At 64.8% G+C, this 57,158-nt stretch carries 53 protein-coding genes and 1 tRNA gene (1 of these 54 cut by a window edge); 15 read left to right on the top strand and 39 right to left on the bottom strand.

The window, feature by feature from the left end; genetic code table 11:
• Positions 1-185: 185 nt before the first annotated feature.
• The 13 genes from hemE to M2361_RS26835 form a co-directional block, all read right to left on the bottom strand.
• The gene (hemE, locus tag M2361_RS26895; RefSeq protein ID WP_259252834.1) at positions 186-1,259 is read right to left on the bottom strand and encodes a uroporphyrinogen decarboxylase; all 1,074 of its coding nucleotides are present in this window, start codon (positions 1,257-1,259) and stop codon (positions 186-188) included.
• 57 nt (positions 1,260-1,316) lie between these two features.
• Positions 1,317-2,156 (bottom strand): helix-turn-helix domain-containing protein, encoded by an 840-nt coding sequence (locus tag M2361_RS26890; protein WP_259252833.1) that lies wholly within the window; start codon positions 2,154-2,156, stop codon positions 1,317-1,319.
• 195 nt (positions 2,157-2,351) lie between these two features.
• On the bottom strand, positions 2,352-2,777 hold the full coding sequence (locus M2361_RS26885) for a F0F1 ATP synthase subunit epsilon (RefSeq protein ID WP_006217064.1): 426 nt from the start codon (positions 2,775-2,777) through the stop codon (positions 2,352-2,354).
• Positions 2,778-2,786: 9 nt separating this feature from the next.
• Positions 2,787-4,190 carry a F0F1 ATP synthase subunit beta gene (gene atpD, locus M2361_RS26880; RefSeq protein WP_100853365.1) on the bottom strand — a complete coding sequence of 468 codons (1,404 nt, stop codon included), beginning with the start codon at positions 4,188-4,190 and terminating at the stop codon, positions 2,787-2,789.
• 42 nt (positions 4,191-4,232) lie between these two features.
• Positions 4,233-5,138, bottom strand: a complete 906-nt coding sequence (gene atpG / locus M2361_RS26875; RefSeq protein ID WP_259252832.1) for a F0F1 ATP synthase subunit gamma — start codon at positions 5,136-5,138, stop codon at positions 4,233-4,235.
• A 98-nt stretch (positions 5,139-5,236) separates the two neighbouring features.
• Positions 5,237-6,778 (bottom strand): F0F1 ATP synthase subunit alpha, encoded by a 1,542-nt coding sequence (gene atpA, locus M2361_RS26870; RefSeq protein ID WP_006217061.1) that lies wholly within the window; start codon positions 6,776-6,778, stop codon positions 5,237-5,239.
• A gap of 28 nt (positions 6,779-6,806) precedes the next feature.
• Positions 6,807-7,346, bottom strand: a complete 540-nt coding sequence (locus M2361_RS26865; protein WP_100853366.1) for a F0F1 ATP synthase subunit delta — start codon at positions 7,344-7,346, stop codon at positions 6,807-6,809.
• Between the two features lie 12 nt (positions 7,347-7,358).
• Positions 7,359-7,829, bottom strand: coding sequence for a F0F1 ATP synthase subunit B (locus M2361_RS26860; RefSeq protein WP_006227275.1), 471 nt, complete (start codon positions 7,827-7,829; stop codon positions 7,359-7,361).
• Positions 7,830-7,973: 144 nt separating this feature from the next.
• Positions 7,974-8,216 carry a F0F1 ATP synthase subunit C gene (gene atpE, locus M2361_RS26855; protein WP_003815363.1) on the bottom strand — a complete coding sequence of 81 codons (243 nt, stop codon included), beginning with the start codon at positions 8,214-8,216 and terminating at the stop codon, positions 7,974-7,976.
• A gap of 117 nt (positions 8,217-8,333) precedes the next feature.
• Positions 8,334-9,215 (bottom strand): F0F1 ATP synthase subunit A, encoded by an 882-nt coding sequence (gene atpB / locus M2361_RS26850; RefSeq protein WP_006227276.1) that lies wholly within the window; start codon positions 9,213-9,215, stop codon positions 8,334-8,336.
• Positions 9,216-9,302: 87 nt separating this feature from the next.
• On the bottom strand, positions 9,303-9,728 hold the full coding sequence (locus M2361_RS26845) for an ATP synthase subunit I (RefSeq protein WP_404976459.1): 426 nt from the start codon (positions 9,726-9,728) through the stop codon (positions 9,303-9,305).
• Positions 9,729-10,209: 481 nt separating this feature from the next.
• Positions 10,210-11,763 carry a DUF1254 domain-containing protein gene (locus M2361_RS26840; protein ID WP_259252829.1) on the bottom strand — a complete coding sequence of 518 codons (1,554 nt, stop codon included), beginning with the start codon at positions 11,761-11,763 and terminating at the stop codon, positions 10,210-10,212.
• Between the two features lie 253 nt (positions 11,764-12,016).
• Positions 12,017-12,793, bottom strand: a complete 777-nt coding sequence (locus M2361_RS26835; RefSeq protein ID WP_050446775.1) for an enoyl-CoA hydratase — start codon at positions 12,791-12,793, stop codon at positions 12,017-12,019.
• A gap of 39 nt (positions 12,794-12,832) precedes the next feature.
• Between M2361_RS26835 and M2361_RS26830 the strand changes: the two genes are divergently transcribed.
• Positions 12,833-14,605 (top strand): M61 family metallopeptidase, encoded by a 1,773-nt coding sequence (locus M2361_RS26830; RefSeq protein WP_259252828.1) that lies wholly within the window; start codon positions 12,833-12,835, stop codon positions 14,603-14,605.
• 73 nt (positions 14,606-14,678) lie between these two features.
• Here the strand turns inward: M2361_RS26830 and M2361_RS26825 are convergent, their stop codons facing one another.
• The 9 genes from M2361_RS26825 to M2361_RS26785 all read right to left on the bottom strand — a co-directional run bounded on the left by M2361_RS26825 (position 14,679) and on the right by M2361_RS26785 (position 24,148).
• Positions 14,679-15,632 carry a fimbrial protein gene (locus tag M2361_RS26825; RefSeq protein ID WP_259252827.1) on the bottom strand — a complete coding sequence of 318 codons (954 nt, stop codon included), beginning with the start codon at positions 15,630-15,632 and terminating at the stop codon, positions 14,679-14,681.
• The gene (locus M2361_RS26820) at positions 15,629-18,205 is read right to left on the bottom strand and encodes a fimbria/pilus outer membrane usher protein (protein WP_259252826.1); all 2,577 of its coding nucleotides are present in this window, start codon (positions 18,203-18,205) and stop codon (positions 15,629-15,631) included. Before M2361_RS26820 ends, M2361_RS26825 begins: the two co-directional genes overlap by 4 nt.
• An 8-nt stretch (positions 18,206-18,213) precedes the next feature.
• Complete coding sequence (locus tag M2361_RS26815) at positions 18,214-19,011, bottom strand: fimbria/pilus periplasmic chaperone (RefSeq protein WP_259252825.1); 798 nt, start codon at positions 19,009-19,011, stop codon at positions 18,214-18,216.
• Entirely contained in the window at positions 19,008-19,553 is a 546-nt protein-coding gene (locus M2361_RS26810; RefSeq protein ID WP_259252824.1) for a fimbrial protein, read from the bottom strand. The genes M2361_RS26815 and M2361_RS26810 overlap by 4 nt, the downstream gene beginning before the upstream one ends.
• Positions 19,554-19,705: 152 nt before the next feature.
• Positions 19,706-20,668 (bottom strand): tripartite tricarboxylate transporter substrate binding protein, encoded by a 963-nt coding sequence (locus M2361_RS26805; protein WP_259252823.1) that lies wholly within the window; start codon positions 20,666-20,668, stop codon positions 19,706-19,708.
• Positions 20,669-20,703: 35 nt separating this feature from the next.
• Entirely contained in the window at positions 20,704-21,450 is a 747-nt protein-coding gene (locus tag M2361_RS26800) for a 3-oxoacid CoA-transferase subunit B (protein WP_259252822.1), read from the bottom strand.
• Position 21,451: 1 nt separating this feature from the next.
• Positions 21,452-22,117 (bottom strand): 3-oxoacid CoA-transferase subunit A, encoded by a 666-nt coding sequence (locus tag M2361_RS26795; protein WP_127183253.1) that lies wholly within the window; start codon positions 22,115-22,117, stop codon positions 21,452-21,454.
• Positions 22,118-23,086, bottom strand: a complete 969-nt coding sequence (locus tag M2361_RS26790) for a tripartite tricarboxylate transporter substrate binding protein (RefSeq protein ID WP_259252821.1) — start codon at positions 23,084-23,086, stop codon at positions 22,118-22,120.
• Positions 23,087-23,245: 159 nt separating this feature from the next.
• Positions 23,246-24,148 (bottom strand): NAD(P)/FAD-dependent oxidoreductase, encoded by a 903-nt coding sequence (locus tag M2361_RS26785; protein WP_259252820.1) that lies wholly within the window; start codon positions 24,146-24,148, stop codon positions 23,246-23,248.
• Between the two features lie 123 nt (positions 24,149-24,271).
• Between M2361_RS26785 and folB the strand changes: the two genes are divergently transcribed.
• Both folB and ttcA read left to right on the top strand, forming a co-directional pair.
• Positions 24,272-24,631: a dihydroneopterin aldolase gene (gene folB / locus M2361_RS26780; RefSeq protein WP_050446785.1), complete on the top strand. Its 360-nt coding sequence runs from the start codon at positions 24,272-24,274 to the stop codon at positions 24,629-24,631.
• A gap of 2 nt (positions 24,632-24,633) precedes the next feature.
• Positions 24,634-25,623: a tRNA 2-thiocytidine(32) synthetase TtcA gene (ttcA, locus tag M2361_RS26775; RefSeq protein ID WP_259252819.1), complete on the top strand. Its 990-nt coding sequence runs from the start codon at positions 24,634-24,636 to the stop codon at positions 25,621-25,623.
• Between the two features lie 72 nt (positions 25,624-25,695).
• On the opposite strand, the gene M2361_RS26770 is transcribed toward ttcA, so the two are convergent.
• From M2361_RS26770 to apaG, 5 genes are all read right to left on the bottom strand, one after another.
• Positions 25,696-26,664 carry a D-2-hydroxyacid dehydrogenase family protein gene (locus tag M2361_RS26770; protein WP_259252818.1) on the bottom strand — a complete coding sequence of 323 codons (969 nt, stop codon included), beginning with the start codon at positions 26,662-26,664 and terminating at the stop codon, positions 25,696-25,698.
• Positions 26,665-26,728: 64 nt separating this feature from the next.
• A complete protein-coding gene (locus M2361_RS26765) occupies positions 26,729-27,517 on the bottom strand; it encodes a DsbC family protein (RefSeq protein WP_100853379.1) in 789 nt (262 codons plus the stop codon).
• A gap of 168 nt (positions 27,518-27,685) precedes the next feature.
• Positions 27,686-28,855 carry a UbiH/UbiF family hydroxylase gene (locus tag M2361_RS26760; RefSeq protein WP_259252817.1) on the bottom strand — a complete coding sequence of 390 codons (1,170 nt, stop codon included), beginning with the start codon at positions 28,853-28,855 and terminating at the stop codon, positions 27,686-27,688.
• A complete protein-coding gene (locus tag M2361_RS26755) occupies positions 28,852-30,153 on the bottom strand; it encodes a murein transglycosylase A (RefSeq protein WP_259252815.1) in 1,302 nt (433 codons plus the stop codon). The genes M2361_RS26760 and M2361_RS26755 overlap by 4 nt, the downstream gene beginning before the upstream one ends.
• A gap of 50 nt (positions 30,154-30,203) precedes the next feature.
• On the bottom strand, positions 30,204-30,578 hold the full coding sequence (apaG, locus tag M2361_RS26750; RefSeq protein WP_050446790.1) for a Co2+/Mg2+ efflux protein ApaG: 375 nt from the start codon (positions 30,576-30,578) through the stop codon (positions 30,204-30,206).
• A 172-nt stretch (positions 30,579-30,750) separates the two neighbouring features.
• Between apaG and rpe the strand changes: the two genes are divergently transcribed.
• The 6 genes from rpe to trpC all read left to right on the top strand — a co-directional run bounded on the left by rpe (position 30,751) and on the right by trpC (position 36,465).
• Positions 30,751-31,479, top strand: a complete 729-nt coding sequence (gene rpe, locus M2361_RS26745) for a ribulose-phosphate 3-epimerase (RefSeq protein WP_050446791.1) — start codon at positions 30,751-30,753, stop codon at positions 31,477-31,479.
• 18 nt (positions 31,480-31,497) lie between these two features.
• Positions 31,498-32,205 (top strand): phosphoglycolate phosphatase, encoded by a 708-nt coding sequence (locus M2361_RS26740; protein WP_259252814.1) that lies wholly within the window; start codon positions 31,498-31,500, stop codon positions 32,203-32,205.
• A 287-nt stretch (positions 32,206-32,492) separates the two neighbouring features.
• Entirely contained in the window at positions 32,493-34,013 is a 1,521-nt protein-coding gene (gene trpE, locus M2361_RS26735) for an anthranilate synthase component I (RefSeq protein ID WP_259252813.1), read from the top strand.
• 51 nt (positions 34,014-34,064) lie between these two features.
• Positions 34,065-34,631, top strand: a complete 567-nt coding sequence (locus tag M2361_RS26730) for an aminodeoxychorismate/anthranilate synthase component II (RefSeq protein ID WP_050446794.1) — start codon at positions 34,065-34,067, stop codon at positions 34,629-34,631.
• Between the two features lie 17 nt (positions 34,632-34,648).
• Complete coding sequence (trpD, locus tag M2361_RS26725; RefSeq protein ID WP_259252812.1) at positions 34,649-35,680, top strand: anthranilate phosphoribosyltransferase; 1,032 nt, start codon at positions 34,649-34,651, stop codon at positions 35,678-35,680.
• A complete protein-coding gene (gene trpC, locus M2361_RS26720; protein WP_100853384.1) occupies positions 35,677-36,465 on the top strand; it encodes an indole-3-glycerol phosphate synthase TrpC in 789 nt (262 codons plus the stop codon). Before trpD ends, trpC begins: the two co-directional genes overlap by 4 nt.
• Before the next feature lie 78 nt (positions 36,466-36,543).
• Here trpC and M2361_RS26715 read toward each other — a convergent pair whose 3' ends face one another.
• Complete coding sequence (locus M2361_RS26715) at positions 36,544-38,514, bottom strand: sigma-54-dependent Fis family transcriptional regulator (protein ID WP_259252811.1); 1,971 nt, start codon at positions 38,512-38,514, stop codon at positions 36,544-36,546.
• A gap of 229 nt (positions 38,515-38,743) precedes the next feature.
• On the opposite strand from M2361_RS26715, the gene adh reads away from it, so the two are divergent.
• Positions 38,744-40,273 carry an aldehyde dehydrogenase gene (gene adh, locus M2361_RS26710; protein WP_259252810.1) on the top strand — a complete coding sequence of 510 codons (1,530 nt, stop codon included), beginning with the start codon at positions 38,744-38,746 and terminating at the stop codon, positions 40,271-40,273.
• Positions 40,274-40,376: 103 nt separating this feature from the next.
• Positions 40,377-40,754 carry a DUF779 domain-containing protein gene (locus M2361_RS26705; RefSeq protein WP_039882642.1) on the top strand — a complete coding sequence of 126 codons (378 nt, stop codon included), beginning with the start codon at positions 40,377-40,379 and terminating at the stop codon, positions 40,752-40,754.
• Positions 40,755-40,770: 16 nt separating this feature from the next.
• Here the strand turns inward: M2361_RS26705 and M2361_RS26700 are convergent, their stop codons facing one another.
• A complete protein-coding gene (locus M2361_RS26700; protein WP_259252809.1) occupies positions 40,771-41,391 on the bottom strand; it encodes a 2-hydroxychromene-2-carboxylate isomerase in 621 nt (206 codons plus the stop codon).
• Positions 41,388-41,642, bottom strand: coding sequence for a DUF2917 domain-containing protein (locus M2361_RS26695; protein ID WP_242001371.1), 255 nt, complete (start codon positions 41,640-41,642; stop codon positions 41,388-41,390). The genes M2361_RS26700 and M2361_RS26695 overlap by 4 nt, the downstream gene beginning before the upstream one ends.
• Positions 41,643-41,782: 140 nt before the next feature.
• Between M2361_RS26695 and M2361_RS26690 the strand changes: the two genes are divergently transcribed.
• Positions 41,783-42,700, top strand: a complete 918-nt coding sequence (locus tag M2361_RS26690) for a LysR substrate-binding domain-containing protein (protein ID WP_259252808.1) — start codon at positions 41,783-41,785, stop codon at positions 42,698-42,700.
• 59 nt (positions 42,701-42,759) lie between these two features.
• On the opposite strand, the gene selD is transcribed toward M2361_RS26690, so the two are convergent.
• Positions 42,760-43,821: a selenide, water dikinase SelD gene (gene selD / locus M2361_RS26685; protein ID WP_100853390.1), complete on the bottom strand. Its 1,062-nt coding sequence runs from the start codon at positions 43,819-43,821 to the stop codon at positions 42,760-42,762.
• A gap of 166 nt (positions 43,822-43,987) precedes the next feature.
• On the opposite strand from selD, the gene M2361_RS26680 reads away from it, so the two are divergent.
• On the top strand, positions 43,988-45,091 hold the full coding sequence (locus tag M2361_RS26680) for a transglutaminase-like domain-containing protein (RefSeq protein WP_259252807.1): 1,104 nt from the start codon (positions 43,988-43,990) through the stop codon (positions 45,089-45,091).
• A 39-nt stretch (positions 45,092-45,130) separates the two neighbouring features.
• Here M2361_RS26680 and M2361_RS26675 read toward each other — a convergent pair.
• The 7 genes from M2361_RS26675 to fdnG form a co-directional block, all read right to left on the bottom strand.
• Positions 45,131-45,226 (bottom strand) — tRNA-Sec (locus tag M2361_RS26675).
• 36 nt (positions 45,227-45,262) lie between these two features.
• Positions 45,263-47,221: a selenocysteine-specific translation elongation factor gene (gene selB / locus M2361_RS26670; RefSeq protein ID WP_259252806.1), complete on the bottom strand. Its 1,959-nt coding sequence runs from the start codon at positions 47,219-47,221 to the stop codon at positions 45,263-45,265.
• A complete protein-coding gene (selA, locus tag M2361_RS26665; protein ID WP_259252805.1) occupies positions 47,218-48,648 on the bottom strand; it encodes an L-seryl-tRNA(Sec) selenium transferase in 1,431 nt (476 codons plus the stop codon). Before selA ends, selB begins: the two co-directional genes overlap by 4 nt.
• Position 48,649: 1 nt before the next feature.
• On the bottom strand, positions 48,650-49,582 hold the full coding sequence (fdhE, locus tag M2361_RS26660; RefSeq protein ID WP_259252803.1) for a formate dehydrogenase accessory protein FdhE: 933 nt from the start codon (positions 49,580-49,582) through the stop codon (positions 48,650-48,652).
• A 102-nt stretch (positions 49,583-49,684) separates the two neighbouring features.
• Complete coding sequence (locus M2361_RS26655; RefSeq protein ID WP_259252802.1) at positions 49,685-50,317, bottom strand: formate dehydrogenase subunit gamma; 633 nt, start codon at positions 50,315-50,317, stop codon at positions 49,685-49,687.
• Positions 50,310-51,209 carry a formate dehydrogenase subunit beta gene (fdxH, locus tag M2361_RS26650; protein WP_259252801.1) on the bottom strand — a complete coding sequence of 300 codons (900 nt, stop codon included), beginning with the start codon at positions 51,207-51,209 and terminating at the stop codon, positions 50,310-50,312. The genes M2361_RS26655 and fdxH overlap by 8 nt, the downstream gene beginning before the upstream one ends.
• 10 nt (positions 51,210-51,219) lie before the next feature.
• The gene (gene fdnG / locus M2361_RS26645) at positions 51,220-54,288 is read right to left on the bottom strand and encodes a formate dehydrogenase-N subunit alpha (protein ID WP_259252800.1); all 3,069 of its coding nucleotides are present in this window, start codon (positions 54,286-54,288) and stop codon (positions 51,220-51,222) included.
• 227 nt (positions 54,289-54,515) lie between these two features.
• On the opposite strand from fdnG, the gene M2361_RS26640 reads away from it, so the two are divergent.
• Together M2361_RS26640 and M2361_RS26635 are read left to right on the top strand one after the other, a co-directional pair.
• Positions 54,516-56,015, top strand: a complete 1,500-nt coding sequence (locus tag M2361_RS26640; RefSeq protein ID WP_259252799.1) for a DUF1254 domain-containing protein — start codon at positions 54,516-54,518, stop codon at positions 56,013-56,015.
• Between the two features lie 77 nt (positions 56,016-56,092).
• Positions 56,093-56,593, top strand: a complete 501-nt coding sequence (locus tag M2361_RS26635) for an acyl-CoA thioesterase (RefSeq protein ID WP_259252798.1) — start codon at positions 56,093-56,095, stop codon at positions 56,591-56,593.
• 21 nt (positions 56,594-56,614) lie between these two features.
• Here M2361_RS26635 and M2361_RS26630 read toward each other — a convergent pair whose 3' ends face one another.
• Positions 56,615-57,158, bottom strand: partial view of a T6SS immunity protein Tli4 family protein gene (locus tag M2361_RS26630; RefSeq protein WP_259252797.1) — the end only. 602 nt of this gene lie beyond the right edge of the window; the window shows 544 of its 1,146 coding nt (coding positions 603-1,146); its start codon lies beyond the right edge, outside the window — the gene reads right to left on this strand; the stop codon is at positions 56,615-56,617.

Genomic DNA, 57,158 nt, shown 5'->3' with positions numbered 1-57,158 from the left:
AGATTGCGCAGCATGCTGCAATCCGGTGGAAAACTCACTTTTTCCGTTTAAAAACAGTAGCTTATATAACGTTCCAAGATTGTAAACTAGCTTCTAAAGGGTTTTCCCCAGGCAAATTCCTGCTGTGCACAAGTACTTGCCCGGGCCCTCAAATATCGGCCCTTGGAACCGAAGCGTCCACTCACTTACCCCCGCAGCGCGCGGCTGTGTTGGTGGACTTCTTCGACCAATTCGGCTACGGCTTCCGGCGGAGTAAAGCGCGAAATTCCGTGTCCCAGGTTGAACACGTGCCCGCCCTTGCCGACCGGGCCAAACGCGTCCAGCACGCGCCGGGCTTCCGCGCGGATGGCGGGGCCGCCGCCAAACAGCGCCATCGGGTCCAGGTTGCCCTGGAAGGCAACCGAGTCGCCCGTGCGGCGGCGCGCCGCGGCCAGGTCCACCGTCCAGTCCAGCCCGACAGCATCGCAACCACAAGCCGCAATCTGCTCCAGCCATTGGCCACCGCCCTTGGTGAACACGATGACAGGCACGCGCCGGCCTTCGTTTTCACGGGTCAGGCCATCCACGACCTTCTTGGTGTACGCCAGCGAAAATTGCTGGAACAGGCCATCGGCCAACACGCCGCCCCAACTGTCGAACAGCATGACGGCCTGCGCGCCCGCGGCGATCTGTGCGTTCAGGTATTGCAGCGTGGCCTCGGCGTTGATTTCCAGGATGCGGTGCAGCAGGTCCGGGCGCGAATACAGCATGGTTTTGATCAGGCGGTAGTCGTCGCTGCCCTTGCCTTCGACCATATAGCAGGCGATGGTGAACGGGCTGCCGGCAAAGCCGATCAGCGGCACCTTGCCGTCCAGCTCGCGGCGGATCACGCCTACCGCATCGAAGACATAGCGCAGCTTGTCCATGTCGGGCACGGCCAGGCGGGCAACGTCTTCCTCGGTACGCACCGGGTGGGCAAAGCGCGGGCCCTCGCCTTCGGCGAAGTCCAGGCCCAGGCCCATGGCATGCGGCACCGTCAGAATGTCCGAAAACAGAATGGCCGCATCCAGGTCGTAGCGCGCCAGCGGCTGCAACGTGACCTCCATGGCGTAGTCCGGATTTTGAGCCAGGCCCATGAAGGAGCCTGCGCGGGCCCGCGTGGCGCGGTACTCGGGCAGGTAGCGACCCGCCTGGCGCATCAGCCAGATCGGGGTATAGGGCACGGGCTCGCGCAAGAGCGAGCGCAAGAACACATCGTTCTTCAAGCTGGAAGCAGACACGACTATCCTCGTTGATCGGAAGCCGTGATTTTACTTCCCTTGGGGATCAAGAGCGGTTTAGTCACGCATCCGGCGTCCTTGCGCTGCCTGACGGTACGGCGCGGCATCGATGCCGTGCTTGCGCATCAAGGCCCAGAAGGCACGCCGATGCTTTTCGCAGGCCCGTGCGGCCTGCGCCACATTGCCGCCATGGCGCGACAGAGCGTGGCGGATGTACTCGCGCTCGAATCCATCGACCACCCGCGCCTTGGCCTGGCGGAACGATTCCTGCGCCGCCTGGCGCCGGGTGTCGCGCAGATTGGCCAAGCCCTGTTCCAGGATGTCCGCCGCCACCTGCGGCCGGGCAGCGTGTGGCGGTAGCGCGGGGCTGGTGCCATGGGCGGCGTAGCGCGCCGGCGCCTCTTCCACCCTGGCCTGGCGCCAAGCCGGGTGCGAGCCCGAGACAGGCCGGCGCATACGGGCGAGCCGTACGCGCATGCTTTCCACGCAGGCGGGCTGCGCCATGAAGTCGGTGGCGCCCAGGCCCAACAAGTCTTCGATGGCGGGTGCTTTCATGCCGTCCATCAGCAGCAGCAAGGGCGTGGTCAGCGCGTCGCCCGCGTGCGACAGGGCCATGCGCGCCCAGGCCACCGACGATGGCGCCACCGGCAGCACGCAACTGTCATAGCGCCGTAGCGACACGGCTACGCGGGCCAAGGCCTGCACGTCTTGTTGCAGGCTCGCGGGCAGGCTTGTGGTCTCGGGTGCGCCCGCATGGTCCACGGCCACCTGCGCTTCCAAAGGCACCAGATGCAGGCGCACGCGCGGCAGCCCGCCCTGACACCGTGTCACCCAGTCGCGCATGGCGGCTTCGTGGCCGGGCGCCAGCAGCACCCCGCAATCCAGGACTTCTCGCACGCTACCCCCAAGACTCGTTAGGCAAGCATGAAGGCTACTGTTGCAAAACCCGCCCAGCTATTCGTATCGAACGCATTGCGGTCGCCACGCCTGGAACCGGCGCGGCACGCCGTTGCGTTTCGAACGGGCATGAAAAAAGCGGCCAATGGCCGCTTTTTCCAATCCGGAGCAAGCCCCGGTGTACTGCTTTGCCGCTTAGTGCGAACGGCCGCCTTGGCGCAGCTTGCGCGCCGCGATGGCTTGCGCAGCCAGCATGGCGAGTTCCGCTTCGACAACTGCGATGTCCGCCTTGTCCTTGGCGTTCGCCAGGGCCTCTTCGGCCTTCTTGCGAGCTTCCACGGCGCGGGCTTCGTCCAGATCGGAAGCACGGATAGCGGTGTCGGCCAAAACCGTCACGCTGCCCGGCTGCACTTCCAGAATGCCCCCGGCGACGAAGATGTTTTCCTCGCCTTGGTCGGCACGAACGATCTTGACCGTGCCGGGGCGTATGCGCGAAATCAGCGGGGTGTGGCCGGGTAAGATGCCCAGTTCACCCGCTTCGCCAGGCAGCACCACGAACTTCGCCTCACCGGAGAAGATCGCTTCCTCTGCGCTGACGACATCCACATGCAGGGTAGCCATATCGGTTCCTTATTGCAGTTTCTTGGCCTTCTCGAAGGCCTCGTCGATCGAACCGACCATGTAGAAGGCCTGTTCCGGCAGTGCATCGCACTCGCCTTCCACGATCATCTTGAAACCACGGATGGTTTCGGCCAGCGGAACGTACTTGCCGGGCGAGCCGGTGAACACTTCAGCAACGTGGAACGGCTGCGACAGGAAGCGCTGGATCTTACGCGCGCGGGCCACGGCCTGCTTGTCTTCCGGCGACAGTTCGTCCATGCCCAGAATCGCGATGATGTCGCGCAGTTCCTTGTAGCGTTGCAGCGTTTGCTGCACGCCACGGGCAACCGCGTAGTGCTCTTCGCCGACGACTTGAGGGTCGAGCTGGCGGCTGGACGAATCCAGCGGGTCCACGGCCGGGTAGATACCCAGCGAAGCGATGTCACGCGACAGCACGACGGTGGAGTCCAAATGCTGGAAGGTCGTGGCAGGCGACGGGTCGGTCAAGTCATCCGCGGGAACGTACACGGCCTGGATGGACGTGATCGAACCGGTCTTGGTCGACGTGATGCGCTCTTGCAGCTTGCCCATTTCTTCAGCCAGCGTGGGCTGGTAGCCCACGGCCGACGGCATACGGCCCAGCAGTGCGGACACTTCGGTACCGGCCAGGGTGTAGCGGTAGATGTTGTCCACGAAGAACAGGATGTCGCGGCCTTCGTCACGGAACTTCTCGGCCATCGTCAGGCCGGTCAGCGCCACGCGCAGACGGTTGCCCGGGGGTTCGTTCATCTGACCGAACACCATCGCAACCTTGTCCAGAACGTTCGACTCTTCCATTTCGTGGTAGAAGTCGTTGCCTTCGCGGGTACGCTCACCCACGCCGGCAAACACCGACAAACCGCTGTGCTGCTTGGCGATGTTGTTGATGAGTTCCATCATGTTCACGGTCTTGCCCACGCCGGCGCCGCCGAACAGGCCGACCTTGCCGCCCTTTGCGAACGGGCAGACCAAGTCAATAACCTTGATGCCGGTTTCCAGCAGTTCCACCGACGGCGACAGTTCGTCGAAACGGGGAGCCGGTTGGTGGATGCCACGCTTTTCTTCGTGTTGGATCGGACCGGCTTCGTCGATGGGACGACCCAGCACGTCCATGATGCGGCCCAGCGTGCCGGTGCCGACGGGCACCGAGATCGGGCCGCCAGTGCCCGTGACCTTCATGCCGCGGCGCAGGCCGTCGCTGGAGCCCAGCGCAATGGTACGCACCACGCCGTCGCCCAACTGTTGCTGCACTTCCAGCGTCAGGCCCTTTTCGGCGAACGAGGAGGACTCGTCGTCGGCCAGGGTAAGCGCCTCATAGATCTTGGGCATGTGATCGCGGGGGAACTGAATATCCACCACGGCGCCGATGCACTGAACGATGGTTCCGTTGCTCATGTCGATTCCTTGCTTGATAGCTTTAGATGGGAGCTGCCTGCCTTAAACGGCGGCAGCGCCCCCTACGATTTCCGAAATTTCTTTGGTGATCGCGGCCTGACGGGTCTTGTTGTAGACCAGTTGCAGCTCTCCGATGACCTTCTTGGCGTTGTCCGACGCCGCCTTCATGGCGACCATCCGGGCCGACTGCTCCGAAGCCATGTTCTCAGCCACGGCTTGATACAGCAGGCCTTCAACGTAACGCTGCAGCAGGTCGTCGATCACGCTACGGGCGTCGGGTTCGTAGATGTAATCCCAGCTGTAGTCCGACTTCACTTCCGACGTCTTGGCCAGGCTCTCGGCGCCCGATTGGTACGGATCGTCCAAACCACTGGCCAACGGCAGCAGACGCAAGAACAACGGCTCCTGCTTCATCGTGTTGACGAAGCGGGTCGAAGCCACGTACAGCGCGTCGATGCGGCCTTCCAGGTAGGCGTCCAGCTGCACCTTGATCGCGCCCAATAGGCGGTCCAGTTGCGGCTTGTCGCCCAGTTGCACTTCCTGGGACACCAGTTTGGCGCCGATACGGGTCAGCACACCCACGCCCTTGTTGCCGAAAGCGGTCGCTTGCACGGCGATGCCGTTTTTCTCGAACTCTTTCAGCTTGCCCAACGTCACGCGAGTGATGTTGGTGTTCAAGCCGCCGCACAAACCCTTGTCAGTCGTCACCATGACCACGCCGACCGCTTTGATTTCGCGTTCGACCAGGTACGGGTGGCTGTACTCGGGGTTGGCCTGCATCAGGTGCGCAGCAATCTCGCGCACCTTGGTAGCGTACGGACGACCAGCACGCATCCGTTCCTGCGCCTTGCGCATTTTGGATGCGGCGACCATTTCCATCGCCTTGGTGATCTTGCGCGTGTTTTGCACGCTCTTGATCTTGGTTCGGATTTCCTTAATTCCGGGCATTGCGCTTTCCTGTGAAGACTGGCCGATGGGTTCCGCTCACGCCTCAACCATCCGGTAAGGACGGGTGAGGCGTTGCAGACGCCTAACCCATCACTTTCTTAAAAAGCACCGTGCTTCTTGAATTCCTGAACGGCGGTGGCCAGTTCGGCCTCGTCGTCCTTGGACAGTTCCTTGGTGTCTTCGATGCGTTGGATCATGGCCGCATGCTTGGCCTTCAGTTGATCCTTCAGCGACTTCTCGAACGACAGCACTTGGGCCACGTCCACGTCATCCAGGTAGCCGTTGTTGACCGTGTACAGCGTGACGGCCAGTTCCCACACTTGCAGCGGCTGGTATTGCGGCTGCTTGAGCAGTTCGACCACGCGCTTGCCGCGTTCCAGCTGGCGACGGGTGGCGTCGTCCAGGTCGGAAGCGAACTGCGCGAAGGCGGCCAGTTCACGGTACTGCGCCAAGTCGGTACGGATACCGCCGGACAGCTTCTTGACGACCTTGGTCTGAGCAGCGCCACCCACACGCGACACCGAGATACCGGCGTTGATTGCGGGGCGGACACCGGCGTTGAACAGGTCGGTTTCCAGGAAGATCTGGCCGTCGGTGATCGAGATCACGTTGGTCGGAACGAAGGCGGACACGTCGCCTGCCTGGGTTTCGATGATCGGCAGTGCGGTCAGCGAACCGGTCTTGCCCTTGACGGCGCCGTTGGTGAACTTTTCGACGTAGTCTTCGTTCACGCGGGCAGCACGTTCCAGCAGACGCGAGTGCAGGTAGAACACGTCGCCCGGGTAGGCTTCACGGCCCGGCGGACGGCGCAGCAGCAGCGACACTTGGCGGTAGGCCCAGGCTTGCTTGGTCAGGTCGTCATAGACGATCAGGGCGTCTTCGCCACGATCGCGGAAGTATTCGCCCATCGTGCAACCGGCGTAGGCAGCCAGGTATTGCATGGCGGCCGAGTCCGAAGCCGAAGCGGCCACGACGATGGTGTATTCCATCGCGCCGTGCTCTTCCAGCTTGCGCACCACGTTGTTGATCGTGGAAGCCTTCTGGCCGATAGCGACGTACACGCAGGTGACGCCCTTGCCCTTCTGGCTGATGATCGTGTCGACGGCGACAGCGGTCTTGCCGGTTTGGCGGTCGCCAATGATCAGCTCGCGCTGGCCACGGCCGATCGGCACCATCGAGTCGATAGCCTTGACGCCGGTTTGCAGCGGCTGCGACACCGAGCGACGGGCAATAACGCCAGGCGCCACTTTTTCAATGATGTCGGTTTCTTTGGCGTTGACCGGGCCCTTGCCGTCGATCGGCTCGCCCAGCGTGTTGACCACGCGGCCTTTCAGTTCCGGACCAACCGGAACTTCCAGAATGCGGCCGGTCGTCTTGACCTGGTCGCCTTCGGAGATGCCGGTGTAGTCGCCCAGAATAACGGCGCCGACGGAGTCGCGCTCGAGGTTGAGCGCCAGACCGAAAACGTTGTTGGGAAATTCGAGCATTTCGCCCTGCATCACGTCGGACAAGCCGTGGATGCGGGTAATACCGTCGGTCACGGACACGACGGTGCCCTGAGTACGGACATCAGCCGAAGCGCCCAGGCCCTCGATGCGGCTCTTGAGCAGTTCGCTGATCTCGGAGGGATTGAGTTGCATATTGACTCCTGGAATCCTGTTAGTTGCCTTAAGCGGCGAGCTGATCGCGCATGCGGACCAATTGGGCTTGTACGGAAGTATCGAGCACTTGGTCGCCGACAGCCACGCGCACGCCGCCGATCAACGACTGGTCGACGGTGACGTTGGGCTTGAGCTTGAGGCCGAATTTTTGTTCGAGCGCGTCGACCAGGTCTTTGACCTGGGCGTCGCTCAGTTCGAACGCGCTGGTGATTTCCGCCTGCGCCGTGCCCTCGTGACGATTGCGCAGCACCACGAATTGCGAGGCGATGTCGGGCAGCAGCAGCAGCCGGTCGTTTTCGACCAGCAGCTCGATGAAATTACGGGCGGCCTGCGGCAGTTCGGCCTTGATCAGGCCGGAGAACAGCTCGACGCGCTGCTTATCGCCCAGACGCGGGTCGGCCATGGCCTCGCGCACGTCGGGGTTGGAGGCGACCTGCGACATTTCGCTGACCAGGTCGGCCCAGGCCGGCAAGCCGGCCTTGTCGTCGCGCGCTGCGCTGAAGAGCGCTTCAGCGTAGGGCCGGGCAACAGTGGAAAGTTCAGCCATGACGGTCCCGGATTAAAGCTGCGCGCGAAGCTGGTTGAGCAGCTCGGCGTGGGCGCGGGCGTCAACCTCGCGCTTGAGGATCTGTTCAGCACCCTTGACAGCCAACGCGGCAACATCGTCGCGCAGCGAGTCACGAGCGCGCTGGACTTCCTGCGCGGCATCCTGAGCGGCTTGAGCCACGATACGGGCGCGTTCAGCTTCCGCTTCACGGCGGGCTTGCTCGATCAGGGAGGCGGCTTGCTTCTCGGCCTCGATGATGCGGGCGTGGTTTTCGGACTTGGCAGAAGCCTCGATCAGACTGACACGCGCCTGGGCTTGAGCCAAATCGGCCTTGCCCTTCTCGGCGGCGGCAAGGCCGTCGGCGATTTTTTGGCGGCGCTCGTCCATCGCCTTCGTCAGAGGAGGCCACACGAATTTCATCGTGAACCAGCCCAGAACGAAGAACACGAGCATCTGGAAAATGATCGTCGCGTTCAGATTCACGGTCGTTCCTTTAACACCTTGCGGCTCCGACCGCACCCGGAAAGGGGCGTCACGGAGCACTCGATACTTTGCTGGCCGGCGACGGGGCTGTTGCCCACATCGCCGCCAACGTCATGACCCGCCTATTCGCCGGCGGGCGCTGCCTTAACCGACGAACGGGTTGGCGAAGGCGAACAGCATGGCAATACCCACGCCGATCAGGAATGCCGCGTCGATCAGGCCGGCCAGCAGGAACATCTTCGTTTGCAGAGCGTTCATCAGCTCAGGCTGACGAGCCGAAGCTTCCAGATACTTGCCGCCCATCAATGCGATGCCGATGCAAGCGCCGATAGCACCCAAACCGATGATGAGACCGCAAGCGAGGGCAACGAAAGCGACGTTGGTCATGACAACTCCTTGGTTAGAAATCTGAAGTCAAAAATTGAAAATAAGGGGTACAGCTCAATGCAAGATAATCTTGCTATCCCACGCTGGCCGGGTGGCCAGCGCAAGAAATTCGGGGGATCAGTGGCCTTCGTGTGCCTGGCCGAGATAAACCAGCGTCAGCATCATGAAGATGAAGGCCTGCAGAAGGACGATCAGGATGTGGAAGATCGCCCAGATGGAGCCGGCCAGGATGTGGCCGATTCCCAAGCCGATGCTGGCGCCGTTAAAGCCGGTCCAGGCGCCACCCAGCAGGGCGATCAGCATGAAAATCAGTTCGCCGGCGAACATGTTGCCGAACAACCGCATGCCCAGCGACACGGACTTGGCGGCGTATTCGATCAGGTTCAGCAGCAGGTTGAATGGGGCCAGCACAACGGCGCCCAGGCCATGCGCATGGAACGGCGCGGTGAACAGTTCTTTGACGAAGCCGCCCGGGTGCTTGATCTTGATGCCGTAATAGAACATCAGCAGCAGCACGCCCAGCGACATGCCCATCGGCACGTTCAGGTCGGCCGTCGGCAGAATGCGGTGGTAATAGAGGGGATCGCCGTGCTCGGCACCCAGGCCGGTCAGGCGCCAGATGGAGGGCAACAGGTCAACCGGCAGCAAGTCCAGCGCGTTCATCAGGATGATCCAGAGGAACACGGTGAGCGCCAGCGGGGCGATGAAAAGACGGCTTTTGGCGTTGTGGACGATGCCCTTGGCCTGGTCGTCGACCATGTCGACGATCATTTCCACGAAAGCCTGGAAGCGGGTCGGCACGCCACTGGTGGCGCGGCGAGCAGCGCGCCACAGAAAGAAAATGACGATCAGACCCATCAGGCCGGACCAGAACAACGAGTCGTAATTGATGATGTCGAACTGAGCAATTGCGCTCTGTTTTTCACCGGTATTGTTCAGATGCACCAAGTGATGCTGAATATACGCGGACTGAGGCGACACGTCGCTGGCAGCAGCCATTTGAATCCTACCCTATTTGCTGTATGCCCGAACCCTTGCGAGTCGGACGATTCCACGATCACGTTTGCCGCTACTTACTGCTCGGCGCTAAGACAACTTGCGGAACATCAAGAGCAAGAGATAACCCTTCAATGTGAGTATCAGACCCAGCAATGCGGCAGGCCAAACCAGACTGTCCTGTGCCACACGCGAAAGCATCCACAACAGCAATGCGGTTGCGAACAACTTGATCAACTCACCAGAGAGAAAGGTAAAGGGATTGGCTTTACCGGCCCGAACACTGACAGCCAGGCGCAATGCAAACAATGCATTGGGTATGAAATACGCTCCCGCCCCCGCCAGCGCCGACCAACCAGCCGCCGCCCCTCCGACAACTCCCGCAATTACCGCTGCTGCGAGCCCCATGGCGCCTTGCGCCGCCAGTGCCAACAGGAGACCGCGGCTTGCCTGAGCATTCAGCGCCACGCGATCCGCGTCGCTTAGAACCAGGACCTTGATGTCGTCATCGAGGATGCCATCACTATTGATGCCACCACCGCCAACTCCACCCTCTTTACCGCCCTGGCCCGACAACCCTCGTTGCTGTGCACTTTGTGCCGTGTCTCGTAATGAGTCCCGCACCGTGCTTTGCATCGAGTTTTGCATTGGCTCATGCATCAAACACCCCGCTACTTCTTGCCCCTGTCAGAACCGGCTTAGCCTGCACAAAAGTAGTGTCTTTCAACTACTTTTATCTACCCGGCCGCCACGTGTTCTTATCCCGCAAGCGTCAAACCCGCAGAGTATAGCTTGAATCTTTTTGCCCAAGCAAATGAACTTTCGGGAGTTTGTAAGGTGCGCGCAACGTCCCGGCAAACATCGAAATTAGGGACGCGAACCAGAGCTGGTCGCCGGCTGCGCAAGCCTTGCGCAGCGCGGCCTGGGCACGAAAAAGCGGCCCTACATCGAAGGGCCGCTTTTGGTTCCGGTGGGCGGTGCTAACCCACGCCGAAGATCAGTCTTCCTTGACGGGCGGCGGGGCCCACAGGCCGTCCAGCGCCGTGTCCTGCGGCCAATACAAGCGCATGCTCAACAGGAACTTGCCGTCGGCGGCCGGCGTGCTGACCCAGTTCGAACGCTTCCTGTCACCCGGATCCCGGCGCTGGATGTAGATGTCCAGCGAGCCATCGTCGTTGTACTTCAGGTCGTCGGTGCTGCGCAGCGCGTAGCGGTTGGCGGGGTTTTCAGCAAAGCCATGCTTGTCGTTATAGACATGCAACGACCAGAACGCATTGGCCGGCGGCAGTTGGCCCTTGTCGAAATGCAGCACGTAGTCTTCGTTCGAATCGAGCTGGCGGCCCTTGGAGTCCGACATGGTCACCGGATACAGCACGTCTTCCGGCGTGGGCGCGCCCAAGCCCGCATAGGCAATCGCGGCGCGGCGCGAATAGTCGGTGCCATAGGTGCCGATGCCCGACAGCACGGTATTCCAGTTATTGATCGGCGTGCCCAGGCGCGACACCCCATCCGCAATGCGGCGGCCCGCCATCGGCTGCGCGTCGGCCAGCGCCTGCTGCACGGCCGGGCTCAGGCGTCCGTACGAGAACGGTTGACGGCTATCCAGGCCAATGCGGCGCATGCGGTCAAGAATCGGCGTGTCGTTGGCGTGCGGCGGGTTGTTGCGCATCACATCAAAGAACAGCGTGAAGAACGAGGCCGCGTCCATGCTGGCGGCTTGTTCGGCCGGCGTGCCGTCGGGCACCGTCACCGGCATCGGCATGGGCAAGCCGCTGCCGATGGGCGCCGAGCCCACGCGCGAGCCGGTTTGCGGATACGCGTTGCCGGCGTTGCGGTTGCGCGATGACGGGGTCGCGGCCATCGGCGCCATCATCGGCGATGCCGTCATGCCTGCCTGGATCTGATTGACGGCGGCATAGTCCTGCGGGCCCTTGGCCTGCGTCCAGCCGATCAGCCAACCCGTGGAGGTAGGGCTGTGGATGACGTCGACGCCGGCGGGCACGCTGCCCTGCCAGTTGGGGCCGACGATGGCGAACGACTGCGCGCCGGATCCGTTGGTGCGCGTGCCGCGCGAGGCGAACACGTCACTCCACATATCCAGCGCCGACAGCACCGAATAGCGGCCGCCGGTATCAGGCAGGTTCACGATCAAGGGCGCTTGCGACACGTCGAACCACAGGCTGGAATACAGCGCGTCGGCGCTGGGCCAGGGGGTATCGGCGGCACGCGGATCCGGGAAAGCGGTCTTGTGGCCGAACTGGTTGACCGGCGCGCGGCCATCCAGAGGCGTCTGTACGGCGGTGGCCTTGCGGCGCGCCAGTTCCATCAGCACCATCGGATAGGCGTAGACGTAGGCGTCGATCGCCGTGTCGCGCAGTTCCTGTTCGCTCATTTGCGGGGCGGGCGCGGACGACGCCGGATACGGCGTTTCAGAGACCAGCCGCAGCGTGGACTGCGGCGCTTGAGCCTGGGTGGCGGTCATGGCGCAGGCGCTCAAGGCACCGGCGAGCACCGCGGTGGACCACCGGCGGCGAGCAATAAATGTACGCATGCAAGGCTCCTTCTTGATTTTGTTTGCTAGCGAGCCGCCGCGCGGGACTTGCCAGTGGGGCAAGCCGCTCTGGCGCGGCACCTCTTGATGACGCCTAACCAGCATAGGGAAGAAGCCTGCAACAAGGTGCTGCCCAGACGTTTCAAGGCGCAACGGCCGTGCAACACCCTCGCGCCCATGAAAAAGCGCGCCGGAGTCGGCGCGCTGGGCTTTCTGCGACAGATCCGCAAGCGTTTTGCGGCAGTAACAAGCCTTAACGGTGTTTGAAGTCCGGTTTGCGCTTTTCGGTAAATGCGGCCATCCCTTCCTTCTGGTCTTCCGTGGCGAACAGGGAATGGAACACCCGGCGCTCGAACAACAGGCCTTCGTTCAAGGACCCTTCGAACGCGCGGTTCACGCATTCCTTGGCCATCATGACGGACGGCAAAGACATCGACGCGATGACGGTGGCGGCGTCCAGCGCTTCTTCCATCAGCTTGTCGGCGGCGACCACGCGCGACACCAGGCCGGCGCGTTCGGCTTCTTCGGCGCCCATCATGCGGGCGGTCAGGGCCAGGTCCATGGCCTTGGCCTTGCCCACCGCGCGCGGCAGGCGCTGCGTGCCGCCCGCGCCGGGAATCACGCCCAGCTTGATTTCGGGCTGGCCGAACTTGGCGGTGTCGGCGGCGATGATGATGTCGCACATCATGGCCAGTTCGCAACCGCCGCCCAAGGCGTAGCCGGCCACGGCGGCGATCACGGGCTTGCGAATGCGCTTCAGGGTTTCCCAGTTGCGGGTGATGTATTCGCTGCCGTACACGTCCATGTACGACCAGTCTTTCATGGCGCCGATGTCCGCGCCCGCGGCAAACGCCTTTTCGCTGCCGGTGATGACCACGCAGCCGATGTCGGCGTTGTCCTCGAACGCCAGCAGCGCCGCGCCGAGCTCATCCATCAGTTGATCGTTCAGCGCGTTGAGCGCCTTGGGGCGGTTCAGCGTCAGCAGACCGACGCGGCCCCGGGTTTCGACCAGTACAAACGACTCGCTCATTGAATGTCTCCAGTAGGAAGTATGAAATAAGATACGAGCATGAAAAAAGACAACGCTTGCCCCGTACTTTACCGCCTGACGCCCCATGACCCGGCCGGACACCGCTACCGGATAACCCTAACGATCGACACGCCCTCGCCCGACGGCCAGCGCCTGTCTTTGCCGGCCTGGATTCCGGGCAGCTACCTGATCCGCGACTTCTCGCGCCAGATCGAATCCGTAACGGCCCACGCGGGCTCGCGCCGCGTGATTGTCGACAAGATCGACAACCACACCTGGCAGGTCGCCCCCACCGACGGCCCGCTGCGGGTGGAGTACGTGGTGTACGCCTGGGACTTGTCGGTACGCGGCGCGCACCTGGACGAAACCCACGGCTTCTTCAATGGCACCAGCGTGTTCCTGCGTGTGCATGGGCAAGATCACCTGCCCTGCCTGGTGGACCTTGCGCCCCCGCGCGGCATCGACGGCTGGAAGGTCTACACCAGCCTGCCCGAAGCCGCCGGCCAGCGCGGCGCGGCACGCCGCCACGGCTTCGGCCTGTATCAGGCACCCGACTACGACGCGCTGATCGACCATCCGGTGGAAATGGGCACGCCGCAGGTTGCCCGCTTTACGTCCCACGGCGCCGAGCACGAACTGGTCTTCACCGGCGTTGCGCCCAATCTGGACCTGGCGCGCATCGCGACCGACGTAAAGAAAATTTGCGACACGCAGATTGAATTCTTCGAACCGCGCACCAAGCGCGCGCCCTTCCTGGACAGTTCCAACCGCTACGTCTTCATGACGATGATCACGGGCGACGGCTACGGCGGCCTGGAGCATCGCGCCAGCACCGCGCTGATGACCGCGCGCAAGGACCTGCCCGTGCTGGGCCAGCAAGGCCAGGGCGAAGGCTATCGCGGGTTCCTCGGGCTGGTCAGCCATGAGTACTTCCACACCTGGAACGTCAAGCGCATCAAGCCGCAGGCCTTTGCGCCCTACCATCTGGAGCAGCCCGACCTGACCCGCCTGCTGTGGGTGTTCGAAGGCTTCACGTCTTATTACGACGACCTGCTGCTGCTGCGTTCCGGCGTCATCACGCAGACGGAATATCTGCGCTTGCTGGCCAAGACCATTACCAGCGTGGCCCGCACCCCGGGCCGCGCCAAGCAATCCGTGGCGGAAAGCTCGTTCGACGCCTGGACGCGCTATTACAAGCAAGATGAGAATTCGCCGAACGCGCTGGTCAGCTATTACACCAAGGGCGCGCTGGTGGCATTGGGGCTGGACTTGTTGATCCGCCGCGAAAGCGCCAACGCGCATTCGCTGGACGACGTGATGCGCCTGCTGTGGGACCGCTACGGTCGCGACTTTTATCAAGGCAAGCCGCAAGGCCTGGCGGAAGACGCGCTGCCCGGCCTGATCCGGGAAGCCACCGGCGTCGACACCCGCCGCTTCATCGCGCGCCATGCCTACGGCACGGCGGATGTGCCCTTGGCCGAACTGCTGGCCGATCAAGGCATCACGCTGAGCTGGAAGACGGCGATGAACATTCCGACTCTGGATGTACGCCCCCGCAAGCAAGGTGACACGGTGATGCTGGCCACGGTGCTGGAAGGCGGCGCGGGCCACAAGGGTGGGTTGTCAGCGGGCGACGTGCTGGTGGCGCTGGACGGGCTGCGCGTGGAATCACCGGCCGGCCTGGATATGCTGCTGTCGCAGTATCTGCCAGGCGACCGCGTGACGGTGCACGTGTTCCGGCGCGACGAGCTGCGCGCGTTCCGCGTCAAGCTGAACGCGCCCGAAGCGCTGGACTGCGTGCTGACGGTGTAGGAAAACGGACGGGCCGTGTTATCGGCCCGCTCCGGTCACTGGCCCTCCCCAATCACTGCCCTGCCACTGATCCCTATTCGTAGAACAGCGTCACGGTGGCCGTGGCATTGATTTTTCCCGCCACCAGGGTGTCATCGGTCTGGTAGTAGCGCGCTACCAGCGGGATGGTCAGCCTTTCCTTATCGACCGTCGTCACGGTGGTTGTGAACTCAGTACGGGTCGCAAGCGGTTGGACGACATTGCTGCCGAGATCGCCCTGCAGCAATTGCACGCCGACGCCCCGCGCCATATCGCCCCCTTGGGCGTTCTTGATGACGTGTTCCGGCGTGCCGTCCGCATCAATCCGATAGGCCACCTTGACGCCTTGATCGCAGTCCAGCTTGATGTTAAACGCCTTGTCCGCGGCCGTGGCGCCGCGATGACCCAGGTGACGGTTGTTGATCGTAAGAAGTTCCACCTCTACCAATTGCCCGTCGACCACCGTACAGCCGCTGCTGTTGACCTCGTAAGCCACATTGCTGAAGACCACCATATTGCTGCGCAGCGCGCCGTAATAAACATCAGCGCGATGCGCGAAGGACACGCCGGATTTGATGGGGCCGATCTTGATGAGTTCGAACTCGAAATGCTGCGGCGGGTAATACTTGTAGTTTCCGAGCTTAAAACCATATCGGGGGTAGTTCATATACACACCCCCTTCGTGCGTCCAGAATATGCGCATGCCAATGCCCGGAATGCCACTCTCGTACACGTTTTTGTAGCCCGGCACCGCTTTCGCACCCGCCTGCAAACCATACTCGAACCGCTCGCCGACGGTGTTGCACTGGAGATAGGCAATCCCCTCGTTGATCGTTTTCTTGTAGATCGTGCTGCCTATCGCCGCGTCGCGCGGTGGCTTCATTTCTTTCAAGTGCTGCGCGGTAATGGTCGTCGTCAGGGACTGTCCGGTACATGCCGCCCAAACCGGGCGTCCCGCCGACATCAGCAGGGCGAACCCAAAAACCGCCAGTCGCAACGTTATTTTCATGATGCCGAATCCTGTGGGGAAAATTGCTGGACGGACGTGCACGGCAACTCCAACTGCGGGTAGTAATGCGCGTCTTCGGACGCCGCCTGCTCGTCCACCTGATAGATGGCCTGACATTGCTGGTCGACCCCTTCTCCCCACCTGACCGCCAACTGCCCTTGCCCCTGCAAGCCGCGCACAAAGGCCCGGCCACCCTGGCCCACCAGCGTGACGGCGTCGATACCCAGGATGATGACTTCCGCGCCCATGGGTATGGTTGCACCGTGGTCACGCACCAGTTTCAACAAGATCGGCCGACCCGCCACGGTGGGGTAACGCAACAACACGACCGCCCCCGCGCGCGGGGCGACCTGCTGCGACGTGATTTCCAGTTCGACATCACGTGACGTGCCCTTGGGATCCAGCGCGACCTCGTTGCGGCGGTACGGCATCAGGCCCGCCATGACGCCATAACCGTTACTGCCGATGCGCCCGCGCGAGCCCGACACAATTCCCGCGCCGTAGGCATCGGGCGCTTCAAGCACCGCCATCGTCTCGCCCTGCGCCTGGGTCGCGTTGATGCCTCCCGCGTGGGCGATCAAGGTGCCGCGCATGCCTGCGCCGAACTGTCGATAGCCGCTGCCGCCGCTGCCCGACAAGGTGTAGTTCGCGTGTGCCGTGTCATAGCGCAAGCTGCCGCCCTGGTTGCGGCTGCCTTGGCCGTCGGTGCGGTTATACGTTCCGTACACGTTGTAGCCGAACTGCCCGCTATCCCCGGCAGATCCGCTGACCGACGCGTTGGTGCTGCGCTTGCCGTTGCCTTCAAGGTTCAACGATGTACTGAGATACGCCGAGTTCGGCCCACGCCCCAATGGCAGGTTGAGGCTAAGCAGATACTGGTTGCCAAAGCGGCCGCCCTGGTCCTGCGTACGCGATACGCTGATATTGACGCTGCCCCAAGCGTAGCCATTGGAGTAGCTGGCGTAGTAGCTGGTATCGCGGCTTTGGTGGCGGTTCCAGTAGTTCTGCGCCACGCCGGACAGCGTCACGTGTCCGTAGCCTTCGCCCAGGGGTTGGCTGACGTTGAACTGGAGGCGGCTGCGCTCCTTGCCCCCATACGCCACCGTGCCGCGCGATTCGCGCAGGCGTGCAAATTCGCCAAGGCTCAGATAGCCTTCGCTGGAAAACCGATACGCCACCACGCTGAAGTTCGTCGATGTAGGCTCCACCAGTTTGCTATAGCTCAGCCGCACACTGCGCCCGCTAGCCGGGTTGCGCGTTGATTTCGTTGTGGCGTGCGACTGCGTCAGGTCGGCCGCCAACGCACCCAGCGGCGTACTCAACGCGACGCCGCCCTGAATCGCCCGATACTGCTGCGCCGCGATGACGCCACCGTAGCCCGTCACCGTATCGGACAACCCGCGCTGATACGTTCCCTGCAAGAACGCGGGCGGCGCATCCAGCGTGTCATCGCGATACCGTCCGCCCGTCACGCTAAAACGCGAACTACCCGGGCGCAACAGCTGAGCCACCGACGCATAGGGCACCACAAACTGTTTGGTTCGCCCGTCCGCTTCGGTGATGGTCACGTCAAGATCCCCGGCGTAACCGGTGTTGTAAAGATCATCGATGGCAAAAGGCCCGGGCGACACGGTCGTTTCATACAACAGGTTGGTGCCCTGGCGCACACTCACCTTGGCCGTGGTATCGGCCACGCCACGCACCACCGGCGCAAAACCGCGCATCGAGTCCGGCAACATGCGTTCGTCGCTGCTGAGTTGGACGCCCGTATACGGCACGCTGTCAAAAAGATTGCCGGGCGTGTAGAACTGCCCCAGCGTCAGTTGCGCGCTGGCCGCGGTCACATCACGCTGCGCATAGCTGCTTAATGCCTGATAACGACTGCGCTGGATAGCGCCCGGCCGATCGGTATAGCTGAACGACCCGTTGTGCCGAAAGCGCCAGTCGCCCAGATTCAAGCCCGCGTTCGCGCTGCTGAAGAACTGACGCTCGGTGCGGTTGCCAAAGCGGTTGGACGACAGGTTGATGCCATACCCCAGAAAACCGGCATCGATGCCCGCGTCCCATTCTTCGGGCGGAACATAGCCGCGCACCACCGCCTTCAGGTAGATCTGCGGAATGGAAAGATCGGCGCGCAGCTCTGACATGTCCACTTCAAAGCGGCTGGAAGGCGGCAGGCCGTCCAGCCCCACGCATTGTTCGTCGGACACTGACACGGCCTGCTCCGCATTCAGCAGCGGGATGTTGACGCCGATCCGCTCATACACCTTCATGGGCAGGCAGGGTTGGGCGTCGGCATGCGCCGCGGTGGTGGCAAGCGTGGTGGCCGAATCAGCCGCGCGCACCCGGACCTGCTGCCGCCCGGCGTGGTTGCCGTTCAGGTACAGGTCCAGTTGATAGACCCCGGGCGTCAGGGCATTGCCGCCTTGAAAGCGCGACAAATCGACCGCCTTCCCGTTGCGTCCACCAAAGAACGCAGGATTGAACTCAACGGGTTCCTGCGCTTGGAGCGTGGCGCTGAACAAACCGGAAAAAAGCAGGAATGCGCTGCTCAACCGTACGTGACGATACACGGCGCGGCCTACGGTTCAAGCGGACTTTCGCGCCGCTCGGCGGCGCCATAGTCATTGATCCATTCAAACGCCACGGCGCCCTTGGCGCCCGCCGCACTCGACAATTTTCCAAGGCCCAGATCCGTCACGGATAGTGGCGACAACATTTGGGCAGGCACGGTGACGTCACGTCCATTGCCAAGCTGCACGGTCACGGCGGTCAGCGACACATGGAATGCGCTGTCATTGCGCACTTGCAGCGCCGCGCCCTTGCTGGTGGCCACCACGCGCCAATTCAGGCGCTCGGCGGCCTGGCGGGGTGAGCCGGACAGGCCGGCAGGGCGGAAGAACAATTTGATGCGGCTGCGGAAAGCCAATTGCATGTGGTTCGCAACCTGCGCGGACGGCAGGGGCGGAACGTCAAGCACGTTCATCCAGAACACGGATTCGCGATCCGTCGCAACGCCAGGTTGGGGAATATAGGCAATGCGCAGCGTCTGCCCCGTGCGCGGATTGACACGCGCCAGCGGCGGCGTGATCACGAAGGGCACGTCGGTTTCGTCGGGGCTTGAATCCAGGTCGCCGTCGTCTATCCAGGCCTGCACCAGCGCCGGCTTGCCGCCTTCATTGGTCAGGCGCAATGTGACTTCGCGTTCTTCGGCGGGATAGATGATGCGCGTACCACCGATCACCACATTGGATTGGGCGGCAGGGGGCAGCAGGGTCGCACATGCCAGGCACAGCAACGCGCAGAAACGGCGAAGCGTGGCCCGGCTTGCGTGGTCCGAAAGCCCCCCGAGCATGCGCTCAAGGGGGATCGGCTTCATTCGTAGATCAGGTCCAGCAGGACTTCGGTCTGGACCGGGCCGGGCGTGGTGTTGGCGGTGGCCGCCAGGTACTGCGCGTAGAACTCAATCTTCGCGGCATTGCCCTCGATGCTGACGGCTTCAGTGCCAGAGTTGTCGGACAGATTGATGGGCTGGTATTTGCTGTTCAGCAGTTGGACTTGTGCATTTGACGGCGTCTCGCCGTTGATTGACGCAGCCGGGGTGATCAAGGCGCCCGTGATGGGATCGACGCTCGAACCGCTGTTAAAGCGCGTGGTGACCTTGCTGCCCGAGCAGCCGGTCAGCTTCAACTCGATCGGCTTGCGGCCGGCCACATCGTTCTGCTTGGCCAATGCGCGAGTGCTGACGGTGGGCAGTTCGACTGCCATGACGTATTCGCCACTACCATTGTCTCCAACGATTGCGCAGGTGGACGGAGACACCTCGCCCTTGAACACCAACTTCACATCCGCTGCCATCGCGCTGCCGCACAACAGCAGGGACGAGAAGGCCAAACTTGCCGCAACAATCTTCTTATTCACCGAAATCTCCGAATGCCTGTTGTCCCAAATGAGGGATGGCAGTCATTGTTTCGATTTCGCTTGGCAGGAAATACGAGAAAGTTCTTAAAGGAAACGCGCAGGGAAAGTAATGATGTTGCCGCGCCACATATCCTGCTGGTGAACGACAGGCGTCAATTCACCTTGGCGCCCGACTGCTCAACCGCCTGCTTCCACGTATCCAGTTCGCGATCAATATGGCCGGCGAAAGCTTCCGGCGTGGACCCGACGGTTTCATACCCATAGCCCATCAGTTGCTGCTTCAAGGCGGGCACCGCCACGGCGTTGGCGATGTCGCGGCTTAGGGTATTGACCACGGCGGGCGGCGTGCCCGCCGGCGCCAACACGCCGTACCAGCCGTTCACCACAAAGCCGGGCACGGTTTCGGCCACGGTCGGCACATCGGGCAGCAGGGGTGAACGGCGTTCGCCCGTCACCGCAAGCGCCTTCAACTTGCCGGCCTGCACCTGCGGCAGCGAGGTGGAAATGCTGTCGAACATCAACGAGACCTCGCCGCCCAACAGCGCCACCACGGCCGGGCCGCTGCCTTTGTAGGGCACGTGCATCATGTCGGCGCCCGTCTGGCTCTTGAACATCTCGGCGGCCAGATGGCTGGTGTTGCCGTTGCCGGCCGACGCAAAGCTGAGCTTGCCGGGATGGCTTTTGCCGTAGGCGATCAGCTCGGCAATGTTGTTGGCCGGCGTGCCCAGGGGCGCGGCCACCAGCATCGGCAAGGTGGCCACCAGGGACACCGGGGCAAAATCCTTGCGCGTGTCGTAAGGCAGAGACGGGTACAGGCTGGGGTTGATGGCGTGGGCCGCCAGCACCATCAGCAGGGTGTAGCCATCGGGCTTGGCGCGAGCCAGTTGCGCCGAGGCGATCGCCCCACCCGCGCCGGGCTTGTATTCCAGCACCACGGGCTGGCCCCATTTCTTTTGCAGTTCCGCCCCCAAGGGGCGCGCCAGCATGTCGGCGCTGCCACCGGGCGGGTATGGGATCAGCAAGGTGACGGGCTTGTCGGGATACGTGGGCGCGGCTTGCGCGACGCCCAAGGACGCCAGGCAGAGCGAGGCTGCGGCGAACAGGGAACGGATCATCAACGGTCTCCTTGGCCCGGGCCGGGCGCTAACAATCAGGCGTAGCGCGGCGCGCCGGCCGGGTCCAGGACGATCGCGCGTGGCGTCGCCGGGAAAGTCAGGGGTGCATCGGTAACGGAACGCAGGAAGGCGGCGTCCACGCCGGCGACCATGGCGTAGACGGCCAGCCCATCCGGCGTTACGTCGATCACCGCCAGGTCGGTATAGATGCGCGTCACCACGCCCTTGCCCGTCAGCGGATACGTGCATTGGCGCAGCACCTTCGGCGTGCCGTCTCGGCCGCGGTGCTCCATGGTGACCAGCACCTGCTTGGCGCCCACGGCCAGATCCATGGCGCCGCCCACGGCGGGGATGGCGTCGGCCGCGTCCGTCTTCCAGTTGGCCAGGTCACCCTTTTCCGACACCTGGAACGCGCCCAACACGGCGTAGTCCAGATGGCCGCCGCGCATCATCGCGAACGACACCGTGTGTTCGGTAATGGACGCGCCGCCCAACAAGGTAATGGGCTGGCGGCTGGCGTTGATGAGGTCCGGGTCCACGTCCTTGCCGCTGGCGGCCGGGCCCATGCCCAGGATGCCGTTTTCACTGTGCAGCAGGATGTCTTTGTCGGGCGGAAGATAGTCGCCCACAAGCGTTGGCATGCCGATGCCCAGGTTGACGATGGAGCCGTCCGGGATATCACTGGCCAGCAATTGCGCAATCTGTTGCCGGGTCAAGCCCTTGATGTCCTGCGCGCTGTTCGCGGCGTTGTTGGTGCTGTTCGTGCTGTTCGCGTCTTGCATGTCAGGCCTCCACCCGCACCACGGCTTTCACGAAGATGCCCTGCGTCATCACCTGTTCCGGCACGAAGGTGCCCAGCGGCACCACCTCGTCCACCTGCGCAATGGCGTGGCCCGAGGCCATGCACATGACCGGGTTGAAGTTGCGCGCCGCGTGCCGGTACATCAGGTTGCCCCAGCGGTCGCCCAGATGCGCGCGGATCAGCGCGAAGTCGGCGCGCAGCGGCTGTTCCAGCACGTAGCCCACGCCGTCGATCACTTCCTGGCGGCGGCCCTCGGCCAGTTCCGTGCCGTAGCCGGTGGGCGTGAAAAACGGCCCCAACCCGGCGCCCGCCGCGCGCAGGCGCTCGGCCAGCGTGCCTTGGGGCACGCATTCCAATTCGACCTCGCCGGCCCGGTAGGCGCGAGCGAAGGCATCGGAATTGGGCGGGCGCGGATGCGAGCAGATGATCTTCCTGACCTGCTTGCGGATCAGCAATGCAGCGATGCCGCGTTCGAACGTGCCGGCGTTGTTGGAAATGATGGTCAGGTCGCGCCGCCCGGCATCCGCCAGGCATTGCAGCAACTCGTAAGGCACGCCCGCTTCGCCAAAGCCGCCGACAAGCACGGACGCGCCGTCGGGAATCACGGCCACGGCCTCGGCCATGGAGGCTTGAATCTTGTCGATCATTTATTGCTCCCGGGCCAGGCCGGCCGTATCCACAATCTGCTTCCAGCGGGCGCGCTCCTGGTCGATGAAGGCCGTGAACTCGGCGGGGGTATTGCCGCCCGCCTGCCCGCCCATGGCCTTGAAGCGGCCGCTGATGTCGGGGCTGCGCACCACATCGCGCGCGGCGGCGTACAGCTTGCCGACCACGTCCTCGGGCGTGCCGGCCGGGGCTATCAAGCCGAACCACGCCGTGACCACCATGTCCTTGACGCCCGCCTCGGCCATGGTGGGCACGTCCGGCAGCTCGGCCAGCCTGGTGTCACTGGTGACGGCCAGCGCGCGCAGCTTGCCGGACTGGATGAATGGCATCGAGCTGGGCAGGTTGTCGATCATGAAGGTGAACTGCTGGCCCAGCAGCGCGGCCACGGCGGGGCCGGCCCCTTTGTAGGGAACATGCGTGCCCGCGATGCCCGCGCGCTGCTTGAAGAGTTCGGCCGACAGGTGCGGCGATTGGCCCGCGCCGGAACTGCCGAACGACACCTGGGACGGGTCGCGCCTGGCCTCGGCCAATAAGTCCTTCACGCTACGGGCGGGTGACGCTTCGTTGACGACCAGCACGTTGGGCACCGAGATCACCAGCGTCACGGGCGCAAAATCGGTCGGCTTGTAGGGCAGTGTCTTGTACAGGGCGTAGTTGATGGCGTTGGGGCCGATGTTGCCCATCAGCAGGGTATAGCCGTCGGGCTTGGCCCGCGCCAAGGCCTGCGCGCCGATGATGCCGGCCGCGCCCGCGCGGTTTTCCACGATGACCTGCTGGCCCAGCTTGGCGGCCATTTTGTCGGCAATCAGCCGCGCGGAAATGTCGGTGGTGCCGCCAGGGGCAGCCGGAATGATGAGGGTGATGGGCCGTTCCGGCCAGGCGGCGTGGACGGGGCTGGCAATGGCGGCCGCCATCACGCCCGCGGCCAGCCAGCGATGCGCTTGCAACATGCTTGTCTCCGAACGCGGTCATGGGTGACCAACTTGTGGGGCAAGTGTGTGCGCCGCGCGGGCAAATGCCAATTCTGCAATCTGGAGGGCAGGCTTCGCCTGGGCTGAACGCCGGGCGTGCGAGCCAACGGGCTTGGTGCGACGCAGCCGCGCGGGGACTTAGTCGCCCGCGCGTTCCCAGCGGCGCTGGATGGCCTTGGCCGCCACCACGCCATCCGCCATCGACGTCACCACGCACGGATGCATGCGGTGAGCCACTTCACCGATGGCATAGATGTCCGGCACGCTGGTTTCGGCGGTGGCGAAATCGGTACGGATATAGCCGCGCTCGTCGCGGGCCAGTTGCAGGCTGTCGGCAAAACCAGCCTGCGGTTCCCAGCCATAGAACACCAGGATCAAGTCGTACTGCCGGCCATCGACACTGCGGCTGGCGGGATCCACCGTGTAGGGGCCGATGCGCACGCCTTCGCGGCCGGCGCGGGTAACCCATTGCTGCTGGGCGCGCACGCTGCGGGCATACAGATGCACGGCGCGGGCGCCCCGGTTGCGCACATAGACGTAGTTTTCGAAGGCGTTGTCGCCCCCGCCCAGCACCGCCACCGACAAACCGGAATAGTCCTGCGCGACGATGGGCGAGCCCGGGCCGATCAGCACGCCGGGCCATGACGCGCCCAGGGGATGATCCGGCAAACCCTTGGCGCGCACGCCGGACGCAATCACCAGCGTGCGGCCGCGCACCTGCGTCTGGTTGCCGTCCGCACCGACCAAGCTGGCTTCAATGCCGCCTTTGCAGGGCACCACGCCGACGACACGGGTTTCCATGCGCAGCGGCACCTGGGCCGCGCGCACGCTGGCGTCGATGTTGTCAGCCACCTGTTGCCCGGTCACGCCAGGCAGCACCGCGATCCAGTCGTCGGCGAAGGGGTTGTCCTGAGCCAGGCCGCCCAGGCGGGCGCTGGCCTCAATTAATATTGGGGACAAACCAAGCCTGGCCAGCCACAGGGCGCAGGACGCGCCGGCCGGGCCGCCGCCTACAATGACCGCATCGTGCATTTGTTGCATTTGAACCCTTATTGACCGCGCCGGCGCCTCACGGGCGCACGGACGTGGCTGAATTGTAGCCAGCGCGCCGCCCCCGATCCGCCGTCCCCTTACAATTCCGGCTGTCCCACCCAGGTTTTCACCATGCCCACACGTCGCATCATCCTTTCCGGGCTTGCGCTCGACGCCCGCATCGGCATCCTCGAACACGAGCGCCGCGCCACCCAGCCCCTGCATGTCGACGCCGAGTTCGACGTGGACATCCATCGCTCGGTCGACGACCACGATATCCACAGCGTGCTGGACTACCGCCGTCTGCGAGAGGCCATCGTCGAGGAATGCACGCAGGCGCATGTGAACCTGATCGAAACCCTGTCCGAACAAGTCGCCGCGCGCCTATTGGCCGACTTCCAGGAAATCCGCTCGTTGCGCTTGCGCATCAGCAAGCCCATGGCCTTTTCCGACTGCGCGGCGGTAGGCGTGGAAATCCAGATCACGCGCTGACCATGAACGATATTGCTCCGCCCCCCGCCGTCCGCTCCCCCGAGGTCCGCTATCGTACCGAGGCCGAGGAAAAGGCCCGCCACGAAGGCAACAAGCTGACCAAGCGCCTGGCCCGCGAAACCACGCGCGCCCTGTCCGACTACAACATGATTGAAGAAGGCGACCGCGTGATGGTCTGCCTGTCGGGCGGCAAGGACTCCTATGCAATGCTGGACATCCTGCTGCAACTGCAGAAACGCGCGCCGTTCAAGTTTGAACTGATCGCCGTCAACCTGGACCAGAAGCAGCCGGGCTTTCCCGACCACATCCTGCCCCAGTACCTGAAAGACCTGGGCGTGCCCTTCCACATCGAGACGCAGGACACGTATTCCATCGTCACGCGCGTGCTGGAAGAAGGCAAGACGATGTGCTCGCTCTGTTCGCGCTTGCGCCGCGGCATTCTGTACCGCGTCGCCTCGGAACTGGGCGCCACCAAGATCGCGCTTGGCCACCACCGCGACGACATCCTGGCCACGTTCTTCCTGAACCTGTTCTATGGCGGCAAGGCCAAGGGCATGCCGCCCAAACTGGTGTCGGACGACGGCCGCCACACCGTGATCCGTCCGCTGGCCTATGTGGCCGAAACGGACCTGATCGCCTATGCGGAGTTGAAGCAATTCCCCATCATTCCGTGCAACCTCTGCGGCTCGCAGGAAAACCTGAAGCGCAAGGAAGTGGGCCGGATGATCAAGGACTGGGACAAGCAGCATCCCGGCCGTTCGTGGAACGTGTTCAACGCCTTGTCGCGCGTGGTGCCGTCGCACTTGATGGACCGCGACCTGTTCGACTTTGTCGGCCTGAAGCCCACCGGCGTGCCGGACGCGAATGGCGACACAGCGTTTGACGCGGTGGATCCGGACGACAACGCGGACGAGGCTTGCGGCGACACGCCCGAAGGGTCGACCGACGCCAGCGGCATCGTCGAGAAAAAGGTGATGTTCACGCGCGGGTAGTTGCCCGGGCAGTGGCCTGGGTAGTAGCCTGGGCAGTTTCATGAACAGGCGCGCTTATCGGCGCGCCTGCGATCACGCCGCCGGTGATGCGTTCAAGACGCGAATCGGCTTGCCCGCCTGAAACGCCTTCACGGCGTCCAGCGCGTTCTGGTAGAACGCCTCGAAATTCTCGCGGCTGACATAGCCCAGGTGCGGGGTCAGGATCACGTTGTCCAGATCGCGCACAGTGTCCGTCGGCGACAGCGGCTCTTCGGGGTACACGTCCAGCCCCGCGCCCGCGATGCGGAACTTCACCAGCGCGTCCATCAAGGCTTCGTTGTCCACCAGCCCGGCGCGCGACGTGTTCACCAGATAGGCGGTCGGCTTCATGGCGGCCAAGGCCGCGGCGTCCACCACGTGGCGGCTGCGGTCGGACAGGATCAGGTGCAGGCTGACCACGTCGGACGTGGAAAAAAGTTCGTGCTTGTCGACCCGCGTCACGCCCGCGGCCTCGGCGCGTTCGTCGGTCAGGTTGGGGCTCCAGGCCACCACATCCATGCCGAACGCCAGGCCCACCTTGGCCACGGCGGCGCCCAGCTTGCCCAGGCCCACCACGCCCAGGCGCTTGCCGGCCAAGGGCTCGGGCATGGCGGTTTGCCACATGCCGCGCCGCATGGCCGCGTCTTCCGTTGTCAGGTGCTTGAACAGGCCGAGGATATGCGCCCAGGCCAGCTCGGCCGTGGCGGTATTGGCGTCGGCGCTGCCCGGCGCACCGCACACGACTATGCCTTGGTCCGTGCAGGCTTGCATGTCGATGGCGTTGTTGCGCATGCCGGTGGTGATCAAGAGCCGCAGGCGGGGCAAGGCGCGGATGCGTTCGGCGGGGAATGGCGTGCGTTCGCGCATCGCCACGATCACGTCGAAGGGTTCGAGCGTGGCCTCGACCTGTTCCGCCGGAATGAAGTTATTGAAGATCTGCACCTCGGCGTCACCGCCCAGCGAGGTCCAATCCGCATAGCGCCGTGCTACGTCGTGGTAATCGTCGAGTATTGCGATTTTCAAGTGAGGTCTCCGGGTGGCTAGGCGGCAATCGCGCCAGCCACCCGGCCGGCGCGACCAGCGCCGGTCAGTTCAAGCGTTCTTTCAGTTGGTCCAGCGGAATGGCGCCGCTGACGCGCGAGCCGTCGGCAAAGAACAGCGTGGGTGTGCCGCGCACCATCAGCTTGTGGCCCAGCGCCAGCAGCTTGTCTTCAGGCACGTCGCAGTTGGCGGTGGCCGGCTTTTTGTTGCGCACCATCCAGTCGTCCCAGGTCTTGCCCTGGTCCTTGGCGCACCAGACGTCGCGCACCTTGTCCTTGGAATCGGGCGACAGGATCGGGTACATGAAGGTGTAGACGGTGACGTCGGTAAGCTCTTCCATCGTCTTGCGCAACTGCTTGCAGTAGCCGCAGTTGGGGTCTTCAAAAATGGCGACCTTCTTCGCGCCCGTGCCCTTGACCTGCTTGATGGCCAGTTCCAGCGGCAGTTGGTCGAACGTGACGGCGCTGAGCTTTTCCTGCGTGGCGCGCGTGACGTCCTGGCGCGTCATGGCGTCTATCAACGGGCCTTCCATGACCCAGGTGACCTTTTCGTCGGTGTAGATCAGGTCCATGCCCAACTGCACTTCAAAAATGCCGTAGGGCGTCAGACGCACGGCGGTTACGTCCATGCCGGAAAAGCGTTGCTGGAAGCGTTCCTTGACGGCGTCGAGCTGGGGCGTCGACACGCTTTTCTCGCCTTTGCCGGGCTGTCCGACCGACTGGGTGGATACGGTCTTGCCGCCTTCGGCGGGCGCTTGCGCCAGGGCCGAAGCGGACAAGCCCAGCCCGCCGGCCAGGAAACAAGCCGCCAGCGTGGCGGAGATGCGGAAAGTCATGGGTGCTCCTGTACTTATCGTGTTCTTTGGGGAAAAGCGTAACTCATCCGGCTGGGAGCCGGGCCGGACGACATGCCGGGGCGACGCGGAAAGGCGGAGTGTCCTTCAGACGCCGGTCGCCCCTCAAGGTTCCAAAAGAAAACCTCAAGAGACCACCGGAAATACGCGTCAATTGGCCGACGCCCCGGCGATCAGGCGGCGCTTGATCAGGGGCGCTTTTTCCACCCAGTGCATGCCGGCATTGCGCAGCCACACCAGGGGCGTGGCGCGCGAGGCGAACAGCTTGTGCAGGCCGTCGGTGGCCAGGCGCATGGCCAGCACCGGTTCGGCGCGCGCACGCTGGTAACGGTGCAGCACGCGGATGTCTCCGGCCGAGCGGTACGGCTCGCGCCCCGCCACGGTGCGGGCCAGCGCCTCGACGTCGCCCAGGCCCAGGTTCAGCCCCTGCCCCGCCAGCGGATGCAGGCGGTGCGCGGCGTCGCCGGCCAGCGCGATGCCGGGCGCCACCATCTGCGCGCGTTCCAGCGTGAGCGGAAAGCCGTGCAGCTTGCTGCGGACCTTCAAGCGGCCCAGCCGGCCCTCGGCGGCATCGGCCAGCAAGGTTTCCAGGCGCGACGCCTGCTGGTCGGGCGGCAAGGCCAGCAGGCCCTGCGCCAATTCGCTGCGCATGGACCACACCATCGACACTTGCGGGCCGCTGGCGGTGTTGGGCAGCGGCAGCAAGGCCAGCACGCCGTCATCGCGGAACCACTGGAACGCCGTGCCGTGGTGGGCGCGTTCCGCGTCCAGGTGCACCACCAGCCCGGTGTCGTTGTACGAGACCGCATCGTGCTTCAGGCCCGCCGCCGTGCGCAGCGGCGAGGCCGCGCCGTCGGCGCCCACGAACAGTTCGGCCTGAATGCGCGCACCGCTTTCGGTATCGACCGCGCCATCCTGATAGCCGGTGCAGCGGTCTTCCAGCCAGGGGATGCCGAACATCCGTACGGCTTGGATCAGCACACGCTCGATCTCGCCGGACTCGACGATCCAGGCCAGTTGCGGCAAAGCCGCCTGCCAGGCATTCAGGTTGACCTGCCCGTCGGCGTCGCCGTGAATTTCCATGGCCTCGACCGGCGTCAGTCGGGCGGAGGGCATGGCGTCCCATACGCCCAGGTCGGCCAGAAAACGTTGGCTAGCGGGCGAAATGGCGTAGACGCGCGGGTGGTAGTGATCAGCGTCCGCCGCGGGCACGGATGCGCGCGGCGCCAGCACGGCAACGCGCTGGCCGCGCCGGGCCAGCGCCAGGGCGGTGGACAGGCCGACAATGCCAGCCCCGCAAATAACGATTTGATGGCTCATCTTGCCGAGGGCTCCCCCGCTTGCTTGGGCCACAACACCCACATCTGGCCCCGTTGTTTCATGCGGCCCGCCTGCTGGCCGGCTTCTTCGCCGTAACCCCAGTAGAAGTCGGCGCGCGCCGCGCCCCGGATGGCCGTGCCCGTGTCCTGTGCGAACACCAGGCGTTGCAGCGGCCGGTCGGAGGCCGGAAGGGTCGTGCTCAGGTACACCGGGGTGCCCAGCGGCACGAAGGTGGCGTCGACCGCGATGGAGCGCCGGGGCGACAGCGGAATCGCGTAGGCGCCCTTCGGCCCTTGTTCGGGGTCGATGACCGGTTCTTCACGGAAGAACACGACGGCCGGATTGGCGTTCAGCATCTCGGGCACGCGCTTGGGGTTGCGCTGCGCCCAGGCGCGAATGTTCTGCATGGAGGCTTGATCGGCGGTCAGCTCGCCACGGTCGATCAGCCAGCGGCCGATGGACGCATAGGGCTGGCCGTTATGGTCGGCGTAGGCGACACGGATCGTCTTACCGGCATCGGGCCCATCAGTCAGTTGGACACGGCCGGAGCCCTGAACCTGCAGGAAGAAGTTGTCCACCGGGTCGTCTACCCAGACCAGCACCGGGGGCTTGCGCCCCGAGGACTCGATGGCCGCTCGGGTGTCATAGGGCACAACGCGCTTGCCGTCCAGCTTGCCGCGCACGCGCTTGCCGGCCAGGTCCGGATACACCGAGCCCAGGTCGATCGTCAGCAGGTCGGCCGGCACGGCGTAGAGCGGCCACTGATACTTGCCGCCCTGGCGACGCGAGCCGCGCACCAGGGGTTCGTAATAGCCGGTGACCGTGTTGGCGGCGGGCTTGCCGTCGGCGGCGTTCAGGCGCCACGGCTGCAAATAGGTTTGCAGGAAGCGACGCACGCCTTCGCCGTCACCGGCGGCCGGGGCGCGGGCCGGATCAACAGCGGCGGCGCAGACAGGCTGCCAGACGCGCGGCGTGGCGCGCGCGGGCGCGGCCAGGTTGCCGCTGGTCTGCCGCATCAAGCCCTTGCAATTACGCAGGAACAAGGGCCAGAACTGGGTCAGGTCGTCGGACGTCCAGCCCGGCATTTCGGACCAGTTGGCGGGCTTGAACTTGCCGGCCAGCGCCCGGGCCGGCGTATCGCGCAGCGCCGACAGCGACGGCACCACCAGCGGGCCATCGGCCACCGGGGCTGCCACGCCGGGCGTACCGGCGTCGCCTGAATCAGGAGGAATGTCCGACGGGGTGGAACATGCGGCCAACAGGATGGGCAGCAGGGACAGGCTAAGAATGCGCTTCATGAGCAAAGGGAAAAAGCGGGCGACGGGCAACGGGCGACGGGCACAACCATTCAATGCAGGGTGCGAGGCATGGCCAGGACGAATTCCGAGATCGGCACTTCGAACGGGATGCCGTTCTCGCCTACGCAATGGTAGGTGCCACGCATCGTGCCCACCGGCGTGGGCAGCGGACAGCCGCTGGTGTATTCGAAGGTTTCGCCGGGCGCCAGCAGGGGCTGCTGGCCCACGATGCCCAGCCCGCGCACTTCCTGCACGCGCTGGTTGCCGTCGGTGATGACCCAGTGGCGGCTGATCACCTGGGCGGGATGTTCGCCGGTATTGGTGATGCGCACGGTATAGGCAAAGACGAATTGCTGCTCGCTGGGATCAGACTGTTCAGGCACGAAGCGCGGAGAGACAGAGACGCTCAGGTCGTAAGGTTTCACAGTCCTTCCTGTGTGGCTGGACGCCCCGGGCCGCAGACCGGCGCCGGGCGCTTGGGAGACATTTGGGAGACGTATTCGAAACGCATTGGAAACGCACAGGAGTCGCGGATTTTGGTCCCGCTACACCGGGCCTTTCTCGAACCCGCGCCCCAAACTGCAATAATGGCACATTATGCCCTCCCCGATCCCGAACATCATGTCATCCTCCATGGCCTCCACTCGCATCACCCCCAGCATCCTGTCGGCTGACTTCGCCCGTCTGGGCGAGGAAGTCCGCAACGTTGTCGCCGCCGGCGCCGACTGGATCCACGTGGACGTGATGGACAACCACTATGTCCCCAATCTGACCATCGGCCCGATGGTGTGCGCGGCGATCCGCCCCCACGTGCAAGTGCCGATTGACGTGCATCTGATGGTTGAGCCGGTGGACGACCTGGTGCCGATGTTCGCCAAGGCGGGCGCCGACTACATCAGCTTCCACCCGGACGCCAGCCGCCACGTGGACCGCACGCTGTCGCTGATCCGCGAAAACGGCTGTAAGGCCGGCCTGGTCTTCAACCCCGCCACCCCGCTTTCCTACCTGGATTACGTCATGGACAAGATCGACCTGATCCTGATCATGTCGGTGAACCCGGGCTTTGGCGGCCAGAGCTTCATTCCCGGCGCGCTGACCAAGCTGCGCGAAGCGCGCGCCCGGATCGACGCCTGGACCCAGGCGGGCGGCCAGGAAATCGTGCTGCAAGTGGACGGCGGCGTCAAAATCGACAACATCGCCGAAATCCGCCGAGCGGGCGCCGACACCTTCGTGGCCGGCTCCGCCATTTTCGGCAAGCCGGACTACGCCGGCATCATCAAGTCCATGCGCGAACAGATCGCCATCGGCGAAACCACCGCCGTCTAAGCCCCAGGAAGAATCGACATGACCGCTTTTCGCGCCGCGCTGCTGGACCTGGACGGCACCCTGCTGGACTCCATCCCCGACCTGGCCTTCGCCGCCAACGCCATGCGCGTTGAGCTCGGCATGACCGCGCTGCGTGTAGACGTGGTGGCCACCTTCGTGGGCAAGGGTGTTGACAACCTGGTCCGCCGCAGCCTGGCGGGCAGCCTGCACGCCGCCGACCCCTCGCCCGCCGAATTCGAACGCGCCCGTGAATCCTTCTATCGCCACTACCACCTGGTCAATGGCGAACGCGCCCAGGTCTACCCCGGCGTCATCGACGGCCTGAAGCACATGCGTGACCAGGGCCTGAAGCTGGCCGTCGTCACCAACAAGCCCACCGAATTCACGCTGCCGCTGTTGCAGCGCACCGGCTTGGCGGGCTTTTTCGACGCGGTGGTCTGCGGCGACACCTGCGCGCGCCGCAAACCCGACCCGGACCAGGTCGTGCACGCTTGCGAACTGCTGGGCGTGGCGGTGGGCGAAGCCGTCACCATCGGCGACTCGATCAACGACGCCCAGGCGGGCCGCACGGCGGGCACGCAGGTGCTGGTGGTGCCTTATGGCTACAACGAAGGCCGTGACGTGCGGGAGCTGGATGTCGATGGTATAGTTGACACGCTTGTTGACGCCGCCCAGTGGGTTGCGCTCTGGAACCAAAACCAGAACGCCGCGAAAATCGCCTCCTGATCGGTGCCTGAAAGCTGAATTTCAGAACACCAGCAACACCCCCAACACGTAAAGACACACCCGGATCAATGAACGCTTACCCCCAGAACCAAATGCTCGGCGCCTCGTGGCGCTGGTGGCGTTTGTCTTCCGGGTGGCGATGATCCCTCCCGGCCCTGGACGCGTATGCCGCCTAGTGCCGTAACTGTGTAAACACAGAGCCAAGCCCGGAACCAGACACCTGGACCGGGCTTTTTTGTTGTGCGCCCGGTCTGAAAGCAAATCAAAAATCGCTCACGAGACCCGACATGACCGAAATCGAATTCAAGGCCCTCGCCGCACAAGGCTACAACCGCATCCCGCTGGTGGCCGAAACCTACGCCGACCTGGATACCCCGCTGGGCATCTACCTGAAGCTGGCGCACGCGGGCCCCTTGGCCGGCCGCATGACCTGCCTGATGGAATCCGTGGTGGGCGGCGAGCGCTTCGGCCGCTATTCCTTTATCGGCCTGCCCGCCCGCACCGTGATTCGCGCCCGCGGCACGCTGACGGAAGTGCTGCACGACGGCAAGGTTGTGGAAACGCACGAAGGCGACCCGCTGGCCTTCATCGAGCAATACCAAAGCCGCTTCAAGGTGGCGCTGCGCCCGGGCATGCCGCGCTTCTGCGGCGGCCTGGCCGGCTACTTCGGCTACGACACCGTGCGCCACATCGAGCCCTGCCTGGGTCCTGCCGTCAAACCCTTCCCGGCCGGCATGGAAGGCGGTACGCCCGACCTGATGCTGATGCATGTGGATGAACTGGTCATCGTCGACAACCTGGCCGGCCGCATCTACCTGATGGTGTACGCCGACCCCAGCCAGCCCGAATCCTACAGCCGCGCCCAGCAGCGCCTGCACGACCTGCGCGCCCGCCTGCGACGCCCTGTTGAAATTCCGTACAGCCACGCCAGCATGCAGACGGAAGAGCGCCGCGACTTCAAGAAAGAAGACTATCTGGCCGCCGTGCACCGCGCCAAGGAACACATTGCCGCCGGCGACCTGATGCAGGTGCAGATCGGCCAGGTCATTGCCAAGCCCTTCCGTGATTCCCCGCTGTCCCTTTACCGCGCCCTGCGTTCGCTGAACCCCTCGCCCTACATGTACTTCTGGAACTTTGGCGACTTCCAGGTGGTGGGCGCGTCGCCCGAGATCCTGGTGCGCCAGGAAAGCGTGGTGGACAACGGCGTGCCCAAGTCGCAGATCACCATCCGTCCGCTGGCCGGCACCCGCAAGCGCGGCGCCACGCCCCAGGAAGACGCGGCGCTGGCCGCCGAACTGAAGGCCGACCCCAAGGAAGTGGCCGAACACGTGATGCTGATCGACCTGGCGCGCAACGACGTGGGCCGCGTGGCCGAAGTGGGCTCGGTCAAGGTCAGCGACACCATGGTCATCGAACGCTATTCGCACGTGATGCACCTGGTGTCCAACGTCACTGGCAACCTGAACCCCGGCATGAGCAGCATGGACGTGCTGCGTGCGTCCTTCCCCGCCGGCACCCTGACGGGCGCGCCCAAGGTGGAAGCCATGAAGATCATCGACGAACTGGAACCCGTGCGCCGTGGCATCTACGGCGGGGCTGCCGGCTACCTGAGCTACGGCGGCGAAATGGACGTGGCCATCGCCATCCGCACCGGCGTCATCAAGGACGGCACGCTGTACGTGCAGGCCGCCGCCGGCATCGTGGCCGACTCCAACCCCGAAGCCGAATACGCCGAAACCGAAGCCAAGGCCCGCGCGGTGCTGCGCGCCGCCGAGCAGGTCCAGCACGGCCTGGACGAACCCATCTGATCCCGGCCCCGGCCCTGCCGCACACCCCGCCCTGCCCGCACGGAGAAAAAAATGCTGTTGATGATTGATAACTACGATTCGTTTACCTACAACCTGGTCCAGTACTTCGGCGAACTCGGCGAAGACGTGCGCGTGGCGCGCAACGACCAGATCACGCTGGAAGAGATCAGCGCGCTGAACCCGGACCGCATCTGCGTGTCGCCCGGCCCGTGCTCGCCTTCTGAAGCCGGCATTTCGGTGGCCGCCATCCAGGCGTTTGCCGGCAAGAAGCCGATTCTGGGCGTGTGCCTGGGCCACCAGGCCATTGGCGCGGCCTACGGCGGCGACATCGTGCGCGCCCAGCAGATCATGCACGGCAAGACGGTGCAAATCTCCCATACCGGCACCGACATCTTCACGGACCTGCCCACGCCATACACCGTGATCCGTTACAACTCGCTGACCATCGACCCCGCCACCCTGCCCGACTGCCTGGCGGTAACGGCAACGGCGCCGGACGGCGACATCATGGGCGTGCGCCACAAGACGCTGCCCCTGTACGGAGTACAGTTCCATCCCGAGTCCGTGCTCAGCGAACACGGCCATGCCCTGCTGCGCAATTTCCTGAACCTCGCCTAAGACAAGAAGGACGCACCGTGACTATTTCCCCCACCGAAGCCCTGACGCGCTGCATTGAACATCGCGAAATTTTTCACGACGAAATGCTGCATCTGATGCGCATGCTGATGCGCGGCGAGATGTCGCCGCAAATCGCCAGCGCGCTCTTGATGGGCCTGCGCGTCAAGAAGGAAACCATCGGCGAGATCACCGCCGCCGCCCAGGTGATGCGCGAGTTCGCCACGCCGGTCGTCACGCCCAACCCGCAAGACCTGCTGGACATGTGCGGCACGGGCGGCGACGGCAGCCACACCTTCAACATCTCGACCACGGCCATGTTCGTGGCGGCGGCGGCCGGCGTGCCGATCGCCAAGCACGGCAACCGCAGCGCCTCGTCGTCCAGCGGCAGCGCCGACGTGCTGGAAGCGCTGGGCGCCAACCTGGTCCTCTCGCCCGACGAAGTGGCCGAGTGCATCCAGGCCACCGGCATCGGTTTCATGTTCGCGCCCGCGCATCACGGCGCCATGAAGAACGTGGCCGCCGTGCGCAAGGAATTGGCCGTGCGCACCATCTTCAATATTCTGGGGCCCCTGACCAACCCGGCCGGCGCCGCCAACCAGTTGATGGGCGTGTTCCACGCTGACCTGGTTGGCATCCAGGTGCGCGTGCTGGAACGCCTGGGCTCGCGCCACGTGCTGGTGGTGCATGGCAAGGACGGCATGGACGAAGCCTCGTTGGGCGGGGCCACGCTGGTGGGCGAGCTGAAAGATGGTCAAATACGGGAATATGAAATCCACCCCGAAGACTACGGGCTATCCATGATGTCCAACCGGTCCATCAAGGTGTCCAATCGCGAGCAGTCACGCGAACTTGTCATCGAGGCGCTGGAAAATGTCGAGGGCACGGCCCGCGACATCGTCGCCCTGAATGCAGGACTTGCCATCTACGCCGGCAATAAAGCCGATTCCATTCCCGAAGCCTTAGCGCTAGCATTTGAACTGATCGCCACCGGCGCGGCGCGAGCCAAGCTGGAAGAATTCTGCGCATATACCCGGAAATTCCAGAAATGAACGATATTCTCGCGAAGATCCTCGCCGTCAAGGTCGAGGAAGTCGCCGCCGCTCGCCAGATGCGCAGCGAAGCCGAAGTCCTGCGCGAAGCGCAGGCTCGCCAGGACGTGCGCGGCTTCGCGCAAGCCATCGAAGACAAGATCTCGCAAGGCAAGGCCGGCGTCATCGCTGAAATCAAGAAAGCATCGCCCTCCAAGGGCGTGCTGCGCGAGACCTTCGCCCCCGCGGAAATTGCGTCGTCCTATGCCGTGCATGGCGCGGCCTGCCTGTCGGTGCTGACCGACGTGCAGTTCTTCCAGGGTTCGCACGACCACCTGCGCCAGGCACGCGCGGCCTGCTCGCTGCCCGTGCTGCGCAAGGACTTCGTGATCGACTCCTACCAGATCATCGCCGCGCGCGCGATGGGCGCCGACTGCGTGCTGCTGATCGTGGCCGCCCTGACGCCGTCGCAACTGCGCGACTACGAAACACTGGCGATGGAACTGGGCATGGACGTGCTGGTGGAAGTGCACGACGCCCGTGAACTGGACGTGGCCCTGACGATGAAGACGCCGCTCCTGGGCATCAACAACCGCAACCTGCGCACCTTCGAAACCAGCCTGAAGAACACACTGGACCTGCTGCCCAACATTCCGGCGGGCAAGCGCGTCGTCACGGAAAGCGGCATCCTCAAGCCGGAAGACGTCAAGCTCATGCGCGACCACCAGGTCAATGCCTTCCTGGTTGGCGAAGCCTTCATGCGCGCCAAGGACCCGGGCACGGAACTCGCCCGCCTGATGCACTGAGGCATCAACGGGTGGTGGGCCGGGGCCGCGAGGTCAGCGGCCGCGAGGTCAAGGGCCGAGAGGTCAAGGGCCGCGAGGTCAGCGGCTTGGCGATCGCGGCAAACCCAGCCCGCCCGCGCGCCTGTACACGGTGCTGCGGTGCACACCCAAGGCTCGCGCCGCGCGGCTGACATTGCCGCCGTGCGCGGCCAGCGCGTCGCGGATCGCCGTGTCCGTGATCGATTGCAGATCTTCCATGCCGCTGTCAGCAGCGGCCGCCGCCACGTCGGTGGCGTGACGCGCGTCCATGGCGGGCTGCACTTCGGTTGCCAACAAACCAGTGGGCAGCACATCACGCGGCAACCCCTTGGCCTGCAATAACTCGGCCGGCAACATGTCGGCATCCACCACGCCCGACGGCCCCGCCAACACATGCATGTTGCGCAGCACCGCCGCCAACTGGCGGTAGTTGCCCGGCCAGGAATACGCTGCCAACAGCGCTTCGATGTGCGGCGGTAGCATCGGCCCGGGTCCCTGCGCCGCCCATAGCCCCCGCAGCAATTCCAGACGGTCGGCGCGGGCGCGCAGCGGTTCCAGCGTGACCGTGTATTCGGCGATGCGGAAGTACAGGTCCGGGCGCACCGGCGCATCCGCCCCCTCATGGGCCAGCGGGCGATGGGTGGCGCACACCAGCGCAAAATCCACCGGCACCGGCCGCGCCGCGCCCAGCGGCGACACTTCACGCGTTTGCAGCACGCGCAGCAAACGTGATTGCAGCAGCAGCGGCATATCGCCGATTTCATCCAGGAACAGCACCCCGCCGTGCGCCTGGCGCAGCAAGCCCTTGCTGCCCTGGCGGCGCGCGCCGGTAAAGGCGCCATCCTCGTAGCCAAACAGTTCGGATTCGATCAGGCTTTCGGGCAGCGCCGCGCAATTGACCGCCACGAACGGCCCCGCCGCGCGCTTGCCGCGCGCATGCAATTCGCGGGCAAACACTTCCTTGCCCACGCCGGTTTCGCCTTGCAGCAAAATCGACACGCCCGCGTCCGACAGATGCACGGCACGCGCCAACGCGCCCAGTGTGGCGGCGTCAAAGCTGGGCGCCACGGGGCGCTTGGTGTCGGTGGGCGACTCGCTGAGAGGCAAGGCGGGCGCCACCGGGCGCGGCGGGCGCGAGCGCGGCAGGCGCAAGCGGGCGTGGTAGCTCGTGCCCGCGCGCGCCTGCACGCGGCCGGCCGCGTCGGGGCAGCGTTCCAGTTCGCCGTCGAACACATCGGCGTAGCGATACACGCCCAAGGCGGTCGCGGCCAGGCCCAAGGCCTGCAAGGCGCGGCGATTCGCGCCAATCAACACATCCCCCTGAAACGCCAGCAAGCCTTCACCCGGCGCGCCCAGGCCGGACGCATCGGCATGCAGACGCAACACGGCGTAATGCTCGTAGGCTTCTTCAAACAGCCGATGCTCGATCACATCCACGGCCGCGCGCACCAGGGCCAGCACATCCGGGCGAACGTCGCGCGCCTGGCTGGACAGGTCCAGCACCCCCAGCATGCGCCCTTCACTGTCAGTGATGGGCACGGCCGCGCAGGTCAGGATGCGATTGGGTTCAAAGTAGTGTTCCGCGCCATGCACGGCGATGGGCCGGCCTTCGACCAGCGCGGTGCCGATGGCGTTGGTGCCGGCGGCGGCCTCGTCCCAGGGCGCGCCGGGCATCAGCGCCACGCGGGACGCGCGGCTGGCGAATCCGGTGTCGCCATCGCTGTCCAGCACCAGCCCTTGCGCGTCCGACAAGATCACCAGGTTGCCATTGCCGCCGGCCTGGCGGCGCAGGTAGGACATGGCGGGTTCAGACAGGCGGCGCAGCGCTTCGTTGCGCTGCTGGGCTTCGCGCAGTTCGCCCTGCGTCATGAGTTCGGCGCGGCGCACGCCACGCATGTCAAAGCCCAGGTCGGCGCAACGCCGCCAGGATCGCAGAATGGGTTCAGCAACGATGCCGCCGGGCACCGCCCCCTGCTGGTTGAACAGCAGGCGCGCTTGCGTCAGCGCGTGCTGACGGGATTGACTGGCCATGCATGTCTCCTTGGACGGGTGTTCTGCGACACCTGTTCCGCGACAACGTCGCAAAAAACGTCATCTTGAAAGGGCAAAAATCTTGCACGCCCGTCGGGGCGCGCCGAAATCAACTTTCGCACGCTGGGGCCCGGACTGTCCAGCGGGGAAGCCCCAAGGTTGGCATGCTCCTTGCTTGATAGGAAGCAGGCAGCCCACTGCCGCAATCCCAACAATATCGGAGACAAGCATGGACATCGCGACCCGCATCACCCCGGACACGTACGGCACGCGCCTGGACCTCAAGACGCAGTACGACAACTTCATCGACGGCAAATGGCAGAAACCGGCCGATGGCGAATACTTCGACAACGTGACCCCGGTGACCGGCCAGGTGTTGACGCGCAACGCGCGCTCGAAGGACCGCGACATCGAACTGGCGTTGGACGCCGCGCACCGCGCCGCGCCGAAATGGGGTTCGACCCCGGCCGCCGAACGCGCGCGCATGCTGATGCAGATTGCCGACGTCATGGAAGCCAACCTGGAACGCCTGGCCACCGCCGAAACCTGGGACAACGGCAAGCCGATCCGCGAAGCCCGCGCCGCCGACATCCCGCTGGCCATCGACCACTTCCGCTACTTCGCCTCGTGCATCCGCAGCCAGGAAGGCGGGCTGTCGGAAATCGATAGCGACACGGTGGCCTACCACTTCAACGAGCCGCTGGGCGTGGTGGGACAGATCATTCCGTGGAACTTCCCCATCTTGATGGCGGCGTGGAAGCTCGCGCCCGCGCTGGCGGCCGGCAACTGCGTGGTGCTCAAGCCCGCCGAGCAAACGCCGCTGGGCATCCTGCTGCTGATGGAGCTGATTGGCGACATCCTGCCCCCGGGCGTGCTGAACGTGGTGACGGGCTTTGGCCTTGAAGCCGGCAAGCCGCTGGCCTCCAGCAAGCGCATCGCCAAGATCGCCTTCACCGGGGAAACCACCACCGGCCGGCTGATCATGCAGTACGCCTCGCAGAACATCATTCCCGTCACGCTGGAACTGGGCGGCAAGTCGCCCAACATTTTCTTTGCCGACGTGGCGGCGCAAGACGACGACTTCCTGGACAAGGCCGTGGAAGGCTTCGTGATGTTTGCCCTGAACCAGGGCGAAGTGTGCACCTGCCCCAGCCGCGCGCTGATCCAGGAATCGCTCTACGACAAGTTCATGGAACGCGCCTTGAAGCGCGTGGCCGAGATCAAGCAAGGCAACCCCCTGGACGGCGACACGATGCTGGGCGCGCAGGCGTCCACCGAGCAGTTGGAGAAGATTCTGTCGTACCTGGATATCGGCAAGCAGGAAGGCGCCGACGTGCTGGCGGGCGGATCGCGGGCGCAGATGCAGGGCGCGCTGGAAGGCGGCTACTACGTGCAGCCCACGGTCTTCAAGGGCCACAACAAGATGCGCGTCTTCCAGGAAGAAATCTTCGGCCCGGTCGTCGCGGTGACAACCTTCAAGGATGCCGACGATGCGCTGGCGCTGGCCAACGACACACTCTATGGGCTGGGCGCGGGCGTGTGGTCGCGCGACGCCAACACCTGCTACCGGATGGGGCGCGCCATCAAGGCCGGCCGCGTGTGGACCAACTGCTATCACGCCTACCCCGCGCATGCGGCGTTTGGCGGATACAAGCAGTCGGGCATCGGGCGGGAAAATCACAAGATGATGCTCAACCACTACCAGCAGACGAAGAACCTGCTGGTGAGCTATTCGCCGAAGAAGCTGGGTTTCTTCTAAGCATCACGCCGCGACACGCGCACCGGGCCATCGGGTCCGGTGCGCGTATTTGCCGTAGGTGATGCCGCAAGGAATCCACAAGACAAGCGACAAGGAAAACACCATGGATGAACCCACCCCGCGCGTGGTTGCCACCGATGCGGCGCGCGAGTTGATCGACACGCTGCGTGCCAAACACGGCCCGCTGATGTTCCACCAATCGGGCGGGTGCTGCGATGGCAGTTCCCCCATGTGCTATGCGCAAGGCGAATTCATGGTGGGCGGGTCGGACGTGTTGCTGGGCCAGCTTGAGGGCTGCCCGTTCTACATGGGCGAAGACCAGTTTGCGTACTGGGAACACACCCAGCTCATCATCGATGCCGTGCCCGGGCGCGGCGGCGCGTTCTCGCTGGACAGCGCGGAAGGCAAGCGCTTTCTGCTGCGCTCGCGGCTGTATTCGGACGACGAATGGGCGCGCGTGGCGCCCGTGACGAAGGGATAGCGCGCTAGGCTGTGGATCAGGCCTGACCGCGACGCGCCCAGTCCAGCGCGTCTTCCAGCCGATCATTACCCCAGAACATTTCATCGCCCACAAAAAACGTGGGTGCGCCGAACAGGCCCAGATCGCGCGCCCGGTCCACCTGGCGGCGCAACGCTTCCTTGGCGGCTTCGGACTTGGCGCGTGCGATCAGCGCATCGGCGTCCAGCGACAGGCCGTTCAGCAAACCGTGCACCACGTCTTCGGACTGAATGTCCTCGTCATGCTGGAAGTTGGCGCGAAACACCGTCACGCAGAAATCCCGGCACCAGGGCTCGTCCTGGCCCAGCAGCGCGATGCGGGCCGGCAGCACGCTCATGCGCGGAAACAGGCGCGGGCGCTTGTAGACCACGCCGTACTTGTCAGCCAGCCGCGCGATGTCGCGCATCATGTACGCGCCCTTGCCCGGAAACAGCCGGAACGGCGAATCGTTCCAGCCCTGCGCCTGGAAAATCGGCCCCAGCAGGAAGGGGCGCAGGTCCACCCGCACGCCGGCGTCTTGCGCCAGGGAGTCTATGCGTTCGATCGCCAGATAGCTGTACGGGCTGGCAAAGTCGAACCACATCTGCATGCGAGGGCCATCGGGCAAAGGCGCGGTCATTCTGGGGACTCCGACAAGGAAAGTAGCGCGACCTGCGCATTCGGCAGGCCGCTGAGCACGACATCGCGATCGCTGTCGACGGTAAGGGAGTCGCCGGCTTGCAGCACGCTGTCATCCAAGCGGCGGTACTCGGAAATCCACACCGTGCCGGCACGGCACACGATGCGGACGCCCGAGGCGCGCTTGAGCAGCATAGTCGAGCCGCCATCCAAACGGAATGACATTCCCGTGGTGCAGCGTAACTGGATCATGGCAACCCCCTGGCCGCGTCGGCGGCGATCACGTGGGACGTCAGGGATATCCCCTCCGCCTGTCGCATGGTTCCCATTGGACGCTGGCGGCGTACTATTGCTCAAGCGACTTTTCCGTCCAACACGCATGAGTTTCACGAATGCCATATCCGCTAGCCAAGCTTCCTCCGCTGGACCTGGTCCGAGGCTTTGTCGCCGTGGGCCGGCGCATGAGCATCACCTTGGCCGCGCAGGATCTGCACGTGACGCAATCCGCCGTCAGCCGCCAGATTCGCGCGCTGGAAGAACACCTGGGCGTGCCCCTGCTGGTGCGCGGGTTCCGCAGCGTGTCGTTCACGTCCGAAGGCGCGCAACTGTTTCGCATGGCCGACGTGTGGCTCAGCCAATTGGGTGACCTGACCGAACAACTGCGCGCGCCCGAGCGGCGCACGCCGGTCACCGTCACCACCACCATCGGCGTGGCCTCGTTGTGGCTGCTGCCGCGCCTGGGGGATTTTCAGGCGGCGCATCCGCATATCGACGTGCGCGTGGCGGCCGACAACCGCCTGATCGACATCGACCGCGAAAGCGTGGACATCGCTATTCGCTACAGCGAGCGCGACAAGGTGCCGGACGCCGCCGCGTGGCTGTTCGGCGAAACGGTGGTGCCGGTGGCCCATCCCTTGCTCAATGTGCGCGCGCTGGATGCCCGCGCGCTGCAACGCCATGTCTTGCTGGAATTCGATGACCCGACCCGGCCGTGGCTGCAATGGTCGGAATGGCTGAGCGCGCGTGGCCTGGGCCGCACGCGCGCGCGCGGCATGCTGCGCTTTAACCAATACGACCAGATTGTGCTGGCGGCGCTGGCCGGCCATGGCATTGCGCTGGGCAGGCTGGCATTGATTGCGCCCATGCTGGCCGACGGCCGGCTACAGGCGGTGGGCGACCAGCCCGCCAGCGCCACCGAACTTGCCTATTGGCTGGTGCGCAATACACGCCGCAGCACGCCGGATGCGGATGTGGTGGCCCAATGGTTGATCGAGCAGGCCGCGAGTACCGCGCAAGATCTGCGGGCTTGAGGTAACGCGGGGCAACGCGGGCCTGCGCGATGCGGCCCGCGCTCGGTCAGCCGACCTGCTCAGCCGACCTGCACCCGCGCGTCGCCTTCGACCATCTCACCGACCACGGTGGCGTCGCCGAACCCCTGGCTGTGAAACAGCGCCAGCACCGCATCGGCCGCTTCCGGCGCGCACGACACGAGCAGCCCGCCGGAGGTTTGCGGATCGGTCAGCAAGGCGCGTTGCGTGTCGCTCACGTTCGCACCCAGCCGCACGGATTCACCATAAGACGCCCAGTTGCGGCCCGACGCGCCGGTAATCACGCCGTCCGCCGCAAAGGCTTCCACTCCAGGCAACCACGGCAGCGCGTCCAGGCGCAGCCGCGCCGTCAGATTCGCGCCGCGCGCCATTTCCAGCGCGTGGCCCGCCAGGCCAAAGCCGGTGACATCGGTGACCGCATGCACGCCGTCCATTGCCGCCAAGGCGGCGCCGGGCCGGTTCAGCCGGGTAGTCGTATCGATCATGACGCGGTAGCCGGCGTCGTCCAGGCGGTTCTTTTTCAGCGCGGCCGACAAGATGCCCACGCCCAGCGCCTTGCCCAGGATCAGCACATCGCCCGCGCGCGCGTCGGCGTTACGCTTGACGCGGCTGGGGTGCACCAGCCCCATCACCGCCAAGCCGTAGATGGGCTCGACCGAATCAATGCTGTGCCCGCCCGCCACCGGAATGCCCGCTTCCGCGCAGACCGATTCACCGCCGCGCAAGATCTCGGCAATGACGCTGTGCGGCAGCACGTTGATGGGCATGCCCACGATGGCTAGGGCCATGATGGGCGTGCCGCCCATGGCATACACGTCCGATAGCGCGTTGGTGGCCGCGATGCGGCCGAAGTCATGCGGGTCGTCCACGATGGGCATGAAGAAATCAGTGGTGGCGATAAGCGCCTGCTCGTCATTGAGCCGGTAGACCGCCGCGTCGTCGGCGGTCTCGGTGCCGACCATCAGGTTGGGATAGCTTGCGGCGGGGCCGAAACGCTTGAGCAATTCGGACAGCACGCCCGGCGCGATCTTGCAGCCACAGCCGCCGCCGTGCGACAGCGAAGTCAAACGCGGCACTGCCGCGGACGCTACTTCCTGGGTCATTTCAGTCTCCGGGGATCAATCAAAAAAGGATAGCACCGCGCCCGCCGTTGGCCCTATGATGTTTCGGCGGCAGGCATTGCCGCAGTATGCTCGACTTCAGCAGCAACGGACGGCCGCCCGGCCCCGGGCGCACCGACAGCCAATCTTCACCGTGCGTGAGGGCTCTATGGATCGCCGACACTTTCTCCGTTTATCTGGCGCATTGTGCGCCGCCACCACCACCGCCTTGCCACAGGTGCTGCGCGCGCAGCAAGCGCCCGTCACCGTGGGTTGGCGTGGCTTTGAACTCACTACCGACATCAGCGTTGCGGATTCCGCCGCACACACGCGCATCTGGATTCCGGTGCCCTACGCCACCGACACGGACTACCAGCGCGGGGTGACGACCACCTGGAACGTCAGCGGCGGCGGCACCGCGCAGTTGACGCAAGCCCCCGGCTACGACGTGCAGATGCTGGCCGTGCAATGGCCGGATGCCCAGGCGCCGCGCGGCGTGACGGTGACCAGCCGCTTCCAGACCCGCAACCGCCGCGTCGACCTGACGCAACCGCCCCCCGCCAACGCCGTGCTTGAAGACCCGGCGGTGCTGCGCGAATTCGTGAAGCCCACGGCGCTGCTGCCCACCGACGGCATCGTCAAGGCCACCGCCGATCAGATCACACGCGGCCACCAGGGCGACGTGGCGCGCGCCCGCGCCATCTACGACTGGGTGGTTGAAAATACCTGCCGCACCGCATCAACGCCCGGCTGCGGCGTGGGCGACGTGCAATACATGCTTAGCGCCAACGACTTGAACGGCAAGTGCGCCGACATCAACGCCCTGTTCGTGGCGTTGGCGCGCGCCTCGGGCATTCCCGCGCGCGATGCCTACGGCGTGCGCGTGGCCAATTCCGAGCTGGGCTACAAAAGCTTGGGCAAGGCAGGCGACGTCACCAAAGCGCAGCACTGCCGCGCCGAGTTCTATGCCGCCGGCTATGGCTGGGTGCCGGTCGACCCGGCTGATGTGCGCAAGGTGATGCTGGAAGAACCGCCCGGAGAACTACCCTTGACCAATGCCAAGGTGCGCGCGGCGCGTGTCATGCTGTTTGGCGCCTGGGAAATGAACTGGGTGGCGTACAACCACGGCCACGACGTCGTGCTGCCGGGCTCGGCCCACGACCCCGTGCCGTTCCTGATGTATCCCAACGGCGAGACCAGCGCGGGCCGCCTCGACAGCCTGGACGCGGACGGCTTCCGGTATCGGATCAGCGCGAAACCCGTGTCCGTCTGAGGCGGCAAGACACGCCGCCTGGGTCAGAAAGAAAGGAGGTGGCGGAAGGCAGCAGGAGTCGAACCTACCTGGGAACGTCTGACGCCCCCAACTGGGTTTGAAGCCCAGCCGTGCCGCCGGGCACGGATGCCTTCCGTGGCGGACTGCCTATGATACCGGCTGCGGCGAGTTTTACGTCGCCTCTTGCCTGGAGTCTTGCATCGGGTTTTGCATCCCCGCATACGCGCTTTCACCGCGCAGGAGGTGCGTGTCCCGCACGCGCCGGGTATAGCCGACGCGGTCGAAGAATTCCAGGATCTGGATGGCGCGCTTGCGTCCCAGCCCCGTGCGGTCGCGGAACACTGCGGCGTTCAGGCCCGGGGGCTGGGCGGCCAGTTCGGCGGCCAGGCGCGCCAGTACGCGCACCTGGTCGCGGTGATAGAACAGGTCCTTCACCACCTGCGCGACCTCTCCACGCCGCAGCAGCTTGCGCATCAGTTGCCGCACACGCTCTTCAGGTTCGCCTTGCATGCGCGCCAGGTCCCGCACCCAGGGCGGATCGAATGCGCCGGCATCCAGCAGCGGCAACAAGCGCTGCGCCAGCGCGCTTTCCTCGTCGGCCAGCGTGGCGGTATGCGAGGGCAGATGCAGCCAGGGGCCGTTGCGCGCCACCCGACCATCGCGTTGCAGGTGGTCCAGCACCGCCGTCCACAAGGCATCCGAACCCACCGGCATGGCCATGCGGCGCAGGCGCGCGCTATCCGGGCCGGGTTCGTCCGGCGCACTCTGATGAAAGGTCGCCAGCGCCTGCTCCACGCGGCCGCGCAGCGCATCCCAATGGGCTGACCCGATCAGCGTGCGCGGGCCTTGCACGTGGCGCGACTCGATCCACAAGGCGCCGTGCGGCGCTTCGATGTCTTGCACAGGCTTGCCGGTCAGGCGTTGCAAGGCCCCTTCGTCCAAACCCAATGGCGCATGCGCCAACACCGGGGGCAGCCCGCCGCCGTCCAGCATGTCGCACAGCGCCTGCAAGCCCTGCATGCGCGCCGCCGCCCGGCGCTTGCGGTCCGGTGCGTTGGGGTCCAGCACGCGGCCGCCACCCACCGTGCGGGTGGCCTGCGCGTTGCGCACAATGAAGCGGTCGCCGGGCATGGCGCACACCGGCTCGTCGAACACCAGTTGCACCCAGCCCGATTGCCCCGGCGCCAGCGTCTCCGCGCTCAGCGGCACCACATGCGCCACCTGGCGCGCGGCGCCGATGTGCACGTGCAAGGGCGCCCAGGCACGCAAGGGCGCGTCGGCCGACTGCAGCAGGGTCAGCGCAACATCGACATGACGCGACGGCAGGAAGCAACGCGCATCCGCGATCCAATCACCGCGTGAAATAGCCTGCTTGTCGATACCCGCCAGGTTCAAGGCGCAGCGCTGGCCGGCCGTGCCGGTGTCGCTGGGCTGGTTTTGCGCGTGGATGCTGCGCACCCGCACGCGCGTGCCGGCCGGCATCACGCGCAGGTCGGCGCTGTCGTCGCCCGCGCGCGCCTGACCCGAATGCGCCGTGCCCGTCACCACCGTGCCGTGGCCCGCCAGCGTGAAGACGCGGTCGACCGCCAGCCGGAACAGGCCATCGCTGCCCCGCCGCTGCAAGTGTTCTGCCTGCGCGTGCAGGTAATGCTTGAGATCCGCCGTGCCGGCATCGTCGGCTTGCGCCGCGCAGACGGCGTATACGGGTGCGCCATCCAGGAACGTGCCGGCCGTGAGCTCGGCGATATCGGCGCGCACGGCCGCCAGCCGCGCGGCGTCGGCGCGGTCGGCCTTCGTCAGCGCCACCGCGCCCTGGGCCACGCCCAACAGCGTCAGGATGGCCAGGTGCTCGCGCGTTTGCGGCATGACGCCGTCGTCCGCCGCCACCACCAGCAGGCCGAAGTCGATGCCGCTAGCGCCGGCCGCCATCGTGTGCACCAGTTTTTCATGGCCGGGCACATCGATAAAGCCCAGCACGTCGCCGTTGGCAAGTGGCGTGTAGGCGTAGCCGAGTTCAATGGAGATGCCGCGCGCCTTCTCTTCCTTGAGCCGGTCGGTGTCGACCCCGGTCAGGGCGCGCACCAGCGTGGTCTTGCCGTGGTCGATATGGCCCGCGGTGCCGATGATCATGCCAGCGGCTCCGCCAGTTGCTCGACAAAGGCGGCTTCGTCGCGCGCTTCCAGGCAGCGCAAGTCCAGCCACAAGGCGTCGTCGGCAATCCGGCCGATGACGGGCGTGGGCAAGCCGCGCAGTTGCGCTTCCAGCTTGTCCAGATGCCGGCCCGGCCGGCCGCTGCCGGTATAACGCGCCGCCAGGCCGAAGCTGGGCAATTGGTCCACGGGCAAGGCGCCGCTGCCGATCTGGCTGAACATGGGCACCGCCTCGACCGCGTAGTTCGCGCCCACCGCATGCGCCAGCACGGCGCGCAGCCGTTCGGCCTGCGGCTGGATGTCGCGCTGCGGCCGGGTCAGCAAGCGCAAAGTGGTCAGGCGCTGCGCCAGGAATTCCGGCGCGCGGTACAGGTTCAGCACGGGTTCCAGCGCCGCCAGCGTCAGCTTGCCCACACGCAATGCGCGCTTGAGCGGGTTCTTCTTGATCTTGCGGATCAGGTCGGCGCGGCCGACCAGCAGGCCCGCTTGCGGCCCGCCCAGCAGCTTGTCGCCGCTGAAGGTGACCAGGTCCGCGCCCGCCGCGATGGTGTCGCGCACCGTGTCTTCGCGCGGCAGGCCGAACTGCGTCAGGTCCACCAGCGTGCCGCTGCCCAGGTCGACCGTGGCGGGCAGGCCCTTGGCATGCGCCAGCGCCGCCACTTCGGCCAGGTCGACGCTTTTGGTGAAACCGGTGACGGCGTAGTTGCTGCAATGCACTTTCATCAGCATCGCGGTGCGCGGGCCGATGGCGCCGTCGTAGTCGGCGGCGTGGGTGCGGTTGGTGGTGCCCACTTCAACCAGCTTGGCGCCCGCGCGCTTCATGATGTCCGGAATGCGGAACGCACCGCCGATCTCGACGAGCTCACCGCGCGACACCACGACCTCGCGCCGGTCAGCCAGCGCGTTCAACATCAGCAGCACGGCGGCGGCGTTGTTGTTGACGACGGTGGCGGCTTCGGCGCCGGTCAGTTCGCACAGCAGCTCGTCGATGAGATCGTCGCGGTCGCCGCGCCCGCCCGTGTCCAGGTCGAATTCCAGATTGGCCGGCGTGGTCAGCGCGCGCATCACCGAGGCCACCGCTTCGTCGGGCAGCAGGGCGCGGCCCAGGTTGGTGTGCAGCACGGTGCCGGTCAGGTTGTAGACAGCGCGCAGGCGGGGCTGGGCGGCCTTGTTTAACGCCGCCGTGACGCGGGCCGCTACGGCCCCGGCTTCCAGTTCCGCGCGCATCAGGCCGCCCGCCAGCGCGCGTTGGCGCAAGGAGTCCAGGTCGCGCCGCAACGCCGCCACCACTTGCGTGCGGCCGTGCGTATCGAGGGCGCCGCGCAGGGCATCGGCGTTCAGCAGACGATCCAGCGGAGGAATATCCGAGGCGGCGGCCACGTCACCGCCAGACGGTTGCTGGGCCATGCTATTCCTCGTTGCCATGCCACAACAGGGGGTTGCCGCTGGCACGCGAATAGCCGGCCTCGCCCACCAGCACATCCAGCATCAAGCTGGCCAGGTCATCGGCCACGGGCTCAACGTACAGGTCTTTGTCTTGATAGAAGATCTTGCGGTAGGTGTGGCAGTGGTCGCAGGTTTCGGCCTTGATGGCCGGCGAGCGGCCGTCGATAGCCTGATAGGCGACGGATTCCACGTCTTCGCAGTGCGTGCACTTGACGCGCACCATGTGCCACTGCGTGGCGCATAGGCTGCAACACAGGTAGCGGTAGCCTTCGAATTGGCCGCCCACGCGCACCACGCTGGCCACCGGCAGGCTGGCGCAGACGGGGCACACGCCAAAGGGGCTGACCACCGGCAATTGCTTGGCGTCGAAGCGGCTGGCCAGATCGGTCCAGTAGACCTGCAAGGCCGCCATCACGAAGGGCGCGGCGGCGCCGTCCACGCCCTGATCCTGTTCAGACAACACGGCTTCGGCCAGGTCTTCCAACGATTCGGGGTCTTCATCCACCGCGCGGCGCAGCGCGGTACAGACCTCAATGGCTTCGGCCGGCACGCCCTGGCCGCGCGCCACGTCGTCGACCAGCCGCGCCAGGATGCCGCGCCACAGCGGGTCGCGCGGCCAGCCCACGGCCTGCAACGGTGGCATGCCATGCGCTTGCGCCAGCGCCAGCCGGTCTTCGGATGCGCCGGGCGCGGCGCAGTCCTGCAAGGCACGGTGTTGGGCGTCGACCAGTTGCGCCATCAAGAGCAGGTAATCCGCCACCGGGCTGTCTGAGGCCAGTTGCCGCAGGCGCGCCGCGCGCGTCGAAAAAACCGACCCGCGTTCAGGCAGGCTGACGCGGGGAATGACATTGTGGTCTAGCGCTTCGATCTCACCGCGCGGAAGAATTCGCTGCAATTGCGTCTCCAAGAAAACAAACACGGCTGCCAGCCTTCGTGCAAAGAAGGATAGCAGCCGTTGGCTACCCGGGGGCAAGCCCCCGGGTGGGGCGGGCGAACCCTATTTTTTGACTTGCTCGCGGAACCAGGCGCGGTGATGCTTCCAGGCCCATCCCGCCGTCACGTAACCGCGCAGCATCGCCGTCAAGGATCCCTTGACCCAGATCGCCGCATAAATGTGCACGATGATCGAGCAGATCAATACCAGCGCGCTGACCGCGTGCACCACCGATGCCGCCCGCACCACCCAGATCGGGAAATAGAACGCGAAAAACTCGCGCCAGATCACGATGCCGCTTGCGAACAAGCCCAGCATGCACAACACCAGCACATAGAAAAGCAGCTTCTGGCCGGCGTTGTACTTGCCGACTTCGGGCAGCTTTTCCTCGCGGTTTTCAACCACGTCGTTCAACTGCCTGAGCCACTGGCGGTCTGCCTTGGTCAGCATGTTGTGCCGCCACATGTGGCCGGCGAACACCACGAAGCACACGAACATCACCACCCCGATGATGGGGTGGAGAATTCGCGTCCAGGGACCGCCCCCGAACAGGTTGGTGAGCCAATACATCGACGGGTGAAACAGCGCCAGCCCGGACAGCGCCAACAGGATGAACGTCAGGGCGATGATCCAGTGGTTGGTGCGCTCGCCCGGCGAATAGCGTTTGATGCGGCGGTGATGGCGGTCTTCAGTCATGACGCATCTCCTCTTCGGCGCGGCGTTCGTCTTCTTCCGACACCTCGTTGCGGCCTACGCGGGCGTAGTGGAAGAAGCCCGCCAGGGCGGTCAGGGCCATCATGGCCACGCCCACCGGTTTAGCCAGACCCTTCCACAGCGAGACCATGGGGCTGATGTGTGGGTCCTTGGGCAGGCCGTGATACAGCCCGGGCTGGTCGGCGTGATGCAGCACATACATGACGTGGGTGCCGCCCACGCCTTGCGGGTCGTACAGCCCCGCCTGGTCGAAGCCGCGCGACTTCAAATCCACGATGCGCTCTTCGGCATGCTGCTTCATGTCTTCCTTGGTGCCGAAGACAATGGCGCCGGTGGGACAGGCCTTGACGCAGGCCGGCTCCTGGCCGACGGCCACGCGGTCGGAACACAAGGTGCACTTGTACGCCTTGTTGTCTTTCTTGGCGATGCGCGGCACGTTGAACGGACAGCCGGTGATGCAGTAGCCGCAGCCAATACAGTTTTCCTCGTGGAAATCCACGATGCCGTTGGTGTATTGGATGATGGCGCCCGGCGAGGGACAGGCTTTCAGGCAGCCCGGGTCCTCGCAGTGCATGCAGCCGTCTTTGCGGATCAGCCATTCCAGGTCGCCCGCGGGGTTCTCGTATTCCGAGAAGCGCATGACGGTCCAGGAATGCTCGGTCAGGTCGGCCGGGTTGTCGTAGACGCCGACGTTGGTGCCGATCTCGTCGCGCAGATCGTTCCATTCCATACAGGCGCTTTGGCAAGCCTTGCACCCGATGCACTTGGACACGTCGATCAACTTGGCCACCGAACCCGTGACGGGCTCGCGAATGCCGGGCGGCGGCGTGGTGGTGGCGGAGCGCCGCTTGATGTCTAGGGATTGCATGGACATGTCGGTTCTCCTATGCCTTCTCGACCTTGACCAGGAACGACTTGAATTCCGGTGTCTGCGAATTGCCGTCGCCCACGAATGGCGTCAGGGTGTTGGCAAGGAAGCCGGGTTTGGCCAGGCCCACAAAGCCCCAGTGGATGGGAATGCCCACGTGATGCACGGTCTTGCCCTCGATGGTCAGGGCGCGCAAGCGCTTGGTGACCAGCGCCACGGCCTTGATGTAGCCGCGGTTGGACGACACCTTGACCCGCGACCCGTTGGCAATGCCCAGTTCCTTGGCCAGCGCGTCGCCGATCTCCACGAATTGCTCCGGCTGGAGAATCGCGTTGATGCGGACGTTCTTGGTCCAGTAGTGGAAGTGCTCGGTCAGGCGATAGGTGGTGGCCACATAGGGGAAGTTTTCCACCGTGCCCATCGCGGCCAGGTCGTCCTTGAAGACGCGCGCGGCCGGGTTGCTGGTCACGCCCTTGGCCTTCGGGTACAGCGGGTTGTAGCCCAGTGGGGTTTCGAAGGGTTCGTAGTGCTCGGGGAACGGCCCTTCGGCCATGCCCGCCCGCGCGAAGAAGCGCGCCACGCCCTCCGGGTTCATGATGAACGGCCCCATGCCGCCCGCGGGGTTCTCGTCGCCCTTGAAGTCGGGAATGTCGGCGCCCGCCCAGATCTTGCCGTTCCAGCCGATCAACCTGCGGCGCGGATCGAAGGGCTTGCCCGCCACGTCACAGGACGCTCGGTTGTACAGGATGCGGCGGTTGGCCGGCCACGCCCAGGCCCAATTCAAGGTCTGGCCGATGCCGGTCGGGTCGCTATTGTCGCGCCGCGCCATCAGGTTGCCGCTGGGGCCCCAGGCGCCGGCGAAGATCCAACAGCCGCTGGCCGTGGAGCCGTCGTCGCGCAGTTCCGCAAAGCCCGCCAATTGCTCGCCGCCCTTGCGGGTGACCTTGGTGGGGTCCTTGGGGTCGACCAGGTCAACCAGCGCGCGGCCGGAATATTCCTTGGCCAACTCTTCGGCGGTGGGGTTCTGCGGGTTGGCGTAGGGCCAGGACAGGTTGACGATGGGGTCCGGATACTTGCCGCCTTCGTCCTGGTAAAGCTTGCGCAGGCGCGTGAAGATGAGCGACATGATTTCGATGTCGCTCTTGGCTTCGCCGGGGGGCTCGGCGCCCTTCCAGTGCCATTGCAACCAGCGCCCGGAGTTCACCAGCGCGCCGTCTTCCTCGGCAAAACAGGTGGTGGGCAGGCGAAAGACTTCGGTCTGGATCTTGGACGGATCCACATCGTTGAGCTCGCCCGCGTTACGCCAGAATTCCGAGGTCTCGGTGACGAGCGGGTCCATGATGACCAGGTACTTCAGCTTGGCGAAGCCGTCGTTCATCTTGGACTTGTTGGGCGCGGCCGCCAGCGGGTTGAAGCCCTGCGCGATGTAGCCGTTCATCTTGCCCTGGACCATGAGCTCGTAGACTTGCAGCATGTCGTAGAGCTTGTCCAGCTTGGGCAGGTAGTCGAAGGCCCAGTTGTTTTCGGCCGTGGCGGCGTTGCCCCACCAGGCCTTCATCAGGCTGACGTGGAACTTGTTGTAGTTCTGCCAGTAGCTGAGCTGGTTGGGACGCAGCGGCTTTAACGTACGGGTCTCGATGTACTTGGCGTAGTCCTGCTCGGGTTCGTTGGGCAGCGTCATGTAGCCCGGCAGCAGGTTCGACATCAGGCCCAGGTCGGTCAGGCCTTGAATGTTCGAGTGCCCGCGCAGCGCGTTCATGCCGCCGCCGGCGATGCCGATGTTGCCCAGCAGCAGTTGCACCATGGCGCCGGTTCGGATGATCTGCGAACCAATGGAATGCTGCGTCCAGCCCAGCGCGTACAGCACCGTGGCCGCGCGGTTGGGGCTGGCGGTGGACGCCAGCATCTCGCACACCTTCAGGAACTTGTCTTTCGGCGTGCCGCACACGCGCTCGACCATGTCTTCGGTGTAGCGCGAATAGTGCTTCTTCATCAGCTGGTAGACGGTGCGCGGATGCGCCAGCGTGGGGTCCGTCTTGACGTAGCCGTCGTCGCCGCGCTCGTAGTCCCAGCTCGCCTTGTCGTAGGTGCGCTTGTCGGCGTTGTAGCCCGAATACAGGCCCGCCTCGAACGCAAAATCCTCGCGCACGATGAAGGAAAAGTCGGTGTAGTTGCGCACGTACTCGTGCTGGATCTTGTCGTTATCCAACAGGTACTTGATGACGCCACCCAGGAAGATGATGTCGGTGCCGGTGCGTATGGGCGCGTAGAAGTCCGCCACGGATGCCGAGCGCGTGAAGCGCGGATCCACGACGATCAGCTTCGCCTTGTTATGGGCCTTGGCTTCGGTTACCCACTTGAACCCGCACGGGTGGGCCTCGGCGGCATTGCCGCCCATGATCAACACTACGTCCGCGTTCTTGATGTCGACCCAATGGTTCGTCATCGCTCCACGGCCAAACGTCGGGGCAAGACCTGCCACCGTCGGGCCGTGTCAGACACGTGCTTGATTATCGAATGCCAACATCCCCATGCTGCGCACGGTCTTGTGCGTGACGTAGCCCACCTCGTTGCTGCTTGCCGAGGCGGCCAGCATGCCGGTGGTCAGCCACCGGTTTACCGTCTTGCCGTCCGCGGTCTTCTCGACGAAGTTCGCGTCGCGGTCGGCTTTCATGAGTTTGGTGATGCGGGTGAGCGCTTCATCCCAGGACATCCGCTGCCATTTGTCCGACCCGGGGGCCCGGTATTCCGGGTACTTCAGGCGGTTGGGGCTGTGGATGAAGTCGATCAACGCCGCACCCTTCGGACAGAGCGTGCCGCGGTTGACGGGGTGATCAGGGTCGCCCTCAATGTGCATGATGCTGGCGCGCGCGTTCTTGGACCCATCGCCCAGACCGTACATCAGCAAGCCACAGGCGACCGAACAGTAGGGACAGGTGTTGCGCGTTTCAGTCATGCGCGCAAGTTTGTACTGACGGACCTCAGCCATGGCCGTGCCGGGGGCTACCCCAAGCAATGCCAGGCTGGAGCCTGCCAGGGTTGCACCCGTCACCTTGAAGAACTGGCGGCGATTCATGTTGACCATGAAGCACTCCTCTCCTGGTGAATGAACAAGGCTGATGGCTCGCCCGAAGCGGAAAAGCCCCACAGCCTTGAAGGACATTGCAAAAGTATATGCCTAAGGGGGACGCCCACGCCATGCATAACGCACGCTGCACTGCGGAAATGAAAGCGAAATGGAAGTTGTTCGCAGATTTTGGATCTTCTTGCGGCTGCTACATTTCGCTTTCACTGCTGACCGTTGGAACACCGATGCGCCGCCGCTTTGCCCGCTTTGCCCTCTCGGCCCTCTTGCTTGCCGGCTTGGCCTGGATGCCTGGCCTCACCGCCTACGCGGCCCCCGCGTCCGGCCAGCCCACGCCCGCCGCCGCCGCCACCGAAGCCGCGCATCAAGCGGCCATGGAGGGCTATCTGTACTTTTATCCGCTGGTCACGATGGACCTGACCCGGCGCCAGTTCACGCACCCATCGCAAGCAGACAAAGGCGCACCCGCCAATACCTTCCTGCATGGCCGCACGCTGCCCCAGGCCGGCGCCGTCGCAGCCTCGCCCTGGGCCAACCCCGACATGCTGCGCAGCACCGGCTGGGTGGACCTGACGGGCGGCCCCGTGGTGCTGTCGGTGCCCGACACCCAGGGCCGGCTGTCCACGCTGACATTGCTGGATATGTGGACGGACGTCTTCGCCACGCTGGGCCCGCGCAGCACCGGCACGGCCAAGTCCAACACCGTCATCGTGCCGCCAGGTTGGACGGGCACGCTGCCTTCGGGCATGGCGCGCATCGACGCACCCACCGCCCACGCCTGGGCCAAGATCCTCATCCAGACTAACGGACCCGCAGACACCGCCGCCGTCCACGCCTTGCAGGACGGCTACACGCTGACGCCGCTGTCGCAATGGAACCTGCCCGCGCAATCGCAGCGGGTGAAGTCCGATCCGAACCTGGACCTGAAGATCTCGGTGCGCGAACAGGTGGAGTCCATGCCGACCGATGCCTTCTTCACCTACGCCGCCGCGCTGCTGCGCAAGCACCCGCCGCACGCCACCGACCAGCCGGTGCTGGCCATGCTGCGTCGGATGGGATTGATACCCGGCAGGCCCTTTGACTTCGACAAGCTGGACCACCCCGCTAAGCAAGGCATGCGACGCGGCCTGCGCGCCGCGCGCGAGCGCATGACCGCCGCCCCGGGCGCCAGCTTGCGCAGCCTGAACGGGTGGCAGCAGGAGACGGCCAGCGTGGGCGTGTATGGCAACGCCTATCTGCGCCGTGCGCTGGCCGCCCAGGCGCAGCCGGGTTCCGGCCTGCCCGAGGACTTGTCCGTGCTTCTGCTGGCGGCCGACAGCCAAGGTGCGCCCATCAATGGCACGCTGCACTACGTGATGCGCTTTGAAGCCGGGCAGTTGCCACCCGCCGGCGCGCTGTGGTCACTGGCGGCCTACGACGACCAGGGCATGCCGGTGGCAAATATCCTGAACCGTTATGCCCTAAGCGACCGCTCGCCCTTGCAATACAACGCCGACGGTTCGCTCGAGCTGCACATCAGCCAGGCGCCGCCCCCGCCCGAGCAGCAGGCCAACTGGTTGCCGCTGCCGTCAGTGGGGTCGGCAACCCTGCTGCTGCGCGTGTACGAACCGCGCCCCGCGCTGCTGGATGGATTGTGGATGCCGCCCGCGCTGGTGCGCGACGGGCCAGAGGCGCTGCCCGACGCCGCATCGCCAGTCGCGCAGGCGGCGCCCGCGAATAAACCCTAGGACGCGCCCTGTTGTCGGCACCATGACAGCCACTGCCGCTACCATAGGCGTTTTATTTTTAGTGATGAGCGCCCGCCATGGACGACGCCTTTAGCCACCAATTGTCGATGACCATCCTGATGACGCCGGACATGGCGAACTTTTCAGGAAACGTACACGGCGGAACCATCCTGAAGTACCTGGACCAGGTGGCCTACGCCTGTGCCAGCCGGTACGCCGGCCAATACGTGGTGACGCTGTCCGTGGATCAGGTGGTGTTTCGCGAACCCATCCATGTGGGGGAATTGGTGACTTTCCTGGCGGCCGTTAACTTCACCGGCCGCACGTCGATGGAGATCGGCATCAAGGTCGTTACCGAAGACATCCGCCAGAAGCTCGTGCGCCATACCAACAGTTGTTATTTCACGATGGTGGCGGTGGACGACAAGGGCGCCCCCACGGCTGTGCCCCCGCTGGCCCCGCGCAACCTGGAAGAGCGGCAGCGCTTCGAAGCCGCGCGCCTGCGCCGCGAACTGCGCCAGGAAATGGAACGCCGCCACGACGAGATCAAGCGCGAAACCACGCACGACGCGGCATAGGGCCCGGTCGATTCGGCCCCGCTATTTCTCTATGCTGGGTTTGCTTGCGATAAAGGCGTCCAGGGCTTTCCGGTCGGCTTCGGCTTGCGCGGGGGTAGGACCACGGAAGGCGCTTGGCGGCTCGACGCGGGGTGGCGCAACGGCCCCGTAACGCGGGCGCAGTGAACGCATGGCGTGGTCCCAGATTGCCAGAGCCTGATCCTTGCTCAAGGTGGAGTCGACGGGCGGACGGGGCCTTTTTCGTTGCCATAACGGAGGATCGCCCCGAGGGACAAAGTTGGGCAGAAGCCAATTAAGCAACTTGTCCGGTGTCATCTCCGGGTCGACGTGCAGTCTGGGCACGCCGCCCGCGGTCAGGCGGAAATTGACCGATGGACTCGCCAAGGAACGGCTATCACGGTAGTTTTCGGCGACGAACAACAACCCGCGATGGTCTTTCATGTCATACCGCATCAGGTATTCCTCGGCGGGATTTCCAGCCAGCGTGGTATGCCCCTTACGCAGCAGATCAGGGTCCCAGACGCGGAAGACGTTAAAGTCGCGGACCATGCGTTCGATAAGACGG

The sequence above is a fragment of the Achromobacter sp. JUb104 genome, from assembly GCF_024806975.1.
Lineage (GTDB): Bacteria > Pseudomonadota > Gammaproteobacteria > Burkholderiales > Burkholderiaceae_B > Achromobacter > Achromobacter spanius.
The sequence above is the reverse complement of the archived record's forward strand: the minus strand, read 5'-3'. Positions and strand labels throughout refer to the sequence as shown.

Excerpts from the sequence above, each read along its gene's own strand:
- M2361_RS26885 (WP_006217064.1), bottom strand. The coding sequence starts at position 2,777 with ATGGCTACCCTGCATGTGGATGTCGTCAGCGCAGAGGAAGCGATCTTC.
- atpD (WP_100853365.1), bottom strand. The coding sequence starts at position 4,190 with ATGAGCAACGGAACCATCGTTCAGTGCATCGGCGCCGTGGTGGATATT.
- atpG (WP_259252832.1), bottom strand. The coding sequence starts at position 5,138 with ATGCCCGGAATTAAGGAAATCCGAACCAAGATCAAGAGCGTGCAAAAC.
- atpA (WP_006217061.1), bottom strand. The coding sequence starts at position 6,778 with ATGCAACTCAATCCCTCCGAGATCAGCGAACTGCTCAAGAGCCGCATC.
- M2361_RS26865 (WP_100853366.1), bottom strand. The coding sequence starts at position 7,346 with ATGGCTGAACTTTCCACTGTTGCCCGGCCCTACGCTGAAGCGCTCTTC.
- atpE (WP_003815363.1), bottom strand. The coding sequence starts at position 8,216 with ATGACCAACGTCGCTTTCGTTGCCCTCGCTTGCGGTCTCATCATCGGT.
- atpB (WP_006227276.1), bottom strand. The coding sequence starts at position 9,215 with ATGGCTGCTGCCAGCGACGTGTCGCCTCAGTCCGCGTATATTCAGCAT.
- M2361_RS26840 (WP_259252829.1), bottom strand. The coding sequence starts at position 11,763 with ATGCGTACATTTATTGCTCGCCGCCGGTGGTCCACCGCGGTGCTCGCC.
- M2361_RS26835 (WP_050446775.1), bottom strand. The coding sequence starts at position 12,793 with ATGAGCGAGTCGTTTGTACTGGTCGAAACCCGGGGCCGCGTCGGTCTG.
- M2361_RS26830 (WP_259252828.1), top strand. The coding sequence starts at position 12,833 with ATGAAAAAAGACAACGCTTGCCCCGTACTTTACCGCCTGACGCCCCAT.
- M2361_RS26825 (WP_259252827.1), bottom strand. The coding sequence starts at position 15,632 with ATGAAAATAACGTTGCGACTGGCGGTTTTTGGGTTCGCCCTGCTGATG.
- M2361_RS26815 (WP_259252825.1), bottom strand. The coding sequence starts at position 19,011 with ATGAAGCCGATCCCCCTTGAGCGCATGCTCGGGGGGCTTTCGGACCAC.
- M2361_RS26805 (WP_259252823.1), bottom strand. The coding sequence starts at position 20,668 with ATGATCCGTTCCCTGTTCGCCGCAGCCTCGCTCTGCCTGGCGTCCTTG.
- M2361_RS26800 (WP_259252822.1), bottom strand. The coding sequence starts at position 21,450 with ATGCAAGACGCGAACAGCACGAACAGCACCAACAACGCCGCGAACAGC.
- M2361_RS26795 (WP_127183253.1), bottom strand. The coding sequence starts at position 22,117 with ATGATCGACAAGATTCAAGCCTCCATGGCCGAGGCCGTGGCCGTGATT.
- M2361_RS26790 (WP_259252821.1), bottom strand. The coding sequence starts at position 23,086 with ATGTTGCAAGCGCATCGCTGGCTGGCCGCGGGCGTGATGGCGGCCGCC.
- M2361_RS26785 (WP_259252820.1), bottom strand. The coding sequence starts at position 24,148 with ATGCAACAAATGCACGATGCGGTCATTGTAGGCGGCGGCCCGGCCGGC.
- folB (WP_050446785.1), top strand. The coding sequence starts at position 24,272 with ATGCCCACACGTCGCATCATCCTTTCCGGGCTTGCGCTCGACGCCCGC.
- ttcA (WP_259252819.1), top strand. The coding sequence starts at position 24,634 with ATGAACGATATTGCTCCGCCCCCCGCCGTCCGCTCCCCCGAGGTCCGC.
- M2361_RS26765 (WP_100853379.1), bottom strand. The coding sequence starts at position 27,517 with ATGACTTTCCGCATCTCCGCCACGCTGGCGGCTTGTTTCCTGGCCGGC.
- M2361_RS26760 (WP_259252817.1), bottom strand. The coding sequence starts at position 28,855 with ATGAGCCATCAAATCGTTATTTGCGGGGCTGGCATTGTCGGCCTGTCC.
- M2361_RS26755 (WP_259252815.1), bottom strand. The coding sequence starts at position 30,153 with ATGAAGCGCATTCTTAGCCTGTCCCTGCTGCCCATCCTGTTGGCCGCA.
- rpe (WP_050446791.1), top strand. The coding sequence starts at position 30,751 with ATGCCCTCCCCGATCCCGAACATCATGTCATCCTCCATGGCCTCCACT.
- M2361_RS26740 (WP_259252814.1), top strand. The coding sequence starts at position 31,498 with ATGACCGCTTTTCGCGCCGCGCTGCTGGACCTGGACGGCACCCTGCTG.
- trpE (WP_259252813.1), top strand. The coding sequence starts at position 32,493 with ATGACCGAAATCGAATTCAAGGCCCTCGCCGCACAAGGCTACAACCGC.
- M2361_RS26730 (WP_050446794.1), top strand. The coding sequence starts at position 34,065 with ATGCTGTTGATGATTGATAACTACGATTCGTTTACCTACAACCTGGTC.
- trpC (WP_100853384.1), top strand. The coding sequence starts at position 35,677 with ATGAACGATATTCTCGCGAAGATCCTCGCCGTCAAGGTCGAGGAAGTC.
- M2361_RS26715 (WP_259252811.1), bottom strand. The coding sequence starts at position 38,514 with ATGGCCAGTCAATCCCGTCAGCACGCGCTGACGCAAGCGCGCCTGCTG.
- adh (WP_259252810.1), top strand. The coding sequence starts at position 38,744 with ATGGACATCGCGACCCGCATCACCCCGGACACGTACGGCACGCGCCTG.
- M2361_RS26705 (WP_039882642.1), top strand. The coding sequence starts at position 40,377 with ATGGATGAACCCACCCCGCGCGTGGTTGCCACCGATGCGGCGCGCGAG.
- M2361_RS26700 (WP_259252809.1), bottom strand. The coding sequence starts at position 41,391 with ATGACCGCGCCTTTGCCCGATGGCCCTCGCATGCAGATGTGGTTCGAC.
- M2361_RS26695 (WP_242001371.1), bottom strand. The coding sequence starts at position 41,642 with ATGATCCAGTTACGCTGCACCACGGGAATGTCATTCCGTTTGGATGGC.
- M2361_RS26690 (WP_259252808.1), top strand. The coding sequence starts at position 41,783 with ATGCCATATCCGCTAGCCAAGCTTCCTCCGCTGGACCTGGTCCGAGGC.
- selD (WP_100853390.1), bottom strand. The coding sequence starts at position 43,821 with ATGACCCAGGAAGTAGCGTCCGCGGCAGTGCCGCGTTTGACTTCGCTG.
- M2361_RS26680 (WP_259252807.1), top strand. The coding sequence starts at position 43,988 with ATGGATCGCCGACACTTTCTCCGTTTATCTGGCGCATTGTGCGCCGCC.
- selB (WP_259252806.1), bottom strand. The coding sequence starts at position 47,221 with ATGATCATCGGCACCGCGGGCCATATCGACCACGGCAAGACCACGCTG.
- selA (WP_259252805.1), bottom strand. The coding sequence starts at position 48,648 with ATGGCCCAGCAACCGTCTGGCGGTGACGTGGCCGCCGCCTCGGATATT.
- M2361_RS26655 (WP_259252802.1), bottom strand. The coding sequence starts at position 50,317 with ATGACTGAAGACCGCCATCACCGCCGCATCAAACGCTATTCGCCGGGC.
- fdxH (WP_259252801.1), bottom strand. The coding sequence starts at position 51,209 with ATGTCCATGCAATCCCTAGACATCAAGCGGCGCTCCGCCACCACCACG.
- M2361_RS26640 (WP_259252799.1), top strand. The coding sequence starts at position 54,516 with ATGCGCCGCCGCTTTGCCCGCTTTGCCCTCTCGGCCCTCTTGCTTGCC.
- M2361_RS26635 (WP_259252798.1), top strand. The coding sequence starts at position 56,093 with ATGGACGACGCCTTTAGCCACCAATTGTCGATGACCATCCTGATGACG.